Origin of the sequence: Mumia quercus, assembly GCF_025506335.1 — a bacterium.
Lineage (GTDB): Bacteria > Actinomycetota > Actinomycetes > Propionibacteriales > Nocardioidaceae > Mumia > Mumia quercus.
The window spans coordinates 512607-570070 of record NZ_JANZYO010000003.1 but is presented as its reverse complement, the minus strand read 5'-3'; the positions used below and the strand labels follow the sequence as shown (position 1 = coordinate 570070).

The window sequence follows — 57464 nt, the reverse complement described above, 5'->3', positions numbered from 1 at the left end:
TCACCGTCACGATGGCCGCCTGTGGCGGTGACGACAGCGACGACGCGGGCAAGGAGGTCGACGGCATCAAGATCGTGGAGGACGGCACGCTCACGATCTGCACGCACCTCCCGTACAAGCCGTTCCAGTACCGCGACGACAGCGACGAGGTCGTCGGCTTCGACACCGACCTGCTGGCGCTGCTCGCCGACGACATGGGCCTCGAGCACAAGGTCGTCGACATCGACTGGAACCAGATCACGTCGGGTGCCGCGTTCAAGGCCGGCAAGTGCGACGTCGGCATGGGCGCGATGACGATCACCGACGAGCGCGCCGGCGCCCTCACGATCTCCGACCCGTACTTCGACGCCACGCAGGCCCTGCTCGTCAAGGCCGACTCCGGCATCGAGGACCTCTCGGCGCTCAAGGGCAAGAAGCTCGGCGTCCAGACCGACACCACCGGCGCGATGTACGCCGAGGAGAACGCCGACAAGAACGGCTACAGCATCGTCGTCTTCGAGGACATGGCGCTGCAGGCGAACGCGGTCAAGGCCGGCTCGGTCGACGCCGCGATCAACGACAACGGCGTGCTCTTCGACTTCGCCAAGGAGAACCCGGACACCGCGGTGACGACGGAGTTCGACACGGGCGAGCAGTACGGCTTCCCGGCCGCCAAGGACGCCAACGGCGAGAAGCTCATCGAGCGCCTCAACGAGGTCCTGGCCACCGCCAAGGAAGACGGCACGTACGACGAGATCTACGAGAAGTACTTCGGCACCAAGCCGACGACCCGTTGATCTCACTGACCCGTCTGGCACAGTAAGGGAGCCATGAGCACCCCCACCGACTCGGCTCCGACCCGTCGTCCGCTGAGCCCGCGCAAGCGGGCTCAGCGGATCCGGGCCGTCCAGTACACCGTCCTCGTCCTGCTCGTCGCCGCCGCTGTCTTCTTCGCGGACTGGCCGCAGATCCAGGACGTCTTCTTCCGGCCCGACCTCGTCGAGAAGACGATCACGAGCGGGCTCGGGCACGCGCTCTTCAACACCATCGTCTACACGCTCGGTGCCTTCGTCTTCGGCATCGTCGTCGGCACGGTGCTCGCGATCATGCGGCTGTCCCAGATCGGGCCGTACCGCTGGATCGCCACCGTCTACATCGAGTTCTTCCGCGGTCTGCCCGCGCTGATCGTCTTCCTCGTCTTCACGCTGCTGCCGCTGGCCTTCCCGGGCATGCGCATCCCGTGGGACCCGTACGGCACCGTCTGGCTCGCCCTCGGCATCGTCGGCAGCGCCTACCTCGCCGAGACGATCCGCGGCGGCATCCAGGCCGTCCCGAAGGGCCAGGTCGAGGCCGCGCGCTCGCTCGGCATGACGTCGGGCCAGGCGATGCGCAAGGTCGTCCTGCCGCAGGCGTTTCGTACGATGCTGCCGCCGCTGACCAACGAGCTCATCCTCCTGGTCAAGGACTCGTCGCTCGTCTACATCATCGGCCTGTCCAAGGAGCACTACGAGCTCACGAAGTTCGGGCGCGAGCTGGCGAACCAGAACGTCAACGTGACGCCCCTCGTCGTCGCCGGCATCGCCTACCTGATCATCACCCTCCCGCTCTCGATGCTGGTCCGTCGGCTCGAGGCCAACGCAGGAAAGGCCCGCTGATGCCTGACGCGCTCGTCCAGATCCGCGACCTGCACAAGTCCTTCGGCGACAACCACGTCCTCCGCGGCATCGACTTCGAGGTCGAGCAGGGCGAGGTCGTCTGCGTGATCGGCCCGTCCGGCTCCGGCAAGTCGACGCTGCTGCGCTGCGTGAACCTCCTCGAGGAGCCCACCAGCGGCACCGTCCTCGTCGCCGGCGAGGACCTCACCGACCCCGACTGCGACATCGACGCCGCGCGCCGCCACATCGGCATGGTGTTCCAGAGCTTCAACTTGTTCCCCCACCACACCGCCCTGACCAACTGCATGCTCGCGCAGCAGACGGTCCTCAAGCGCGGCAAGAAGGAGGCGCGCGCGGTCGCTCAGGAGAACCTCGACCGCGTGGGCCTCACGGACAAGCACGACGCCTACCCGGCGAAGCTGTCCGGCGGCCAGCAGCAGCGCGTCGCGATCGCGCGCGCCCTGTCGATGGCCCCGAACCTCATGCTCTTCGACGAGCCCACGTCGGCCCTGGACCCCGAGCTGGTCGGCGAGGTCCTCACCGTCATGCGCAAGCTCGCCGAGGAGGGCATGACGATGCTCGTCGTGACCCACGAGATGGCGTTCGCCCGTGAGGTTGCCGACCGGGTGGTCTTCATGGACGGTGGAGTGATCGTGGAGCAGGGCGCGCCGGCCGACGTCATCGGGAGCCCGAAGGAGCCCCGTACGAAGGAGTTCCTGCGTCGTGTCCTCGACCCCACCCACGTCACCCCGAGCTGATTGCGAGATAGTCGACCCTCGACAGACTTCAGGGAGGACTTTCATGGCGGGGATGCCCCATGGCTGAGAAGCAGTCCGTCCTCGGCCGCGTGACGGCACTGGCGCAGGCCGACGTCTCGACGCTGATCGACGACTCCGCCGACCCGGAGTCCCTGTTCCTGGCGCTGACGCGGGCGTACACGACGACGATCGCCGAGGCCGAGGACGCCCTCGCCGCCGCAGTGGCGGCCAAGCGTCTGACCGAGCACGACCGCGCTGAGGACCAGCAGACCGCGGACGACTGGGGAGTCCAGGCAGCCACCGCCGCGTACCACGCCTCCGAGCTGCGCGTCGAGGGCAACATCAGCGGTGCGGCCGTCTTCGACGACCTCGCCCGCATCGCCCTCGCACGACAGATGGCCACCGAGCGGGAGATCGCCGACGCCGCGTCGGTCGTCGCCTCCATGGCCTCGTACATCGAGCGTCTCCGGGAAGGTCTCGAGCTCGCAAAGGACCAGCTCGCGATCGTCGAAGAGCGCCGGGCCGCCCAGCTCGGGTTCGTCGAGCCCGCCGACGGCCGGATCCTCGACGACGAGGTCGCCGATGTGCTCGACCCGTACACCGAGCTCGCGACCTTCGAGCTGAAGCTCCACCGCGAGGACGAGCGGCTGTCCGACGAGATCGATCGCCCCTCCTACCTCGACGACCGCTTCACCGGCCGTGTCGAGCCGAGCGTGCGCGCCGAGGTCGAGCGGCGCCTGGAGCTCCTGCGCCCTGACGAGGACGAGCTCGTCGCCGCGCTGGCGGCCCGCGCGGCGGCGACCGCCGAACGGCTCGCGGACGAGGCCGACCGGCTCGTGTCCGAGGCTCAGGCGCACGACTCCCTGGACCTCGAGCTGGCGGAGGCAGAGCCAGAGGCGGAGCCGGAGCCGGAGCCGGAGCCTGAGCCGGAGGCGGAGGTCGCGCCGGAACCGGAGCCGGAGCCTGAGGTCGCGCCGGAACCGGAGCCAGAGGCGGAGCCTGAGCCTGAACCTGCGCCCGAACCGGTGGCGGAGGCTGTCCCGGAGCCCAAACCCGAGCCCGAGCCCGAGCCTGAACCCGAACCTGAACCGGATCCGGAGCCTGAACCAGAGCCCGAACCGGAACCGGAACCCGAACCGGAACCCGAGCCCGTACGGCCGGCTGGGCGGCGCCGCGCCGACGTCCCCGTCAAGGGCCCAGACGACGAACCGACCGTGCCGGTCGTTCCGCCGGCACCGGCTGCGGCGCCGGCACCCGTGCCCGCGCCGCAGCCTGAGCCCGCCCCCCAGCCCCAGCCCCAGCCCGAGCCCCAGCCGAAGCCAGAGCCCGAGCCCGAGCCCTCCCCCGAGGACGACGAGCCGGAGCCCCCGGCGCCCCCGGCACCGCCGGGTCCGATCCGCATGTCCGGGGTGGACCCGACCCCGCGGGGCAATCCCCTGGCCGGGATCGCCGACAGCGAGGCGGCGTACCGGCTCGCGCGTGCGCAGGAGGAGACCCGCTTCGACCTGCCGGCCTTCGACGACCCGCGCCCGGACTCGACCGGATCCCAGGCGGCGCTCGCCCCGTTGCCCCCGCTCCCGCCGGTCGACGAGGACGAGCTGCCGACCGCGGAGTACCCGGCGATCAGGTTCGACTCGGTCCCTGACGCGCCGGCGCCGGACCCCCGTACGGAGGAGGACAGGCTCCGCGAGGAGGGCGACGCCCTCGCGCGCCGTCGCGCCCGGCGTGCCCGCGAGGCGCGCCAGCCGGGCGTGCCGACGGCGTACGACATCGCGTACGACCCGACGCAGGGTCCGGCGCACCCGAGCTTCTTGGAGCCTCCGGGTGCCCGCGAGCAGGGCGAGGACGCACAGGTGTTCCCGCTGCGTCCCCGGACCGAGGGCAGCCGTCAGAGCCGCCCTGCTCCGGACGAGCCCGACGAGCGCACCTAGCCCTCGCCGGGCACCCCGTCAGGTCGTGTCCCAGCGGAACAACCGCGTGGCGAGCGCTCCGAGCACGGCGGCGAACGCCAGCAGGGCCAAGGTCGGGACGACGATCGCGGACGGTCCCTCGCCACGCACCATGACGTCGAGCATGCCCTCGTTCACCCACTTGAGCGGCAGGACGTTCGACAGGGCGACGATCCAGGCGGGCGCCTCGTCGAGCGGGAAGAACGACCCCGACAGGAACGCCATCGGCAAGATGACGAAGTTGGCGGCGCCGGTCGCCCCCTCCTCCGTCTTGCTGAAGGAGCCCACGAGCAGTCCCAGCGCGAGGAACGCGAGCGTCGCCGCGGCCAGCAGCGGCACCGACAGCCACCACCAGCCCGTCAGCTCCAGTCCCATGAACAGCACGGCCGGGACGAGGAACATCGCCATCTGGATGCCAGCGAGCATCAGGGCTGTCACGACCCTCGCCCCGACCACCGCCGCGGTCGGGACGGGCGAGAGCCGCAGCCGGCGCAGGACACCGTTGCGTCGCCAGAGCACGAGGTTCGCGGCCGCCCCGAAGGTGGCGCCCATCGCGATCGCCCAGCCGAGCAGGGACGGCGTGAAGTACTGGATCGCGCTCAGCGACTCGTCCTCGACCTGCTGCGTCGACAGGGTGTAGGTCGGCGGCTGACCGGACGCCGCCTGGTTCGCCGCCTGCACGAGGCCGTTGAAGGTGCCCTGGACGATGCTGGCGGTGACCTGGTCGGCCGCGGAGTACCACAGCTCGAGCGCGTCGCCGTCCATCGTGACGACCGCGTCGGCGTCGCCCTTGCGGACCTCCGCGATCGCGGCGTCCCGGTCGTCGCTCTTCTCGATGTGCAGGGAGTCGTCGATGACCTTCTGTGCCTCGGGCCCCGCCTGGTCGAGGAGCGGGACCGCGCCGACCTGGATCACGTCGCTGCGCGGGGTCCCGCTGTCGGCGAGCAGGCCGCCGAAGAGGAAGAGGAACATGAGCGGGAAGATGACGGCCCAGAAGAGCGCCATCTTGTCACGGAGGAACCCCTTCGCCATCGCCACCGCGAGGCTCCGGAACGCCCGCCTGGGCGCCGGCGACGCCACGGCGGTGGTCCCTCGCTCGGTCGTCGGGACGCTCATGCGCGGTACTCCCGGCCCGTCAGGCGGAGGAAGACGTCCTCCAGGGACCCGCTCCGTACGGAGAGCCCGTCGAGGGCGTCGCGCGCGGCCAGCGCCGTCAGGACCTCTGAGGGATGCCGCGTGAGGACCTTGATGCCGGTCTGCTCGAGCGCGGCGGACTCGACACCCGGGAGGGAAGCAGCGTCGTCCAGGGTCAGGGCACCGGCAGCCAGACCGATCGTCACCGGCAGGTCGAGCGCCTGGGCGAGCGACGCCGGCGTGTCGATCGCCAAGATCTTGCCCCGGTCCATGATCGCGACCCGGTCGCAGAGGAGCTCGGCCTCCTCCATGTAGTGCGTCGTGAGGACGACCGTGCGCCCTGAGTCGTTGAGGCGGTCGAGGACGTCCCACAGGTTGCGTCGTGCCTGGGGGTCGAGTGCAGCGGTCGGCTCGTCCAGGAAGACCAGGTCAGGGTCGTTGACGAGTGCGCACGCGATCGACAGCCGCTGCTTCTGGCCACCGGAGAGGTTCTCGGCGAGGACGGCCGCGTGGTCCGTCAGTCCGACGAGCTCCAGCAGCTCGTCCGTACGGGCGGAGGGGGCACCGTACAACGCCCCGAAGGTGTCGAGCTGCTCTCGGGCGGTGAGCTTCTCGAAGAACGCCGACGACTGCAGCTGCACCCCCATCCGCATGAGAATCCGCGGGTCGCGCTCCGCCGGGTCGACGCCGTCGACGAGCGCGCGACCCGCGTCCGGCCGGCGCAGACCCTCCAGGATCTCCAGTGCCGTCGTCTTCCCTGCACCGTTGGGCCCGAGGAGTCCGAAGAACTCCCCGGGCTCCACGGTGAAGGTGATCCCGTCGACCGCTCGGATGTCCCCGTACGTCTTTTCGAGGCCGTGCGCCTCGACTCTCAGACCCATGGGCACATCATCTCCGAGTCCCAGCTCACGCACCGGCAGATCGCGGCCGCCGCAGACCTCAGGTCAGCAGGGTGCGCACCACCCGCAGACCGACCGAGAGCCTCGCGAGGTCGGGGGTGTCCTCGCCCCAGATCTCCTCGAGGGTCTCCTCCGCGCGCTCGAGCACCGACGCCTCCGACGCTCCCCATGCCTCCACGCGCTCGTGCGCGGACAGGTCGGGGTCGGTGGAGCTGAGCACCTTGCGCGCGAGCTGGCCCTGGACCCCGAGCAGGTCGTCGCGCAGCGCCGCGCGGGCCATCGAACGCCACCGGTCGTCGCGCGGGAGCGCCTGGATCCGGTGCGCCAGACGGTCCAGCCCGAGCTGCTCGCCGAGCTCGAAGAACACCTGCGCCACGGTGGCGGCCTCGGTGCCGGTCGACAGGGCGATGTCCGCCATCTCGATCGCCCCGTACGCCGGGCCGAGCGCCGCGAACGTCTCCGCGTCCTCGGTGGAGACCGCCGCCTCGCAGAGCGCGTCGGCGCGGCCACGCCACAGAGCGTGCTCACGGCCGACCATCAGGCTCGGGAGGTCGCGCAGCAGGCTCTGCACCGTCGTACCGAAGTAGTCGACGCTCCCCTCGACGTCGGCGTACCGGCGGTGGTTGATCAGCCAGCGCGACATCCGCTCGACGAGCGCCTGCACTGCGCTGCGCATGACCTCCTGGACATCGGCAGGCACCACGTTGTCGAGCAGGCTCGCCCGCTCCAGCAGGGCGCCTTCGCCGCAGATCTCGCCGGCGATGGAGCGCGCCCGGGCGAGGTCGGCTGCCGAGGCGCCCGTCTCCCCCGACAGCCGGTGGAAGTACGAGATGCCAGCGCGGTTCACCATCTCGTTCACGATCGACGTCACGACGATCTCGCGGCGCAGCGGGTGCTCCAGCATGTCGGCCCGGTACTGCTGGCGCAGGGCGCTCGGGAAGTACCCGAAAAGGTGCGCCTTGTAGTACGGGTCGTCGGCGATGTCGGAGCCCAGGAGCTCCTGCTCGAGCACGATCTTGGTGTAGGCGAGCAGCACCGCCAGCTCTGGTGCCGTCATCCCGACCCCTTGGGCGCGACGGTCCGCGATCTGGTTCGCCGCCGGCAGGAACTCCAGCGCACGGTCCAGGTAGCCGCCACGCTCCAGCCGGGAGACCCAGCTGGCGTGCGCGTGGAGGAGGCTGACGGCCGCGTCGACCGAGCCTGCGAGCGACACGTTCTGGTCGTAGTTGTCGTCCAGGACCAGCTGGGCCACCTCGTCGGTCATCGACGCGAGGAGCTTGTCCCGCTCCTCGACCGTGAGGTCGCCGCGGGCTGTCACCAGGTTGAGCAGGATCTTGATGTTGACCTCGTGGTCACTGGTGTCGACACCTGCGGAGTTGTCGATGAAGTCGGTGTTGATCCGACCTCCCGCCAGGGCGTACTCGATGCGCCCGAGCTGCGTCAGGCCGAGGTTGCCTCCCTCGCCCACGCACTTGCACCGCAGCTGGTCACCGTTGACGCGGATGGCGTTGTTGGCCTTGTCGCCGACGTCGGCGTGCGACTCCGACGACGCCTTCACGTAGGTGCCGATCCCGCCGTTCCAGAGCAGGTCGACGGGCGCCAGCAGGATCGCGCGCAGCAGCTCCGGCGGGCTCATCGACGACACGTCCTCGTCGATGCCGAGCGCCTCGCGCATCTGCGGGCTGATCGGCACCGACTTCGCCGTACGGGGGAAGACCCCACCGCCCTCCGAGATGAGGCTCGCGTCGTAGTCCGCCCAGCTCGAGCGCGGCAGCGCGAAGAGCCGCTGACGCTCCTCGTACGACCGAGCGGCGTCGGGGTCGGGGTCGACGAAGATGTGCCGGTGGTCGAACGCCGCGACCAGACGCGTGTGCTTCGAAAGGAGCATCCCGTTGCCGAAGACGTCACCGGACATGTCGCCGATGCCGACGCAGGTGAAGTCCTCGTTCTGGCAGTCGATCCCCATCTCGCGGAAGTGCCGCTGGACCGAGACCCACGCGCCGCGCGCCGTGATGCCCATCGCCTTGTGGTCGTACCCGGCCGAGCCGCCGGACGCGAACGCGTCGCCCAGCCAGTAGCCGTAGTCGGCCGCGATCTGGTTGGCGATGTCGGAGAAGGTCGCCGTCCCCTTGTCGGCGGCGACGACGAGGTACGTGTCGTCACCGTCGTGCCGGACGACGTCCGGCGGCGGCACGGCCTGTCCCCCGACACGGTTGTCGGTCAGGTCGAGCATCGACGAGATGAACGTCTTGTAGCAGGCGACCCCCTCGGCGAGCCACGCCTCGCGGTCGCTCGCGTCGGGCAGCTGCTTGCAGTAGAAGCCGCCCTTCGCACCGACGGGCACGATGACGGCGTTCTTCACCATCTGCGCCTTGACCAGGCCGAGGATCTCCGTACGGAAGTCGTCGCGCCGGTCCGACCAGCGCAGGCCGCCGCGCGCGACCGAGCCGAAGCGCAGGTGCACGCCCTCGACCCTCGGCGAGTAGCAGAAGATCTCGTACGCGGGCCTGGGCTCGGGGAGGTCGGCGATGTCGCGCGGCGAGAGCTTGAACGACACGTACGACCGCGGTCGGCCGTCGGCTCCCCGCTGGTAGAAGCTGGTCCGCACCGTGGCACGCACCAGCGTCCGGTACGACCGCAGGACGCGGTCGGCGTCGAGACCTTCGACCGCCTCGAGCAGCTCGCGCAGGTGGGCCTCGACCTCCTCGGTCAGCGCCTCGCGACGCGTGTCGTCGACCGCCGGGTCGAACCGCGTCTGGAAGAGGTCGAGGAGACGCCGGACGACACCTGCCTCGGCCAGCAGCACCGCCTGGATCGACTCCAGACTGAAAGGCGTCCCCGCCTGCTGCAGGTACCGGGCGTACGCCCGCAGCACGACGGCCTGACGCCAGTCGAGGTCGGCGCCCAGCACGAGGCGGTTGAACCCGTCGACCTCGGCACGACCGTCCCAGCACGCGGCGAAGGCCTCGGTCAGGCGTGCACGACCGGCCTCGTCGGTGAGGACGTGCGAGCGCGCCCGGAACCAGTACACCCAGACCGGCTCGTCGGTCGCCAGCTCGTACGGGCGCTCGTCGATGATGTCGACGCCGTGCGAGGCGAACGCAGGGAGCAGGTCCGTGAGCGCGGCAGGCTCGCGGGAGTACAGCCGGACGCGGAGGCCGTGCGGGTCGTTCTCGCGCGGGTCCGGCTCGACGTTGACGACGATCTTGTCCTCGCCGGCCAGCAGGGTACGCGCGGCGAGCACGTCGTCGACGGCGTCGTCGGCGGCGACGCCCTCCTTGTACGCGGCGGGGAACGCGTCGCGGAACCCGTCCAGCACGGACGTGGTGCTCGCGTCCCCGAACCGGCGGTCCACCGCCTCGGCCAGCGCGTCCTCCCACGAACGGATGGCGGCGGCAACCTCGGTCTGCAGCTCGGCCGGCTCGAGCGTGCCGAGCTCCTCACCGGGGCGGGGCCGGACGACGAGGTGGACGCGTGCCAGCTGCGACTCGCTCACCCACACGCCGTAGTCGATCGTCGGCTCACCGCCGACCCGCTCGGCCACCAGCTGCTCGATGGTGAGCCGGACGTCGGTCGTGTAGCGGTCGCGCGGCAGGTAGACCAGGCAGGACAGGAACCGGTCGTACGGGTCTCGCCGCACGAAGAGCTGGACGTGCCGGCGCTCCTGGAGGTGGATCAGCGCCTCGGCGATCTCCGCGAGCCCTTCGACCGGGATCTGGAAGAGCTCGTCGCGCGGATACGTCTCGAGAAGGTCGAGGATCTCCTTGGCCGCGTGGCTGTCGCCGTCGTACCCGAGCCCGGAGATGACCGCGTCGACCTTGCGGTCGAGGATCGGGATGCGGGTGATGCTGCCGGTGTAGGCCGACGACGCGAGCAGACCGAGGAACCGGCGCTCGCCCACGACCTCGCCCTCGGCGTTGAACGACTTGATGCCGATGTAGTCGAGATAGCTCGTGCGGTGGACGGTCGAGCGCGAGTTCGCCTTGGTGATGACCAGCACCGTCTTCTCCCGCGCACGCGCGCGCGAGCGCGGAGGGAGCCGGTTGAACGACGCGCTCTCCCCCCGCGCCTTGCGGAGGATGCCGAGGCCGCTGGCGGGCACGGGGCGCAGCTGCTCCTCGCCGGGTCCGCCCTCGAGGTCGTACTCGCGGTAGCCGAGGAACGTGAAGTTGTCGTCCGCGAGCCACGACAGCAGCAGCGCGGCCTCGGCCGCCTCGTCGGGCGAGATGCCGACCGGCGGCATCGAGCGCAGCTCGGCGACGATCTCGCGGGCACGCGAGCGCATCGGCTCCCAGTCGTCGTTGGCGAGCTCGACGTCGTGCAGGACCCGTCGCAGCCCGGTCGCGATCTCGTCCTCCACGTCGGGACGGTCGCTGCGGTCGATCTCGAGGTACATCCACGACTCGCGTATGGAGTCGGGCGCCGAGGCGCCTCCGGCGATCCCGACAGACTCCAGGCGGCCCGCGCCGTTGCGGACCACGTCGAGCTGCGGGTGGACCAGCCAGTCGACCCCGAAGCCTTCCCTCGTCAGGAAACCGATCGTCGAGTCGACGAGGAACGCGCGGTCGTCGGTGACGACCTGGATGACCAGGTGCCCCCGCGCATCCCACCCGTCGGTGCGGGCCTCCGGCTGCCACACCTTCAGCAGGGTCTCCCCCGGCGCTCTCACGGCGGCGAGCCGGGCGTGGCTCATGGCCGCACCCCTCAGCGCCTCCGGCGGTCGTTCCTTGCGCTCCTCGGCAGGGACGTGCTGGTAGTAGGCCTCCACCAGCGCGTCGGTGACGTCGGGGGGCAGGTCGCCTTCCTCCACGGACAAGATCGGACTCCTTCGGTGCACATCGTTGTGACTCTCTGCACACTACTTGGCCGCCTTCGGAAGGCCTCCTGCGATGATGTCCCGATGAGGTTGCACGAGACTGCCGACTACCCCGGCGCCACCCCTGACCAGGTCTTCGGGATCATCAGCGACGACGACTTCCGAGCCGAGGTGTGCGAGAAGATGTACGCGACCGCATACGAGGTCACGGTCGAGGAGGACGGCACCGGCGTCCGCATCCAGATCGACCGGACGATGCCGGCCGAGATGCCCGACTTCGTCAAGAAGCTGACCGGGGACACCGTCGACGTCCGCCAGGTCGAGCTCTGGGGCCCGTCGGCAGCCGACGGCTCGCGTACTGGCACGGTGAAGCTCACCATCAAGGGGCAGCCCGCGTCGATGGACGGCACGCTGGCGATCATCCCCACCGCCTCGGGGTCTCAGCTCGTGGTCGACGGCGACCTGAAGGTCAAGATCCCGCTGATCGGCCGCAAGATCGAGCCCGAGGTCGCCAAGGCGGTCGTCGCGGCGATCCGGGTGGAGTCCGAGGCCGGCAGGGCGCGGTTCGCGGCAGGCTGAGCCGGTCAGGAGCCGTTCCCGACCTCGCTCCGCCAGGAGTAGACCACCGACGTCCCGGTCAGGAGGTCCTGCACGGAGCGTGACCGGGCGTCGACAGCCGACCAGAACAACCCGATCGGGAACACCACGACCACGAGCGCCCTCGCGAGGGCCCGCGCGACGTGCACCCGCTTCCCGTCGTGGAGGACGCGCGTCCCCATGACCTGGCCACCGAGCGTCTTGCCGCTGGTCGCCCACGTCGAGGTCAGGTAGGCCACCATCGACAGGGCCCCCAGCACGAGCAGCGCGCCGAAGGTCCAGCGCGGCCACTGCCACTGGACCGGGTTCGCGAGGAAGCTCAGGGCGGCGACACCGACGTACGCGCTCGCCGCCCACAGGCCCACGACCGCGTAGTCCAGCGCGCCCGCGATGGTCCGGGTCACGACCCCGGCGGGGCGTCCTTGCAGATGCCCGCCGGGGCCGACGGGGTGCGCGCGCGAGGCCCCGGTCACTGCGACCTCCCGCCACGGCGGCGCCACACGAGCACGCGGTCGACGGCACGGGCGACGACCTCGTCGGCCGACGCGGCACCCGTACGCGCCTCGACGACCAGGTCCGCGGCGACGCCGCTGGAGGAGTCGCGGATGATCTCCGGGAGGTCGACGTCGTCGATGACCTCGTTGGCCAGCGCGTCGAGGTCGACCCGCTCCCGCACCAGCTCCGTCAGGTCGAGCCCGTCGAGCACGTGGGTGACGACGCGGTGGAGGTCGACGCGGTCGAGCACGACCTGGGTCAGGTCGAGCTGGTCGAGCGCGGTGCTGACGACGTGGCCGAGGTCGACCCGCTCGGTGACGACGGCGGTGAGGTTGAGCTCGTCGAGCACCGTGACGACCACACGGGCGAGGTCGACACGGTTGAGGACGAGCTGGGTCACGTCGACCTGGTCGAGCACCTCGTCGACGACGACGGGGACGGCGGCCTTGGCTCGGCGGACCAGCTCGACCTGGGCGAGGATCCGGACGGCCCGGCCACGGAACGCCAGCTCGCGCGCGAGCGTGCCAGGCGCGATCTCGCGCGGCACGAGCGGCGGGTACGCGAGGTGACGGCCGGCACGGATCGCACCGGGTGTCACCGCACGGGCCGCGACGACGAGAGGAGCCGCCACGGCGACGGTCGCGCCGACGGCCAGGTCGACGAGCCGTACGACGTGGTCCTGCACGAGTCGAATCTAGAGGAAGCGCGCGCCCACGGCGCGTCCCGTGCTCTCCAGCAGCGCCGACACGTCGGCCATACACCGGGCGACGTCGGGCTCGACGTCGGTCAGGGCGTACACCTCCGCGAAGCCGGCCGCCCGCGCCTGCCGCCTCGTCAGGGTGCTCCGCCCGCACACCACGACGGCCGGCACCCCGTGCCGGCGGGCGCGCGCGGCAAGAACCGCGGGTCCCTTGCCCCGCAACGTCTGCGCGTCGAGCGAGCCTTCGCCGGTGACGACGAGGTCGACCTCCTCCAGGAGCGTGTCGAGGCCCACGAGGTCGAGGACGAGATCAGCGCCGGACCGCAGCCGAGCCCCGAGGAGCGCGACCATCGCGAAACCCACGCCACCGGCAGCGCCGGCTCCCGGGACGTCCCGCAGGTCGCGTCCGGTCGTCGCCGCGACGACGTCCGCCCACCGGGCCAAGGCCGTGTCCAGCATCGGGACCTGGTCGGCGTCGGCGCCCTTCTGCGGGCCGTAGACCGCCGCGGCGCCGTCGGGACCGGTCAGCGGGTTGTCCACGTCGCAGGCGACCTCGATCGCCACCCCCTCCAGCGACAGGCCGGTGAGGTCCAGTGCCGCGACGTGTGCGAGCCCTTCGCCGCCGTCAGGGACCGGCACGCCGTGTCCGTCGAGCGCACGGGCGCCGAGCGCGCTGAGCATCCCGGCACCACCGTCGGTCGACGCGCTCCCGCCGATGCCGACGACGATGCGGGTGGCACCGTCGGCGACAGCAGCCGCGACGACCTCACCGAGCCCACGCGAGGTCGCCGTCATCGGCGCGAGCGCCCCAGGAAGGCGGCGCATCCCGCAGGCGTCCGCCATCTCGACGACGGCCTCCGCCCCGCGTCGGGCGTACGTCGTCTCGACCGGCTCACCGGTCGGCCCGCTGACGGTCACGGCCACCGGCTCCCACCCCGCGGCGAGCGCGGCGGCCACCGTCCCGTCGCCACCGTCGGCCACCGGCAGCTCGACGACCTCGGCACCGGCCGTACGGAGTCCGCGGGCCAGGGCGGAGGCGACCTCGGCCGCGTCGGCAGAGCCCTTGAACTTGTCCGGCGCCACGAGCACCCGGGTCACGTTGGTGCGTGGGTGGTCACGGGACGGGTCGCGGTGACCACTCACGGACCGACGCGACGCGGTCACGTCGCGAGCGCGGTGATCACGTCGTCGAGCTCCTGCGTCGCGTACCAGGCGAGCTCCTCGCCGACGTGGATCGCCTCCACGTCACGCAGCGCCAGCGGACCGCTCACCTCGCCGCCGGGCCCTCCCAGAGCCTCGGTGGCGAGCACGACGACCGTGCCCCAGCGCTCCTCGGCGATCTCGCCCGCCACGGCCATCGCGTCGTACTCGTCCTGCTCGTCGTCGCTGGCCGCCACCACGCCCTCGTACGCGTCGGCGGGCAGGCTGCCCTCGTCCGCCAGCCGCCGCAACGCTGCGGGCTCGACCGCCAGGTAGGCGCGGCTCATGCCGGACCTCCGTCACGGTCGACCGACGGCCGTCGCGCCGCGCGGCCCGCGGACAGTCCACCGCGTGGCGCGCGGTGTCGCGACGGGCTGGCGGACTCGACGAGCTCGGCGAGCGCCTCCTCGAGACACTGCCCGAGGAGGTCGGCCTCCGGCACGGCCTGGCGGTCCGCCACCAAGCCGTAGTAGACCCCGCCTGCGTACGAGGTGACGCCGATCGAGAGCGTACGACCGTGCGTGAGCGGGATCGCGGGATAGGTCTCGACGATCGGAGCGCCCGCCATGAACATCGGTTCCTGCGGGCCGGGGACGTTGGTCACGACCAGATCGTACGGATGGTGCGCCTTCGTCTCCGCCACCCGCGCGCCGACGGCGTGGAAGGTCGTCGGCGCGAAGCCGGGCAGCGACGCGAGCGTGTTGGCAGCGACGGCGACGCCGGTCTCGCGGTGCGCCTTGAGGGCGTACGACACCTGGTGGAGTCGGACGACAGGGTTCGTCTCTCCCACCGGGAGCGAGACCAGGTGCCCCCGCACGGTCGACCCGTACGAGGTGGGGACGCCGTCGGGCGCGGCGACCGACATGGGCACCATCGCGCGCAGCCGCGTGTTGTCGCTGACCGGCTGCGCCTGGGTGAGCATCCAGCCGCGGATCCCGCCCGCGATCGTCGCGAGGATGACGTCGTTGACGGTGCCGCCGTGGACGTCGCGCACGCCGCGGTACTCGTCGAGGCGCGTGGCCACGGTGACGTAGCGGCGGTGCTGGCTGAGCCGCCTGCTGAACGGCCCCGGCGGGTCGGTCGTGGCGGGCCCGACCACGGGCAGCGTCTGCACCACCTTGCCGACGGTCGACTGGACCTTGTCGATCCCTGAGCGCAGGCGCTCGGCGGCACGGCGCGGGTCGAGCGCGGCGTCGACGAGCGAGCCCGCCATCAGCGAGGCGCTCCCCGGCAGCGAGCGCGGGCTCCAGCCGTCGGAGGGGACGTCGCGGTCGTGCGCGCTCTCGTCGAGAAGCACCTGGGCGAGGTCGACCGTGACCGAGCCGTCGACGAGCGCCTGGTGCGACTTGATGAGGACGGCGCAGCGGCCGCCCTCGAGGCCCTCGATGAAGTACGCCTCCCAGAGCGCCCGCGTCGGGTCGAGGCGCCGCGCGATGAGACGGCTGACGAGCTCGCGCAGCGCGGCGTTCGTGCCCGGTTTCGGGAGCGCGGAGCGACGCACGTGGTACGAGAGGTCGAATGCCGCGTCGTCGACCCAGACCGGCGCCCCGAGACCGCCGGGAACCGTCGCGACGCGCTGGCGGTAACGGGGCACGAGCCCGATCCGCTCGTTGACGACGCGGACGAGGGTGTCGTAGTCGAACAGGCGCTCGCCGGGCTCGAGGACGGCCAGGGTCATCACCTGGCGCGGGCTGGCCGACGTCTCCTCGTCGAGGAACGTCACGTCGAGAGCATCGAGACGTCGGGGCACGGGCACAGGTTACGCCAGTTCGGAAGCGCGGGCGTCGAGATCGCTCGCCAGCCCTGCCACCGCCCGTTGGAAGGGTGAGCCGCCTGCCCCCTCGGCGGGCGTCAGGCCGTGGACGAGGCAGTGGTCGAGCGCCGCCCGGTCGTAGGGCAGGAAGGCAGCCGGGACCGCACCCGTGAAGCGTTCGACCGCCTCCGCGATCTCTCGCGTGGTCCACCCGAGCGTCGTACGCACCTGGTTGAGGACGACGACCGGGTCGACGTCGCACCGAGTCCGCAGGTCCAGCACCGCCCTGGCGAGGCGCGACAGGCCGACGGGGTCCGGCAGCCCGACGACGAGGACCACGTCGGCGGTCTCGAGGGTGTGGCGCGCGACCGCGGTGCGTCGTGGCGCGCTGCCGTCCCCTCCCCCGTCGCCGGTGTCGTCGAGGCAGAAGCCGAGGTCGACGACCACCTCGTCCGCGAGGTCGCGCGCGGTCGCCAGCACGCTTTCGTACGCCGTCGCGCGCAGGCCCGGCCATCGTTCCGCGCGGGGCAGCCCGGTGAGGACGCCGAGCTCGGGGCCGATCCAGCGCAGGTGGCCGGCGAGCGCGTCGGTGGTCAGCGATCCGCCGTTGGCGTCACGGGCCGCGGCGAGCAGCCCGCTCACCTCGTCCAGGAGTGCCAGCGCGGGGGCCTGGGTCCCGCCGTCGACGTCGGCGTCGACGAGGACCGTCCGCCGCCCCCTGGCCGCGAGCTCGGCGGCCACGCCGCGGGCGAGGGTGCTGCGTCCCGGTGCGCCAGCAGGGCCCCAGACCGCGGTGACGCGGCCCGCCCGGGGAGGTGCGTCCGCCACCACCGGAGCACCGGCACCCGCTCCCCCACGCGTGACGCGGACCGGATGGTCCGAGATCGCGTCGTCTCTACGGACGTACGTCGCGACCCGTGCGAGCTGCCCGAGCGGGACGACCGCCCCGATGCCGAGGGCGGTCGCCGCCTCCTCGGCCTCGCGCGCCGCGTCGTCGGGGGCGACCGCGACGACGACGACACCGCGCCGCGTGATCCGGCTGACCGCGTCGGGGTCGAGACCAGGCAGCTCTACGGACACCAGGGCGAGCGCGACCGCGCCGCTCACGGCGGTCGCGACCGCGTCGGCGACGTCGACGCACCGGCGGACGACGGTGATGCCGCGCGTCTCCACCGCAGCCGAGACCAGCGCGGCCTCCCACGCGGCGTCACCGGCGGCGATGAGCACCGGCACGCTCACGAAGCGGCTCCTCCGCGGCGTACGAGCGTGACGCTCCCCGAGCCGAGCGCGGCCAGCGCACGTGGGAGGAGCGACTCGTCCACGACGCGTACGACGACGCCGCGGGTGGTCGCGTCACCCCACGCCGTGCCGGAGCCGTGGACGGCGACGACCACGACGTCCTCGAGGACGCGCCGGGCCGCGTCGGCGCGCTCGGAGGCCGCGTCGTCCGGGGCGACCCAGACGTCGACACGGTGGCCTTCACGGAGGTCGGGGGGCTGCGAGGCGTGAGCCACCTGCAGCGGCAGCTCGACGCCCTCGGCGGCGGCTGCGTCGACCAAGGCGGCCGCCGGGACGAGCTCACCGGCGACCAGGTCACGGCCCCACACCGCCGACGTAACCCGGCTCGCGAGCGCGTCCGCCCCTCCCGCCGCCAGGTAGCGCGACCGCGCCTCGCCGACCAGCCGGACGTCCACGGGTACGAGGTCGCCGACCTCGACGGGCTCCCCGGCGCGAACGTCGGCACGCAGGGCCCAGACCTCTGTCGTCTCCGAGACACGGGCGACGAGCAGCCCGCCGAGGACCACGCAGACGGCCACCAGCGCGACCCCTCCGAGAGCGCGGGGGTGCGTCCACGAGGGCCGCTGCAGTCGGCGGGTGTCCGCGCGCGCCGAGACCGTGCGCTGCGTGCGTGTCGGCATGCCCCCTATTGATGCCGCACCGGGCGTCGCCCCGTCCAGCAGTTGTCCACAGTCCGAGGCGACGCGGGCTGATCGTCCCGTTCGCGGCTGGCACAATCAGCACATGCCCGTCGGATCCGAGTCACCCCGATTCCTGCGTCTCTCGGACGTGGCCGACATCCTCAACGTCTCCGAGCGCCAGGTGTACGCACTGGTCCGCCGCGGCGACCTGCCCGCGATCCGGGTCGGGGGGCGCGGCGTGTGGCGGGTCGAGAGCGAGGCGCTCGAGCGCTACATCGCCGACCAGTACGCCGCCACCCGCGACCACATCGCCGCGCACCCGTTCGTCGACGAGGACAGCGACGCCCTCAACGCGGACACCTGATCGCCACGACCGCCTCGTACGGCACGAGCTCGCCCGCGATCTCGACGTGGTCGAGGCCGGTCGCGACGGGGACTCCTCGCAGGCTCGACCCGTCCCGGCGGTGCACGTGCACCTCGTCACGGTCGCGGACCAGCGCTCCCCACGCCTGACGCCAGGTCATCCGGCGCTGCACCTCGCTCCGTGACGCACAGGGGGTGTCGCCCTCCGGCACGACCGCGACGACCTCTCTGAGCGCGACGACCCAGTCGGTGACGGCGTCGTGGTGGATCAACGCCCAGTCCGCGGTCGCCATGGCCAGCTCGCCTCGGAGCGGACCGAGCGAGCCGACGCGCACCGTCACGACGAGACCGAGGCAGCGGTCTGCCCACGACAGCTGCGCGACGCGCTCGGCGACGAGGTCGCTGATCTCGAGGTCGCGGGCGGCGTGACGCTCGCTCTCCGCCTGCTGGACCAGGCCGCGCTCCAACGCCACGAACCGGTCGTCCCATCGCATGGCGAGGACTCTAGCCCTTCGCGGCGGGTGTGGACGAACGATTGACTGCGGCGGCGAGCGTACGCAAACGTAGGCAAACGTAAGGAAGGGGCGTCACATGATCACGCGAGGACTCCGTGCCGGTGCGGCCGTCGCGCCACCGTGGATCGCGGTGCTCGTGCTCGTGGAGCACGCACCGTCCGCAGGTGCGCGGCTGATCGCCGCGACGGGGCCGACGTCCGCGCGCCTCGAGGTCCTTCTCGGCGACCTCGCGCTGCTCGTGGCCACGGCCGCGACGGCGTGGCTGTGCGCACTGACCGTGGTCGCTCTCGTCTGCCGCCTCTGCCGGCGCCCGGTGCCCACCGGACTCCTGCGGCTCTCGCCTGGGCCGTGGCGTCGCGCGGTCCTCGCCGTCGCCGGCTCGTCCTTGGTCCTCGCCGTGCCCGCGGCAGCGGTCGCCGGGGCGCCGGGTGCCCCCGGCGAGCCCGCAGGCCCCCGCACGGCAGGCGCGCCGAGCTCGGTCTCCCTGCGCGGGCTGGCCCTTCCCGACCGGCCGGCCGAGCTCCGCCGCAGCACCGTCCGGACGAGCCGCCCGCCGTCCGCGCCACGGACGCGCTACCGCGTCCGCGCGGGCGACTCTCTGTGGCGGATCGCCGCCGCCTCCTGGCGTGGCGAGGAGCCGACGGCCGCACAGCTCGACGGCGAGTGGCGCCGTTGGTACGCGGCGAACCGTGCGCGCATCGGCGACGACCCGCACGCGCTGCGGATCGGCATGGTCCTCCGCGCCCCGACCACCTCTCCCCCGTCCGAGACCTCTCCCTCGTCCGACCCTCCGCACTGACCTGACCCTCGCGCAAGGAGACTCCGATGACCGCAGCAGGTACGCCCCTCCACGACCTCTCGCTCTCCCGTCCACGTTCCGGCGGCGCCCGGCCCGCGGCGACCGCCCAGTGGTCGCTGCCCCTCGTCGACGGCTCGCTCGCCCTGTCGTCACCGCAGGTGCTGCCCTCGCCTCCCCGCCCTCACCTGAGCCTCGTGCCGCCGCACGAGCCCGGCCTGGACCAGCGCGCGGCGACGTTCGTCCGCGCCCTGCTCGAGGTCTCCTCAGGCAGCCGACCCCTCACCCAGCTCGCCCGCGTGCTCGCGCCGGAGGTGTACGACGAGATGCAGAAGCGTGTCGCGATCCTGGCGCGTGCCCGTACGCGGGAGCCACGACAGGCTCCCGCGAGCCGGCTCGCGAGCATCCGCGTCACGCGCCCCCGCACCGGGGCTGCGGAGATCGCCGCGCGGATCGCCCAAGGCGACCGTTCGCGTGCGCTGGCCGCACGTCTGGTCCACGACGCCGACCGGCGTGATCCGACCTGGGTCTGCACCGCCCTCTGCTGGGTGTGACGAGAGACCCCCAGCCCCCCCGGCGAGAGACCTGCAGCCCGCCGGCGAGAGACCGCCCGTCGGCCCCGCACGACGAAGGACCCGACCTCACGGCCCGAGAGGGCCGGACGTCGGGTCCTTCGTCGTGGACGCGAGCCGAGGCTCAGCGGTTCTTCTTGCGCGACTTCCGCTGGGCCTTCGCCTTCTGGCGTGCCCGGTTCTTGGCGTTGTTCTGACGGACGCGCTCGTTCTCGCTGAGCGCCAGCGGGTCCTCGTCGTCCTCTTCACGGGTCTCGACCTCGACGCCGCCACCGCCGGCCACGTCGTCTGGACCGCTGTACGTGAGCTGCTGCGGGACGTTCTGGGCGATGCCCTTGGCCGACAGCTCGACCTCGCCGTCGGCGGGCTCGCTCTCGACCTGGACGTCGACGTTGAAGAGGAAGCCGACCGACTCCTCCTTGATCGCGTCCATCATCGCCGTGAAGAACTCGTGGCCCTCGCGCTGGTACTCGACGAGCGGATCGCGCTGGCTGTACGCGCGCAGACCGATGCCCTCGCGCAGGTAGTCCATCTCGTAGAGGTGCTCGCGCCACTTGCGGTCGACGACCGACAGGACGACCTTGCGCTCGAGCTCGCGGGTCACCTCCGAGCCCAGGTCGGCCTCGCGCCGCTCGTACGCCTCGCGGGCATCGGTCGTGATGGCCTCGACGAGGATCTCGCGGGTCAGACCGGAGCGGCCGCCGTGCTTGTCCTCGAGGTCGGCGACCGTCACCGAGACCGGGTACAGCGTCTTCAGCGCCGTCCAGAGCGCGTCGAGGTCCCATTCGTCCGGGAAGCCCTGCGCAGCGCCGTTGACGTAGCCCGTCACTGTGTCGTTGATCATCTCGCGGACCCACTCGGAAAGGTCGGCTCCCTCGAGCACGCGGCGGCGCTCGGCGTAGATGACCTCACGCTGACGGTTCATGACGTCGTCGTACTTGAGGATGTTCTTGCGGGTGTCGAAGTTCTGCGCCTCGACCTGGCTCTGCGCCGACGCGATGGCCTTGGTGACGTTCTTGTTCTCGATCGGAACGTCGTCGGGCACCTTGAGCCGCGTCAGGATGAAGTCGACCCAGTCGGCCTTGAACAGGCGCATGAGGTCGTCCTCGAGCGACAGGTAGAAGCGGGTCGAGCCCGGGTCGCCCTGACGGCCGGAACGACCACGCAGCTGGTTGTCGATGCGGCGCGACTCGTGCCGCTCGGTGCCGATCACCGCGAGCCCGCCGAGCTCGACGACCTCGTCGTGGTCGGCGGCGACCTGCTTCTCGACCTCCGCGACCGTCTCCGGCCACGCGGCCTCGTACTCGTCAGGCGTCTCGACGGGGTCGAGGCCCTTGGCGCGCAGCGCCTGGTCGGCGAGGAACTCCACCGAACCACCGAGCATGATGTCGGTGCCTCGACCGGCCATGTTGGTCGCGACCGTGACCGCGCCCTTGTGTCCGGCGACGGCGACGACCGCAGCCTCACGCTCGTGCTGCTTGGCGTTGAGGACCTGGTGGGCAACGCCGCGCTTCTTCAGCATCTTGGAGAGGCGCTCGGACTTCTCGACGCTCGTCGTGCCGACGAGGACCGGCTGACCGGCCTCGTGGCGCTCGGCGATGTCCTCGACGACCGCCTCGAACTTCGCCTCCTCGGTCCGGTAGACGAGGTCACGCTCGTCCACGCGGGCGACCGGCTTGTTCGTGGGGATCGGGACGACACCGAGCTTGTAGATCTTGTCGAACTCCGCCGCCTCGGTCATCGCCGTACCGGTCATGCCGGAGAGCTTCTTGTAGAGGCGGAAGTAGTTCTGGAGGGTGATCGTGGCGAGGGTCTGGTACTCCTCGCGGATCCGCACGCCCTCCTTGGCCTCGATCGCCTGGTGGAGGCCCTCGTTGTAACGCCGCCCCTCGAGGATGCGGCCCGTGTGCTCGTCGACGATGAGGACCTCGTCGTTGATGACGACGTAGTCCTTGTCGTTCTTGAAGAGCTCCTTGGCCTTGATCGCGTTGTTGAGGAACGAGATCAGCGGCGTGTTGACCGCGTCGTAGAGGTTCTCGATGCCGAGGTAGTCCTCGACCTTCGTGATCGCCGGCTCCAGGACCGAGACGGTGCGCTTCTTCTCGTCGACCTCGTAGTCGTGGTCGCGCTGCATCGGCCGCACGATCCGGGAGAACTCGCCGTACCACTTCACCTCGTCCTGCGTGGGACCGGAGATGATCAGCGGCGTCCGCGCCTCGTCGATGAGGATCGAGTCGACCTCGTCCACGATCGCGAAGTTGTGGCCGCGCTGGACGCACTCGGCCAGGTCGTCGGCCATGTTGTCGCGCAGGTAGTCGAACCCGAGCTCGTTGTTGGTCGCGTACGTGATGTCGGCCAGGTAGGCCTCGCGACGCTGCGCAGGGGTCATCGACGGAAGGATCACGTCGGTCGTGAGGCCGAGGAAGCCGTAGACGCGGCCCATCCACTCGGCGTGGTACTTGGCGAGGTAGTCGTTGACCGTCACGACGTGGACGCCGTCGCCCGACAACGCGTTGAGATAGCTCGGGAGGGTCGCGACGAGGGTCTTGCCCTCACCGGTCTTCATCTCGGCGATGTTGCCGAGGTGCAGCGCGGCACCGCCCATGATCTGGACGTCGAAGTGGCGCTGGCCGAGGACGCGCTTGGCGGCCTCGCGCACGGTCGCGAACGCCTCCGGCATGAGGTCGTCGAGCGTCTCCCCTGCCTCGAGGCGCTCCTTGAACTCGGCCGTCATGCCGCGGAGCTCGTCGTCGCTCATGGCGACGAAGTCGTCTTCGAGAGCGTTGACCTGGTTGACGATGGCCTGCAGCTGGCGGAGGATCTTGCCCTCGCCCATGCGCAGGATCTTGTCGATCACCTTCGACACGGAATCGCACTCCTGAGACTTGCTCCGAAGCCGCCCAGGGGCCGGGCACGCACCGGCTCACCCCCGCAACGGCAGAATCGCGACCATCCTAGGCGACCGACGGGGGCAACCGTAACTGCGGAGGGATCCCGGTCACACCGGTGAGGAGTCGCCGACGGCGGTGTGCGCCGGTACGGCAGCGGCCAGCGGCCCCGCGAGGTCGCCCTGCGGCTCCACCTCCACGGCGACCAGCCCCAGCCACCCTGCGGCCACCCACAGCTGCTCGGCCAGCGCCTCCGCGACCTGCTCGCGGTCGACGGCCGGCTCCGCCCAGGCCGAGCGCACCAGGAGGCGGCCGGTCGCACGGTCGGCCTTGAGGTCGACGCGCGCCACGATGGCCTCGTCGAGCAGGAACGGCAGCACGTAGTAGCCGTGGACCCGCTTGTGGGCGGGCACGTAGATCTCGATGCGGTAGCGGAACCCGAAGAGGTCCTCGGTGCGCGCACGCTCCCAGACGAGCGGGTCGAACGGGCTGAGCAGCGCCGCGGTCCGGATCCGCCGAGGGACGGCGGCCCCCGCGTACCGGTACGCGACGCGCCGCCACCCCTCGACGCGCACGGGCTCGAGCGTGCCCTCCTCCACGAGGTCGCGCACCGCCTCGCGCGTCTCGTTCACGCCCATCCGGTAGTAGTCACGCAGGCTCGCCTCCGTGGCGAGACCGCTCGAGGCCGCCGCGCGACGCACCAGCGTCCGGGCCGCCTCGTCCGGAGCGGGCTCCGGGGCGTCGAGGACGTGCGCCGGGAGGACCCGCTCGGGGAGGTCGTACACCCGCTCGAACGCGCCGTTGCGGCGGGCGACCGCGAGCTCGCCGGAGAGGAAGAGGTACTCGAGCACCTTCTTGGTCTCGGACCAGTTCCATCCCCACTGGTCGCGCGGACGATCGGTCGCAGGGTCGAGATCCCGTGCCGTCACGGCGCCGCGGCGCTCGACCTCGAGGAGCAGCGGGTCCGCGAGCGCCGGCCGCCCGGGCTCGCCGGTCCAGGCGTGCCCACGCTCGCGGTAGCCGCGCATGCGATGCTGCATCGCCGGCCACAGCTCGACGGGCATGTACGCCGCGACGTGCGCCCAGTACTCGACGAGCCGGCGCGGACGCCGCTCGGCGGCGCGGTGCAGGAGCGCGGTGTCGTACGGGCCCAGGCGGCTGAAGAGCGGGAGGTAGTGCGCCCGCTGCAAGACGTTCACCGAGTCGATCTGGAGAACGCCCGTCCGGGTCAGCGCGCGGTCGAGCGAGCGCATCGTCACCCGGGCGTGAGGACGGTCGTTGAACCCTTGCGCGGCCAGCACCGTCCTCCTGGCGGTCGCCGCCGCCATCTCCTGCACCCGCGTCACGGCAGGTCGAGGAGACGCTCGCGGACCGCGTACGTCGCGGCCTCCACCCGTGACCGCAGCTGGAGCTTCTCCAGGATGTTGCGGACGTGGTTCTTGACGGTGTTCTCGCTGATGAACAGCTTCTGACCGATCTCCCTGTTGTTGTGGCCCACCGCGACCAGCCGGAGGACCTCCAGCTCACGGTCGCTGAGCTTGGTGCCGCGCGGCGGCTCACCGCGGGTCGCGAGCTGACGGAACTCCTCGAGGAGCCGGGTCGCCATCGGCGGGCTGATGAGCGACTGACCGGCCGCCACCCGGCGTACGGCGTCGCTGACCTGGTCGACCGAGGAGTCCTTGAGGAGGTAGCCGGAGGCGCCGTTGCGGATCGACTCCAGAAGGTCGCTCTCCTCGTCGCTGGCCGTGAGCATGATGATCCGTGCCGACGGCGCGACCTCCTTGATCGCCGCTGCCGCCCGGGGTCCGCTCATCCCCGGCATCCGGACGTCGAGGAGGACCACGTCCGGCGCGCTGGCGGTCGCCTGAGCGACGCCCGACGGGCCGTCGTGGGCCTCCTCGATCTCGAGTCCGGGATCGGCTTCGAGGACCATGCGCAGGCCGCGACGGAAGAGCTCCTGGTCGTCGACGAGGAGGACCCGGACCGTCTCAGTCGGCACGTCTGCAGCGTCCATCGCAGCCGATCATGCCACGGAAGGGTCAGCCGACGCTGTCGTCGAGTCCCTCGAAGCTCCCGGACGTGGGTTCGATGTGGATGACTCCGTAGTCGTAGCCACGCCTGCGGTAGACGACGCTCGGCTGCCCGGAGTCCTTCTCGACGAAGAGGTAGAAGTCGTGCCCCACCATCTCCATCTCGTACAGCGCCTGGTCGAGCGTCATGGGTGCCGCGCGGTGCGTCTTCTCGCGGACGACCAGCGGCCCCTCCCCACGAACCTCGACCGGTCCGGCGTAGCGGACGGCGTCGATCGGCTCCTCTTCCGGCTCGCTCGAGGCTGCGCCGTCAGCGGTGGCGGCGAACTGCGAGACCGACATCGGCGTACGGCTGCCGTGGTGGACGCGACGCCGGTCCTGAGCCTTGCGCACCTGCGCCTCGAGCTTGTCGACCGCCTTGTCGAGCGCGGCGAGAGGGTCGTCCGAGCAGGCTTCGGCACGCATCGCGGGCCCGCGACCGCGGAGGGTGATCTCCACGCGCTCACAGCGTCCGCTCTGACGAGGGTTGTACTCCTTCGTGAGCTCGACCTCGACGCGCTGGATCTTCTTGCGCTGGTCGTACTTCTCGATTCGAGGGGCCTTCTCGTCTACGTAGTCCCGGAAACGCTGGCTGATCTCGCAGTTCCTGCCCTTGACGACGATGTCCACGAAGCCTCCTCGGATGAGCGACTGCCGCCGTTGTCGGCGACTGTCGCGGCGGATGACGTTCACCTATCTCGACCGTAGACCGGGAGCGAACTTTTCTCTAGAGATGGCCGACACACGCCGGACGGCTGCGCCGCCGCAGGACGTCGGCGTACGGTCGCGGCCACCGTCGCGACAGCGATCGGGCGTGCACCGGCCGCCCCGAGCGCGCGTACGGCCTCCCCCGCGCTGGCACCTGTCGTGAGGACGTCGTCGGTGATGACGACGTGACCGGACGCTCCGGAGAGCGGGCCCCGCACGCGGTAGGCGCCGGCGAGGTTGGCCGCGCGCTCGGCCGCGCTCAGACCGGCCTGGTCGCGCACGACGGCCGCCACCTCGAGGACGCGCAGGGTCCGCGCGGCCACGCCCCGGTGCCGCAGCTCGCGAGCCGCGCGGAGCGCGAGCTCACCGCCGGCGTCGAAGCCGCGGGCGCGGACGGCCGAGCGCCGCGAGGGCACCGGGACCAGCCGAACCGGGACGTCCGCGTCCGCGCCGCGGGCCGCCAGCGCCCGAAGGACCGCGTCGGCCAAGGCCCTCGCGAGCGGTGCGGCGAGCGCGGTGCGCGGCTCCTCTTTGTAGGCGTGCAGGACCGAGGTGACGACGCCCTCGTACGGACCCGCTGAGGCGGTGACCACCCGCGGGGTCTGCGTGAAGGCGCGCGGCACCGGGTCGGGGGTGCGCAGAGCCGGCGCCCCGCGCACGCGCGCCTCGCACCGCACGCACAGGACGAGCCCGGGAGCCTCGCAGCCCGCACAGCGCACCCCGAGGACCAGGTCGGCCGCAGCTCGCAGAAAGTCTCGCACGCGGTCAGCCTCGCGCGGACCGGACGGGTCGCGGGACCCACGTGCGCCGGCCTGTGGACGAGGTCGACCTGTGGCTCAGCGGCTCAGCGGCTCAGCCCGCGAACGACGCGAGGTTCACGGGATCGTCGCTGGCCTCGGCCCACCGTCCGTCGCCGTTCTGCGTCCACAGCACGCCCTCGGCGTCGAGGACGAAGATCGGCGCCGAGACGACGCCGGAGCCCAGCACCTGGCGTGCACCACCCTGCGGCAGCAGCCCGACGCGTACGGCGCCCGTGACGCTGCTCGACCCGTCGACGGCCACGATCACCACCTGCGGCACCCGCTCCTGCGCGCGTGCGAGCAGCGCGATCGTCGTGCTCGACCGCCAGGCCGCCGACATCGGGACGCCGGTCTCCGTCGGGAGCGGGATCTCCGCGACATCGACCAGCCCGACCACGGCGCCGGTCTCGGCGTCGTAGCGGATCGCCCCGACGTAGAGCGCGTCCCGGGTGCCGACGCGTGCGACCGCAGTGAAGCGGGCCCCGTCCGGCGACAACTCGAACCCTGTCACGCGCCCGCCGGCGAGCGGCCCGAGGTCGATCGCGCGTGGCTCCTCGTCGGTCGGGCCGACCGTGAGCCGCGAGCCCCCACGCGTACGGTCGATGGTCCACAGGCGACCCGCGGCGTCCCAGCTCGGGCGGAGCAGATCGGTGCCCCGGCGCACGGGGACCAGGGCGCGCTCGCCTGCGAGGGGCGAGACCTCGACGGTGCGCCGCCCGCCCGTGACGAGCGCGATGCGTTCGGAGTCCACCGTCACCCGGAAGTCGTCGGCGGCGACGGGCTCGGTTCCCCACTCCCCCGCGAAGGGCCCGGTGGTGGAGCGCCCCACCACGAGCAGCTTGCCCTCGCGCATCGCGAACAGCTGCGTCGGACGGTCGGCGGCCGGGTCGAACTGGTCCCACGCGTCGACACGCTGGACCTCCGGGGTGTTCGGCAACGCGATCGGCCGGTCGCCGACCTGGATCGCGACGCCGGTGACCGAGGAGATCTGGCGCAGGCTCCACACGAGCTGCGCCGACAGCCGCTCACGGTCGTCGAGAGGCATCCCCGAGTCGGACCCCGTGAGGTTGACCCGGGCCACCCCCTGGTCGTCGATGCGCACCGGCTCGGCCAGCCGCCAGCTCGCCGGGAGGTACGTGCGCGCCTGGCCGCCGAGCACGCCGTCCGGCCCGCCCAGCAGGGACGCCACGAGGTCCGTCGGCCTCGTCGAGTCGTCGGGCAGGTGGACCGGGGAGGCGACGAGCTGCTCCCCCGACGCGTCGAAGTAGTACGCGTTGAGCGCGTCGTAGTAGTCCTCGAAGAACGCGTCGGTGATGAGGGCGCCCGGCGGCGGGTCCGCGATGCGCCACTGCTCGTCCTCCTGGACCAGCGTGAAGTCGAAGTGCTGCTCGCGCGCTGCCGGCACCGTGAAGCGGCCCTGCTCGGTGAGGACGGCCTCGCGGGCGATGTCGACGGAGACGCTCTCGGCGCCGGTGCGTTCCTCCGGCTCCGCGACCGACGACAGGGAGTACACCGTCACCGACTTCTCGGGACGCCAGTCCTCGCCGGCGCCTTCGGTGAGGAAGCGACGAGCGATGTCGTAGCGCACCGGTGAGGCCATCATCGCCTGGAGGAACCCGTTGACGATCTCGCGCGGCGAGGCGCCCTCGGCGGGGCCGGCGGGCCGGATGCGGGCCGGAGAGACCTGCTGAGGACGGCCGTCCTCGACGACGCGGACCGGGCCGCCGTCGGGGATCGAGACGCACCCGCCGAGGAGCGCGGCGAGCGCGAGCAGCAGCCCCGCCGACGCGAGCGTACGCGGGGCGGGCGGGCTCGTCCGGGTCGTCATCGGACTCCCTCCGGGCGGTCGAGGCCGGCACCGGCGTCGGGCACCAGCGGCAGCGGCGAGCGTTGCGGGTCGTCACCGGCGTGCCGCGGCAGCGTCAGGCGGAACTGGGCGCCACGCCCCGGCTCGCCCCAGGCCTGGAGCCAGCCGCCGTGCAGGACGGCGTCCTCGAGCGCGATCGCGAGCCCGAGGCCGGTCCCGCCACGACTGCGCTCGCGGGCCGGGTCGGCGCGCCAGAAGCGGTTGAAGACGAGCTGGGACTGGCCCGGCTCGAGGCCCACGCCGAAATCGCGCACCGCGATCGCCGCGCTCGTGCCTCCGTGCGCGACGAGGAGGTGCACCTCGGACGAGCCGGAGTAGTGGATCGCGTTCGCGACCAGGTTGCGGACGATGCGCTCGATCCGGCGGACGTCCGCCTCGACGATGGCGGGACCGTCGCGGTTCACCACGCGCAGCTCGACGTCGTGGCGGGCCGCCAGCGGGGCGTACTGGGCGCACACCCGCTCGGCCAGGTCCACGAGGTCGACCGCCTCGACGTCCAGGCGGGCGGCGCCCGCGTCGAACCGGCTGATCTCCAGCAGGTCGCTCAGGAGCGCCTCGAACCGGTCGAGCTCGGTCTGGAGGAGCTCGGCCGACCTCTCCGAGCTGGGGTCGAAGTGCTCACGGTTGTCGTACAGCACGTCGGCGGCCATCCGTACGGTGGCGATCGGCGTCCGCAGCTCGTGGGAGACGTCGGACACGAAGCGGTGCTGCAGGCGCGACAGCTCTTCGAGCTGACGGATCTGGCGCTGAAGGCTCTCGGCCATCTTGTTGAACGACAGGCTCAGACGTGCGATGTCGTCCTCGCCGCGGACGACCATGCGCTCCTCGAGCCGGCCGTCGGCCAGCCGCTCGGCGATGCGCCGTGCAAGGCGCACGGGGGTCACGACCTGGCGCGTCACCAGCCAGGCGACGCCGGACGACAGGAGCACCAGCGCCAGCCCCGCGTACAGCAGCGAGTTGCGGACGAGCGACAGCGTGCGCTCCTGGTCGGTCATCGGGAACGCGTAGTAGAGGGCGAACTCCTCGTCGCCGTCGGGCATCCGGAGCAGGTCGCCGACGATGATCGCGGCGGCACGCTCGTCGCTGCCCTCCACCTCGATGCGGGTGAAGGTGTACGCCGCGTTCTCGCCCGCGGCGACCGCGCGCGCCAGGTCGTCGGGGATCGCCGGCGACGCGATCCCTGCCGAGGCGAAGGCGGCCTCACCGTCGCCGGACGGTCCGAGGGGGCCTTCGAGCATGACCTGGTAGGACGGCGGCGAGCCGGAGCGTGAGGCCAGGTCGTTCACCAGTGCGCGCAGCGCATCGATCTCCGAGGACGCCTCGGAGACCGACGTGACGTCGAGAGCCTGCTGCGCCTGGCTGAAGCCGGCTCTCGCCTCGGACAGCGCCACCGCGCGCCGTGCCTCGACCATGCCGTCGGCGACGCCCTGGAGCATCAGCCAGCCGACCCCGCCGATCACGAAGGTGCTCAGGGCCATGGTCGTGATGACCACGCGCGCCTGGATGGAGCGGCGCCAGAGGGAGACGACCGGAGAGAGCACGTTGCGCAGCCGCAGCAGCCCTCGTCGCAACCAGCTGGGCGCCCTGAGCGCCATGGCCGTCAGGAGCTCCCGGCCTTGTAGCCGACACCTCGGACGGTGACGATCACGGTCGGGTTGTCCGGGTCGGGCTCGACCTTGGAGCGCAGCCGCTGCACGTGGACGTTCACCAGGCGGGTGTCGGCCGCGTGCCGGTAGCCCCACACGCGCTCGAGCAGCACCTCGCGGGTGAACACCTGGCGCGGAGACCGGGCGAGGCAGACGAGCAGGTCGAACTCCAACGGGGTGAGAGACAGCTCGTGGTCGCCCCGGACCACGGTGTGGCCCCGGACGTCGATCTCGAGGTCGCCGATGGTGAGCAGCTCGGGCTCGGCCTGCTGGTGCACACGGGTGCGCGCGCGCACCCGTGCGATCAGCTCCTTGGGCTTGAACGGCTTCACCACGTAGTCGTCGGCCCCGGACTCCAGGCCGAGCACGACGTCGACCGTGTCGCTCTTGGCGGTGAGCATCACGATCGGGACGCCGGACTCGGCCCGGATCTGCTTGGCGACGTCGATGCCGTTCATCCCGGGGAGCATGACGTCGAGCAGCACCAGGTCGGGCGTGTACGCCCGGAACGCGTCGAGCGCCGCGGTGCCCGTGGACACGACGGACGTGTCGAAGCCCTCAGCGCGCAGCACGATCGTGAGCATCTCCGCGAGAGCCCTGTCGTCGTCGACGACGAGGATGCGACCGCTGAACCGGCCGCTGTCCTTGGCAGGCTCGTTGCTGTCCACGCCCGATCTCCTCGCCACGCCTCAGTAGCGGTAGTGGTCGGACTTGAAGGGCCCCTCGACCGCCACGCCGAGGTAGGTGGCCTGGTCGTCGGTGAGGGTCGTCAGCTCCACGCCGAGCGCCTCGAGGTGCAGGCGCGCGACCTCCTCGTCGAGGTGCTTGGGCAGCGTGTAGACGCCGACCGGGTACTCGGAGTTCTTCGTGAAGAGCTCGATCTGCGCGAGAACCTGGTTGGTGAACGAGTTGGACATGACGAAGGACGGGTGCCCGGTCGCGTTGCCGAGGTTGAGCAGACGACCCTCGCTCAGCACGATCACCGTGTTGCCGTTCGGCAGCGTCCACAGGTCGACCTGCGGCTTGACGTTCTTGCGCGAGACGCCCGGCGTCGCGGCAAGCCCGGCCATGTCGATCTCGTTGTCGAAGTGGCCGATGTTGCCCAGGATCGCCTGGTGCTTCATCCGGCCGATCTGCTCGGCCGTGACGACGTCCTTGTTGCCGGTGGCGGTGATGACGATGTCGGCCTGCTCGATGACCGAGTCCAGGCGGGCGACCTGGTAGCCGTCCATGGCCGCCTGCAGCGCACAGATCGGGTCGATCTCGGTGATGATGACGCGGGCCCCCTGGCCGCGCAGCGACTCCGCGCAGCCCTTGCCGACGTCGCCGTAGCCGCACACGACCGCGACCTTCCCGCCGATCAGGACGTCGGTGGCGCGGTTGATCCCGTCGATGAGCGAATGACGGCAGCCGTACTTGTTGTCGAACTTCGACTTGGTGACCGAGTCGTTGACGTTGATCGCCGGGAAGAGGAGGGTGCCCTCCTTGAACCGCTCGTAGAGACGCAGCACGCCGGTCGTCGTCTCCTCGGTCACACCCTGGACGCTGTTGCCGATGCGGGTCCAGCGCTGCGGGTCGGTCTCGAGGCTGCGCGCGAGGACCCGCAGGACCTCCTTGAGCTCGAGGTTGTCGGTCGTGTCGGGCGACGGCACCTCGCCGGCCTTCTCGTACTCCACACCGAGGTGGAGGAGCATCGTGGCGTCGCCGCCGTCGTCGAGGATCATGTTGGGCGTCTCGCCGTTGGGCCAGACGAGGATCTGCTCGGCGAGGTCCCAGTACTCGGCGAGGGTCTCGCCCTTCCACGCGAACACCGGCACGCCCTTGGGGTCGTCGACGGTGCCCTCACGGCCGACGACGACCGCGGCGGCGGCCTCGTCCTGGGTCGAGAAGATGTTGCAGCTCGCCCAGCGCACCTCGGCGCCGAGGTCGACCAGTGTCTCGATGAGGACGGCGGTCTGGACCGTCATGTGGAGCGAGCCCGCGATCCGTGCGCCGGAGAGCGGCTTGCTCGTCCCGTAGCGCTCGCGCATGGCCATCAGTCCGGGCATCTCGTGCTCGGCGAGGGTGATCTCCGTACGGCCGCGCTCGGCCAGGGTCAGATCGGCAACCTGGAAGTCCATTGCCCCATCGTAGCCACGAGGTGGACACGAACCGGGCGACACCGCCCATGCCGTGGGCGGTCAGGACGAGCGGCGCGCCTCGGCGCGGGCCCGCACGTCGCGCAGCTGTCGCGTCAGCGCCGTGCCCACGAGGAATCCGAGCGCGATCGCGAACAGCGACATGAACGTGTCGACGAGCACCTGGGGACCGGTCACCGATCCGCTGGCCGCCTCCCCCAGACCGACGAACCCCAGCGCGCCGGGCACCAGGAACCAGAACGCGGCGAGAAGCATCACCATCGCGGTCGGTGCTGTCCGGAACGCGGCGGCGACGCGGGTCGACAGGACGACCGCGAGCGCGCCGACGAAGCCGGAGAGCGTCGCGCCGAGAAGCTCGCCGCCCGCCTGCTGCCCGACGTACGCGACGAGGAGGGTGAGGACGAGCCACGGCAGCGACCGGGGCGGGGCGGACTGGAAGAGGAGGTACCCGACAGCCACGCACACGATGCCGGCGAACGGCGCCCACCACCCGAGCATCGTGCCGGCGGTGGTGTCCGGCCAGTCCCCCGCGACCCGCACGCCGGCGACCACTCCGAACGCGAGCAGGAGGAGCTGGGCGGTGCCGTAGACGATGCGCGACGCACCCGCGACGACCTGGTTGCTCGTCAGCTCGACCGCGGCGACCGTCATCGTCAGGCCGGGCAGGAACGTCACGAGCGAAGGCGCGATCAGCCTCAGCGGGTCGTCTCCGACGGCTCCGGCGACGAAGGTGCACGTCAGCACGGTGACGAGGAAGGCCGCGAAGGCGGGGAGCGCGGCCTGGAGCGTGGGGACGGCCCGGGCCAGCAGCCGCAGCAGCGCCACCGCGAGGCCGAGGAAGACGTACGCCCCGAGAGCGGCCGCGCGCGGGTTCAGCGTCAGACCGAAGCCGACGCACAGCACCACGTACCCGACGAGGCTCGTCAGTCGCCCGAAGCGCGGTGGTGCGGCGCGGACCGCTTCGATGCGTGCCACGCCGTCGGCAGGATCCAGCCGGCCGGCCATCGCCTCGGTGACGAGGCGTTCGATCGCCTGCGCCTGGTCGAGCCGCGGCTCGGTCGACGGCACGGGCTCGAGCTCCGTGCGATGGTCCGGACCGTCGGGGTCGGTGCCGTCGATCTCGACGAACACCACGGTCGGGAGGACCACGCACCGCACGGACTCGATGCCGTAGGCCCGTGCGATGACGTGCAGGCTCTCCTCGACGAGGTTGGCCGCCTGCCCGGCCTCGAGCTGCGCCACGGCGAACGCGCGCAGCATCGCGAGGATCTCGGCGTCGGTCGGCGAGGGGTCGGCCTCGGGGATGTCGGGCTGCTCCTTCAGGACACGTCGGGCGAGCGTCTGGACGCCGGAGCGCCACCACTGCCCGACCCGGCTCATCGGTCCAGGCCGATCCCGAGATAGGCCGCGACGTACTGGCCGGTGAGGGTCAGCCGCGCGTAGCGGGCGAGCGCGCCGCCCTCCTGCGCCTCGACCCGGTCGTGGCGGACGCCCGAGCGCTCGGCCGCCGCGAGCAGCTCGCCCTGCTCGACCCGGGTGCCGGGGGCGTCGACACCGTCGTCGAGCACCACGAGGTACGGCTGCGCGCCCGCAGGCGGGTCCTCGTACGGGTCGGCGAAGATGTCGCGGGGCGCGCTCGACTCGAGCAGCGCCACGAGGTCGGCCGCCTCGGCGGCGAGCGCGGTGCGCCCGGTGCCGCGACGCAGGGCCTCGGCCCACCGGCGCGCGGCGCGTGCGGTCAGCACCGAGCCGCCCCACAGCAACGGCGTCGCGTCCGCGAGCGCGGTGGCGACCTGCTTGGCCCGGTTGCTGCCGAGGTCGAGGAAGGGTGAGCAGGCGACGGCGACCGCGTCGAGCGCGTCGGCGATCTCGTCGGCGTCGAACCGCGGCGCCAGACCTCGCGCCTCGAGGGCCGCGAGCGCGACGACCGTCGTCGCGAGCGGGTCACCGCTCGTGGTGGGGAGCACGGTCGACCAGCGAGACGCCGCGTGCTCGGCCAGCGGCGACGCCGCCGGGGCGACCAGCAGGAGCGGGCACCCTCGGCGTACGGCATCGGTGACCGCCACCTGGGCGGCGGCGGCGGCCGGCGAGCCGGTCACCACGACGAGGTCGAGGCTGCCCGTCCAGCCGGGCAGGCCGGCGCCCGGCCACGCCACGAACGGGACCGGGCAGACGGGTTCGAGGACGGCGCGCAGGAGCCGGGCACCCGGACCGGCGGCGACCACAGCGCGCGGTCGCTCGTCGCGCTCGACCTGACGCAGGGACGCGACGGCCTCCTCGGCCGCGTGCGCGTCGACGCGTACGCGCGCACCGGAGCCGGCGAGCTCGCGCATCTGGGCGTCGGCACGCGACAGCGCCTGCTCGTCGTCGAGCCGCCCCTCGTCGAACACCACGCCCCCCAGCGCCTCCGGAGCTCAGTCCGCCAGGCTGCGGGCCTCGTCGACGAGCATAACGGGGATGTCGTCGCGGACCGGGTAGGCGAGCCGGCACAGGTTGCAGACCAGCTCGTCGTGGTCGACGTCCACCGCGAGGGTGGCGCGGCACTGGGGACACACGAGGATGTCGAGCAGCGTCGGGTCGAGGTTCATGGGGCATCCTCCTGAAGGACGAGAGCGAGCACGGCGTCACGCACCGACTCCATGGTGGGCTTGTCGTCGGCTTCGACGTTGAGACGCAGCAGCGGCTCGGTCTGCGAGCTGCGGAGGTTGAACCACCAGGTGTCGGCGGTGACGGTGAGCCCGTCGAGCCGGTCCTGGTCGTACGCCGCGTACGCGTCCGCGACACGTTCGGTGACCGCGGCGGCGTCGGCGACACGGCTGTTGATCTCGCCGGACGCGGCGTACCGCTCGTACTCGGCGGCCAGCGCCGAGAGGGTGCTCCCGGACTCGTTCATCGCTGCGAGCACGTGCAGCGCCGCGAGCATCCCGGAGTCGGCGAGGGAGAAGTCGCGGAAGTAGTAGTGGCCCGAGTGCTCTCCCCCGAAGACCGCGCCCGTACGGGCCATCTCGGCCTTGATGAGCGAGTGGCCCACGGGCGTACGGACGGGGGTGCCGCCGTTCTCGAGGATCACCTCGCGCACCGCGCGTGACGTGATGACGTTGTGCAGGACGGTCGAGCCCGGGTGCACGGCGAGCTCGCGAGCGGCGATCATCGCGGTGACCGCCGACGGCGAGACCGGGTCACCGTGCTCGTCGACCATGAAGCAGCGGTCGGCGTCGCCGTCGAACGCGAGACCCAGGTCGGCACCCTGCTCGCGGACGGCACGCTGCAGGTCCACGAGGTTGGCGGAGTTCAGCGGGTCGGCCGGGTGGTTCGGGAAGGTGCCGTCGAGCTCCATGTACATCCCCTGAAGCTCGACGTCGAGGTGGGCGAAGACGGCGGGGACGATGAGCCCGCCCATCCCGTTCGCGGCGTCGACGACGACCTTGAGAGGCCGGGCACCGGCGGGTACGGCGACGAGCTCGGTCACCCGCAGGGCGTACGGCGTGAGCGCGTCGCGCGCGATCACCGACCCGGTGGCGAGCACAGGCTCGACCCCTGCGACGGCGCGCTCGGCGATCGCGGACAGCCCGGTGTCGCGCCCGATCGGCCGCGCGCCGGCCCGGCACAGCTTGAGGCCGTTGTCGCTGCTCGGGTTGTGGCTGGCGGTGACCATGATGCCGGGGAGGTCCCACGCGCCCGAGGCGAAGTAGAGCATGTCGGTGGAGGCCAGACCGATCGCGACGACGTCGGCACCCGTGCTCGTCACCCCCTCGGCCAGCGCGTCGGCAAGCTCCGGCGACGTCACGCGCATGTCGTGACCGATCACGACCGAGCCCGCCGTCCCCTCAGGGCCCGGCGCCGCGCCCGTCTCGACGGCGAACGCCGCGCCGAGCGCACGCGCCACCTCGGCGTCGAGGAGGTCGGGGGACGCGCCGCGCACGTCGTAGGACTTGACGAGCTTCGAGAGGCGCTCTGCCAGCATCATTTTCCTTCAGTCCTGCGGGCCGAGGACACGCAGGTGACCTCCGCGCCGGGTCGAGGTCTGCTCTTCGGGAGGGGAGACGTGGGCCGCCTCGCGCACGGCGTCGGCGAGAGCCTCCAGGTCGTCGGCCGACGGGGCCTGCGCAGCGGCGGCGTCGAACTGCAGACGCAGCACCTCCCAGCCCTTGGGAGCCGACAGCCGCTCGGCGTGCTCGGCGCACAGGTCGTAGCTGTGCGGCTCGGCGTAGACCGCGAGAGGTCCGAGGACAGCGGTCTTGTCGGCGTAGACGTACGTCAGCGTCGCGACGGCGGAGCGCAGGCACGCGGGGCGGGTGCATCGACGCAGGGGGCTCACCCCGCCGAGATTAGCGTGCCCGGCCGCCGGACCTGGACGCGGCGCACCGCCTCCGCCACGGCGCGGTCGCTTGCGTCACGGTCGGTGCGCGAGGTACGACGTTCGCATGGCGCACCGGAGCAGGCCGCGGGTCGCTCCGCTCGACGAGCCGCGGGGCGGACGACGGCGGGACAGGCGAGGCCGAGGGTTTCGCGGGCCGGTCGCGCTCCCCGGTCCGCTCACGCCGGCGGGTGTCCCGGCCGGCTGGGACCGCCGCGCGCAGTTCGACACCGCGGTGCTCGGTGCCGTCGCCCGTCTGCGTCCCCGACACACCGCCGCGCTGGAGAAGCTCGACGTCGCGGTGGAGGACGTCCCGGTGCTCCCCCGTCGGTGGCGTGACGAGGTGCCGCTGGGCACGGTCGTCCCGGACCGCGAGCGCCCGCGGGTCGTCCTCTTCCGACAGCCCGTCCAGCACCGGGCGGCCTCGCGCACCGACCTCGACGACCTCGTGCTCTCGGTGCTCGTCGACCAGCTCGCGACCTTGTGGCACTGCGACCCCGACGACCTCGACCCCCGGATGTGAGGTCGCGACGTCAGGGGGCGCCCGGGCGGACGACCGGAGCCGCCTCGCGCACCGGGGCCGCGTGCAAGGGCATCGCCGCAAGACCGCGCCCCGTGTAGACCGCGGCGGCCCGTACGGGTGCCTGTGACCCGACGGTCAGGTACGACACCTGCGCGGCCGAGACGCCGACCCCACCGGAGCCGAACGGGTTCACGGAGGTCGTCGCACCGGCCTTCGCCTCGACTTCTGCGCTGCCGATCTCCGCACCGGACTCGTCGTGGGCCGTCACCGTCACCTGTGCCGCCGCGTCCCCGTCGGGTGCGACGAGGAGGGTGGCGCCGCCGGGGCGCAACGACGTCCCCATGGCGACCGGGACCACGGCCTGACCCTCCCAGGGCGCGGTCGCGACGGCGTACGCGTGGTCGCTGTCGATCCTCGTCCGCACCGAGGCGGTCACGGGGACGTCGGAGGTCAGCCGCACCGAGTACGCACGGGCGCTGACGTTGGCAGGGAGCGTCACCGCGCTCACCGACTGCGGGGGCACGTCGACGGTCTCGAGACCGGTCGGCGTGAAGATGCCGTCGTGGGTCGCGACCGAGAGCCCGACCGTGGCAGTGCGGTCCGACGGGTTGGCGACGAGGAGCGTGCGCGCCCCGCGGTGCGCCGGGACGCCGGCGACCGTCGTCTCCGTCGAGGGCAGCGCGGCGGCGGGCACCAGCTCGCTCCCGGCGGCAGCGGTCCCCAGCGACGACGCGTCGGTCGCCGCGGCGGCCACGGCACCGCGTCGTACGACCACACGGACCGCCATCTCCGACTCTCCTGCCGCGACCTGCTCGAGGCGTACGACGCGCGAGCTCTGCGGGTCGACGACGATGCCGGTGGCACCGACGCCCTCGATCTCGCCGGCGGTGCCGTAGATCGAGAGGTCGACGACGCCCGGACTGCTCGACGTGTTGGTGAGGACGAGCGCCGTCCGGCGCTGGGCCGTGCTGCCGGCACCCAGGAACCACCGCTCGGGAGCGGGCCGGGGGCACGCACCGACGACCGAGCCACCACCGTCTGCCGCGTCCGCCACGGCAGCAGTGAACGCGACCGTCCCGGGCGCCTGACCACCGGACGCGTCCACGAGGACCGCCCGCGTACGACGCCCGACCGCTGCCGTCGCCCAGGTGCCGCGCGGGGCGTCGGCCAGCGAGGCGACCGGGTTGGCACCGTTGAGGCGGACGACCTCGCGTGCGCCTCCGTCACCGAAGTCGCCGGGAACGCTGGAGACCGCGACCGTCGTCGCGGACGCGGCACCACGCTGCACGAAGGCGGGGCACCCGTACGCGACGGTGCTGACCTCCTGCGCCGACGGCGCCGAGCCCGAGGGCCGACTGGCGGCCGTGCGGAGCTCGCCGACGCCGAGCAGGAGCGCGGCTACCAGCACGGCGCCGATCACGAGCCGACCGGAGTGGGCACCGAGGGCGAGCGCGGCCGACGTGGTCTCGACGACCTGGTCCTTGACGCGCCGGCCACCGGCCTGGCGCCGTGAACGCTTCCTGGGGCTGGGCTTGCCCTGACTCATCGCACCTCCCTCGCTCGTCCCGGAGCGGCCATCACGACCACCACGAGCAGCAGCACCAGCTGACCGCGCGCCACCCAGGGACGCACCGAGGACGATGGGGGCTCGTGGGGGTCGCCGGCGACCGTGAACGTCCACACCCGTGAGCCGTCGGGGCTGCCCGACGGGGTGAGACCGGGGGCGGCCTCGAGGACGTCGACGAGGTCGGGGTCGGCCGGTGCCGGCAGGTAGACGGCCTGGATCCCGTACGAGCCGAGGCGTTCGAGGACACCGGTCGACGGGTTGGAAAGGAGGAGCCGGACGTCGGTGTCCAGCGGGCGCAGCTGCTCGGGCGAGGGCATGACGGCCTCGTCACCCAGGCGCGTGCCGTCGCCTGCCGCCACACGCTGCGTGACGCCCTGCTCGCGCGACCCCGTGAGGACGAGCGTCGAGCGGCCGTCCTTGGCACGCTCGGCCAGGTAGGCCGGGATCTCGTCCAGGCGGCCTCGTTCGAGCGGGTCGTCGTCGCCACGGACCGCCCACCAGGCGAGGGCGACCGCGGGGCCGACGATCGCGACGACCACGGCGACGGCGTACGCACGCCGGCGCAGCGGGTGCGCCGCGAGTCGCTCGTAGAACCCGTCGGCGGCACCGCCCGCGGCCGCGGCGAGCGCGGCGATCCACAAGGTGGCCGGGACCCCGACCCAGACGGGTCCGCCGGAGATCCCCTCGGTGAAGGTCGCACCGGCACCGAGGCTGGCCCACCCGAGCATCCACAGCCCGATCGCCCACGCGACGAGGACGGCCGACCGCGCCTGCCTGCGGAGCAGGGCGAGCACACCGAGGAGCAGGAGCCCTGCCGTGGCGTACGTGGCGATGCCGGGTCCGCCGGCGTGGCCGAGCGCGAGCTGCCAGGTCGGCGGGTCGAGGTCACCGACACCGGCGTCGGCACGTCCGGCCTCCCACCACCAGGCGCCCGGGTCGAGGGCGCGGCGCCACATCCACGACCCGAGCAGCAGCCACGGGAGGACGAGCGCGGTCGTGATGCTGGGCCAGCCGCGCCTGCGCAGGAGGATGCCTCCGGCGACCAGCAGCGGGACCGCGACGAGGAGGTACGCGAGCGGCGCGAAGGCTGTCGCGAGCGTGAGCCACAGGCCCAGCCGCAGCCCGTCGGTGATCCGCGGGCGGGTCATGAGCAGGTAAGCCGAGTTCACGATCGCCGGCGCGGCCGCGAGCGCCACGACCGTCCCGATCCGGCCCTGCGCGACGGCTCCCGACGTCGCGACCAGGAGGCCGTACGTCGCTCCCCACCACAGCTGGACGCCCGGCGAGGTGAAGAGCCGCCGGCCGAGACGGTGGGCGGTCAGCGCCGCCAGGAGCGCACCGGCGAGCACGACCAGGCTCACCGCGAGGTCGGCGTTGCCGCCGAGCAGAGTCGCGAGGAGGGCGAGAGGCACGACGTAGCCGGGTGCGGGTACGTCGCTGCCGATGCTCACGTCGTGCGAGCCGGCCGTGAAGAAGGACCACCAGTCCCCCGCCCCGTCCGGCGCGGGCAGCAGCGCGCCGCCCATCAGGAAGCCCGAGCCGATCACGCTCCGCGCCGCCACCAGGGCGACCAGCGACAGGATCAGCATGGTCGTCAGCCACGGGTGCCGGGAGAGAAGCGAGCCGGTCGTCGGGAGCTCGTCGTCCTCCGACTCCGGGCGTGCCTCGACCGCCGCGCGCCGACCGGTCATCTCCGGCGCGGGACCGACCAGCGTGTTGACCAGCTCGCCGACGGCGTCGAGCCCGTGCCGGTACGGGATGAGCGGTGAGGGCAGGAGGTTCTCGCGCACCGTCCGTGCGTCCACCCGTGCCGACGCGGCCCGGCGGCGGCGCGCGGCGAGCATCGCGTCAGGACGGCGGTACACCGCGAGCACGCCGCGCAGCTCGTCGGCAGCCTCCCGCGGAGCCTTGGCCAGCAGCAGGGCGAGCGCTCGAAGGACGGTGCCGACGAGCAGGCGTACGGACTGCCAGAAGAACCCGGGACGGCTGGCGTTGGCCAGCAGCGTGTACGTCGCGGCGCGGCGCATCTCCCGGCGAGGGCGCGGCGCCAGGGAGCCGGGACGCAGCCCGGTCGCGGCGGCCTCCACGTGGAAGAAGACCGCGGCAGGGACGACGCGCACGCGGTAGCCCCGACGCGCGGCCCGCCATCCGAGGTCGATGTCGTCGTAGAAGAGCGGAAGGCGTGGGTCGAAGCCGCCGAGGTCCTCCAGCACGCGCCGGCGTACGAGCATCCCGGCCGTGCTCACGGCGAGCACGTCGCGCGGGCGGTCGTGCTGGCCCTGGTCGGGCTCACCACGCTCCAGCCCGGTCTCGCGCGCACCGGTGCCGCTGATGGTGACGCCGACCTCGAGGAGCCGCTTGAGCGACGGCCACTCGCGGAGCTTGGGTCCGGCGATGCCGATGTCGTCGGACTGCGTCGCCTGGTCGAGCAGGTGCGCGAGCGCGTCGGGACCCGGCGCCGAGTCGTCGTGGAGGAGCCAGACCCACTCGGTCTGAGCCGCACCGTCCAGCGCCACACGGACGGCGTCGCCGAACCCGGTCCCCGGCGGAGCCGTACGGATGGAGGCCGGGTGCAGGTAGTGCGCAAGGATCTCGCGCGTCTCGTCGGTCGACGACACGTCGACCGCGACGACAGCCTGCGGCAGGTGCGCCAGCGACGCGAGCGCGTCGAGCACCTGGGGGAGCCACCGCGCACCGTTGCGGCACACGATGACGGCGGTGACGCTAGGTGGGGCGGCGAGCCAGTTCCGGGAGGGGACGAGGCCCTCGTCGACGCCTTCGATCATAGGTGCTGGAGTCTAGCCATCCGCCCGGAGCGCGGAGCTCCCGGCACCGCCGCGCCTGACCGCATCCCTGCCCTGCGAGGGCCGAGCGACGCGGCGCGGCGGTGCCGGGTCAGATCGCGCGCTTCTTGAGCTTGCGGCGCTCGCGCTCGGACAGACCGCCCCAGATACCGAAGCGCTCGTCGTTCGCGAGTGCGTACTCGAGGCACTCACCCCGCACGTCGCACGTCAGGCACACCCGCTTTGCCTCGCGGGTGGAGCCGCCCTTCTCAGGGAAGAACGCCTCCGGGTCCGTCTGCGCGCACAGTGCGCGGTCCTGCCAGCCCATCTCCTCGGCGTCTGCGTGGAAGAGGTCTTCCATCAGTCTCGCCTCCTACCCCTCGTGATCCCCGTGGAAAGCGTCGCCCCGAACCAAGTGCGAGTCCTCGACCCCTCGTGGACCCCTGTATCGATAGCGCGTGCGCCCCCGATGTGCACCTGGCCGTCCAAGAAGGACGACACTAGTGAAATTACAAGCCTGTCAATACCCATCCGTCAAGCCGAAGGGTGGTAGCGCGAAGGCCCGCACCCTCCGGGCACGGGCCTTCGTCAGCCGATCATCGGTGGTCAGGAGCCGTTCCCGGGCGACCACCACGAGCTCGGGCCGGGCTGGCCTTCGTCACGATTCTCGCCCTGGTCGGCGTCACCGGACGACTCCGCGGCGACGTCGGAGCTCCCGCCGTCCGCGCTGTCGAAGGTCGCGTCGCCAAGACGCGACGACCCCCACGAGGGCTCGCTCGAGCCCCATCCCTGCGGCTCGGCGGGCTGCTCCGGCTGGGAGTACGTGGACTGCTGCTCGGTCTGCGGTGCCCACGCGGAGCCGTACTCCGACGGCGGCTGCCACGACGGCTGCTCGGTGGCCTCCTGCGCCCATCCCTGCGGCTGGGCGGAGTCGGCAGCGCCCCACTGGCCCTCGCGCGCCCAGCTCGACTCCTGCCCGCCCCAGCTCGACTGGGGTGCCTGGGCCGACTGCTCGGCGGCAGGCGCGGACCATGCCGACGGCTGCTCCTGCGACTGCCACGTCGGCGCGGGCGTCTCGGCCGGCGGCGTCCACACGGCCGTGGACTGCTCGGCGGACTCGACCTCGGCCGGCGTCTCCGACGCCGGGGCAGGGGTGTCTGCGGCAGACGACGCGTTCGCGCTCGACGTGCCCCAGGCCGAGCCTGCGGCCTCGGCACCAGCGACGCCCGCCGCTCCGGCGGCAGCGGCACCGGCACCGGCCGCGTAGCCACCGTACGGCTGCCACCCCTGCTGGGGAGCGGCGTGCTGCGGCGCCTGCGGCGCCTGCTGCGCGGGCTGCTGCCAGCCCTGCTGCGGCTGACCCCACTGCTGGGCGGGCTGCTGCGCGGGCGCGGCAGGCCATCCGCCCTGCTGCTGCGGCTGCTGCTGGCCACCCCACGGCGTGCCCTGGGCCTGCGCCCACGGCTGCTGCTGGGGCTGGCGGACCGGCGCCGGCAGGTCACGGAGGACGACGACCGTGTAGAAGAGCGCGACGGCGATGAGCCCGAGCGCCGCGAGCGCGTCGAGGATGTAGGACGCCTTGGCGGGGACGAGGTCCTGGCCGATGATGTCGATCAACGTCCACAGCGTCAGCGCGGCCGCCACCCCGAGGACGCCGATGCCGGCGAGCGTGATGGTGCGGGCCTGAGGGCTCAAGTCGTCCTTGCGCGTCGCGAGCGCGACAGCGACGACGACGACCACGGCACCGACGCCGAGGCCCGTCCTCCACGGCCCGTCGTCGATGAGCGCGATGAACGTCGCGAGGAGCGACACGGCGGCGACGCCGAGCAGCGAGTACGACAGGACGTCGCGGTACTTACGAAGTGAGTCGGTCACGAATCCCCATCTCCTGGTGCGGGCGCAGAGCCGTGCCCTGTCCCAGTGGACGGGCCTACCCTACGCAGGTCACGGCTCAACGGTCTCCCCCGGGCGTGCGGGTTATGCGTCGCTCGTGGGGAGAATGGCGGCATGAGGATCACCGTTCTGTCCGGAGGCATCGGCGGCGCCACGTTCGTACGAGGGCTGCTCGACGAGGTTGGGGACGACGCCGACGTCACCGTGGTCGGCAACACCGCCGACGACATCTGGCTGTTCGGCCTCAAGGTGTGCCCTGACCTGGACACGCTGATGTACACCCTCGGCGGCGGGATCGATGCCGAGCGCCGGTGGGGCCGCGCCGACGAGACGTGGAGCGTCAAGGAGGAGCTCGCCGCGTACGGGGCACAGCCGACGTGGTTCGGGCTGGGCGACCGCGACGTCGCCACGCACCTGGTGCGGACCCAGATGCTCCAGGCCGGGTACTCCCTCACCGATGTCACCCGCGCGCTGTGCGTCCGCTGGGACCCGGGCGTCACCCTGCTGCCGATGACCGACCACAGGGTGGAGACGCACGTCGTGGTCGAGGACGGCGGGCGGCGCAGCGCGGTCCACTTCCAGGAGTACTGGGTCCGCATGCGCGCCTCGGTCCCGGCCCACGACGTCGTCATGATCGGCATCGACGACGCCGAGCCTGCGCCCGGGGTCCTCGAGGCGATCGCCGAGGCCGACGTCGTCGTCCTCCCGCCCTCCAACCCTGTGGTCTCGATCGGCCCCGTCCTCGCGGTGCGCGGGATCGCGGATGCGCTGCGCGCCACCGCTGCCCCGGTCGTCGGGGTCTCGCCGATCATCGGTGGGGGCGCGGTGCGAGGGATGGCCGACCAGCTCCTCACCGGCCTAGGCCTCGAGGTGAGCGCCTCGGCGGTTGCCACCCGGTACGGGGCCCGCGCGCGAGGCGGCGTCCTCGACGGCTGGCTGGTCGACACCTCCGACGCCTCGCAGCTGCCGGTCGTCGCCGAGGCCGGCCTGGAGGGGCGGGCGGTCCCGCTCTACATGTCCGACCCGGCGACCACGCGTACGCTCGCCGCCGACACGCTCGCGCTCGCGCGGGAGATCGGGACGCGCTCGTGAGCCTGACGCTGTGGCCCGTCACGGGCGTCGGGGAGGTGCGCAAGGGCGCCGATCTCGTCAGCCTCCTCCTGGGCCGTCTCGACGAGCCGCTGCGTGACGGCGACGTCGTGGTCGTCACGAGCAAGGTCGTCAGCAAGGCCCTCGGGCTCTCCACCACCGCCGACCGCGACGCCGTCGTCGACGCCGAGACCGTCCGGGTCGTCGCGCGCCGCGGACCGACGCGCATCGTGCGCAACCGCGCCGGGCTCACGATGGCGGCGGCCGGGGTCGACGCGAGCAACACCGCGCCCGGCACCGCCCTGTGGCTCCCCCACGACCCCGACGCCGTCGCCCGCGACCTCTGGAAGCAGCTGCGCCGTCGCGCAGGCGTCGAGGTCGCGGTCGTGCTGTCCGACACCGCCGGCCGCGCGTGGCGACGCGGGCAGACCGACATCGCGATCGGCAGCGCCGGCCTCAAGGTGGTCAACTCGCTGTCGGGGACCCAGGACACCTTCGGCAACCCGCTCCACGTCACCGAGCCCGCCGTCGCCGACGAGATCGCCGGAGCCGCCGAGCTGGTGGCCGGAAAGACGAGCCAGGCCCCGTTCGTGGTCGTACGCGGGCTCCCGCGTCACTGGGTCGGCGACCACTGGGCGCACCCCCACTCGGGCGCGGCGACGCTGCTGCGACGCGAGGACGAGGACCTGTTCGGACTGGGCGCGCGCGACGCGGTCGAGGTCGCCCTCAGCGCCGCCGAAGCCGTCGGGTTCCCGGCTGCCGAACCCGACGCGATCGACCGGGTCCTGGCCCTCGCCGCGCCGGCCGAGTCCCTCGTGGAGGTGACGGCCACGGACGCGACGACCGTGGTGGTGGCCGTCAAGGACGACTCCACCGACGCCCTCGTCGAGGCGGGGCGGGTCTGCGAACGGCTGCGGGTCGCCGCCCGCGCGCACGGGGTGGCCCTCACGGTCGACGTCCGGACCTCCCGCGGCGACGGCCGTTAGGGTGGCACCGTGACGATCGCCGACCTGCTCGCACGTGCCACGTCCGTGGACCCGTCGCGGCCCGCGGTCACGTTCTACGACCTGACGACCGGAGAGCGCGTCGAGCTCAGCCTCACGACCTGCACCAACTGGGTGGCGAAGACCGCCAACATGCTCCAGGACACGCTCGGCTCCGACGAGGAGACCGTCGTCGACGTGCTGCTGCCCGTCCACTGGGAGACCGTGGTGTGGTTCCTCGCGACCTGGAGCGCCGGCGCGGCCCTCAGCCTCCGCCCGGGGCACGGCATCGCGGTGGTCGATCCCGCGACGCTCGACGCCGCCGAGGGCGCCGAGGACGTCATCGCCTTGTCGCTGCGCCCGCTCGGCGGACGGTTCACGACGCCGCTCCCCGGAGGGGTCCTCGACTACAACGCCGAGGTGCCGTCCCACGGAGACCACTTCACCGCGTACTACCCGCCCGCCGAGTCCTCACCGGCACTTGTGCGCGACGAGGGCGAGCCCACCACCCACGCCGACCTGACGTCGCGGACGAGCGGCTCCTACCCGCGGGGCGCACGCGTGATGCTGGTGGGCGACCGCGACCTCACGCCCCTCGTCGACGCCGTCCTCGGCGTGCTCGAGGCCCACGGGTCGCTCGTCCTGGTCCGGACACCGCAGCCCGAGGAGCACCGCGACCAGATCGCGGCCATCGCCGAGACCGAGCGCGTCACGGTCAGCTGAGCGCTGCGGCGTCAGCAGACCTCGCCGAGGTCCTCGGCATCGTTGATCCGCGCGGAGCGCTCCTTGTCGGGGTCGCCGCCTGACGTGCTGTCCTTCGCCGGCGCACTCTTCGACGGTCCCTTGTCCGACGTCGAGCTGCCGCCGCCCTTCGCAGCCGGCTTCTCCGAACGTTCGATGCCCTTGGCGACCATGCGGCGGATCTTGTCGTAGTCGGGATCACCGGTGTCGATCTGAGGCGGGACGAGCGACACGGTCGAGACCTTCGCGTCGCGCGCCTTCAGCGCCAGCTCGACGAACGTGTCGAGGTCGGAGGCGGGGATGTCGGTGCTCAGCATCTTCTTGCTGGACTCGGCGATGCCGGTCGCCTTGAGCAGCACGGTGTTCGGGTCGAGCTGCTTGAGCATCGCGCTCATCACGCACTTCTGACGCGCCATCCGCGAGTAGTCGGAGTTCTGGACGCGGCTGCGGGCGTACCAGAGCGCCTCACGGCCGTCGAGCTTTTGCCGCCCCTTCGGGATCCATCCGGTGATCGGGGAGCCGATGCCGCCGATCGCCGTCCGCTCGCGCACCTTGACCGTGACGCCCCCTACCGCGTCGACGAGGGAGGCGAAGCCCTTCATGTTGACGAGCACGTGGTAGCTGAGCTTGAGCCCGGTGATCTCCTCGACCGCCGCACGGGTGGCGTCGATGCCCTCGTGGCCGTGGTCGTCGAAGAGCTCGGGGTGGTCGTCTGCCCAGGTGTTGACGCTGTTCAGGTAGCAGCCGTCGCAGTCGAAGCCGCGCGGGAACTCGTCGTCCATCGGGTGACCGTCGGGGAACGGGACGTCAGCGAGGTTGCGTGGCAGGCCGACGAGGACCGTGTCCCCGGTCTCCGCGTCGATGCTCGCGACGGTCAGCGAGTCCGGACGCAGCCCCTCGCGGCCCTTGCCGGAGTCGCCGCCGAGAAGAAGCACGTTGTAACGGCCGTGGTCGGCGTCCCGAACGACCGACGAGCCGAACACGGTGGTGATGAAGTCCTGCTGCACGGCCATCAGGTTGGAGGCGACGAGCAGCGCCCCGGCCGTCACGAAGCACAGCAGGCCGCTCACGCCGCTCATGGCGAGGCGGTGCTTGCGCTCGAGCCGGAGCGGCGCCCCGAGCCGCCACGCGTCCGCGAACAATCCCACCCAGCCGAGCGCGAGGGCGATCAGCGCGAACCGCATGAGCCACAGCAGGCCGGTGGAGGTGAGGAGCGTGACGACGATGCCGCGGTCGATCCACGCCAGCAGGAGGAGCAGGAGCACGAGCCCCCACAGTCCTGCCCAGATGCGCAGCGCCACCCTGCCGACCTGCTTGTTGCCGGCGAGCAGCTGAGCCGAGCCCGGTGCCACGAGCGTCATAAGCAGGAGCGACAGTGCGCGACGGAACCGCACGCGGGCCGAAGCAACCTCCGCCTGCGTCCGCACGTACGGGTCTTCGCGCTCGGACATGTACCCCCATGACGTCGCCGTCGTCGCCGCACCCACCCGTGGGCGCCTCGCCAGTATCACCACCGCAGGGGCCCCTGCTGCGACGACGCGCCGAGGACCGCGCGGACGCGACGCGCGCGTCCGGTACCTTCGAACGCATGCCCCAACGCGATCCGAACCCCCGGGACGGGGCCGACTACGGCTGGCTGTACGGCCCCGACGACGACGCCACGCAGGTCGTCGGCGGCGCTTCGCCGTACCCGCCGTCCGGCCCCGGCGCGTACTCCGCTCCCCCGCCGCAGGGGCCCCCGGGCGCGTACCAGCCGCCGTCGGACCTGCCGCCGATGCAGTACCCCGACGACGCTCCCCCCGCTCGTGGTGGGGGACGCAGCGCGGGGACGCGCGGTGGCGGTGGAGGGCGGCGCTGGCTGCGACCGGGCCGGATCATCACCCTGCTGCTCGTCGCGTGGCTGATCTTCCTGATCGCGGTGCCGTTCTGGGCCTGGGGCAAGATCGAGAAGGTCGACGCCTCCCCCGGCGGCGAGCGCCCGGCAGACCAGCCCGGCACGACGTACCTGCTCGTCGGCTCCGACAGCCGCGAGGGCCTCACCAAGGAGCAGCGCAAGGAGCTGCGGACCGGCGACGCCGAGGGCCGCCGCACCGACACCATCATGATGATGCACGTCGGCAGCGGTCCGACCACGCTCGTCTCGATCCCCCGCGACTCCATCGTCCCGATCCCCGGTCACGGCCGGACCAAGATCAACGCCGCCTACGCGTACGGGGGTCCGAAGCTGCTCGTGCAGACGCTCGAGAACACCACCGGCGTCCGCATCGACGACTACATCGAGATCGGGTTCGGCGGTTTCGTCAACATGGTCGACGCCGTCGGCGGCGTGGAGATCTGCCCCAAGACGCGGATCAAGGACAAGGACGCCGGCCTCAACCTGAAGAAGGGCTGCCAGGAGGTCGACGGGGCAGCCGCGCTGGGATACGCGCGCTCGCGCCACACGTACGCGACGCAGGACCTGCAGCGCGTCCAGTCGCAGCGTGAGGTGCTCGGCGCGATCGCCGGCGAGGTGAAGACGCCGTCGACGTTCCTCAACCCGTTCCGCTACGCCGGCGTGGTGAACGCCGCGACCGGGTCGCTGCGCATCGGCGACAACGTCGGCCCGCTCTCGCTGGGCCGCTTCGCATGGAACCTGTCCGGCGCGATGGGCGGCTCGGGCCACAACTGCACGGTCCCGATCGCCGACGCGTCCGTGCGCTGGGACAAGGAGCGTGCGCTCGAGCTCTTCGAGTACATCAAGACCGACGAGACCGACAAGATCACCAAGGCGGTCTGCACCAAGGACGGCCTCCCCGCACGCTGACAGGGCCGTCGAGCAACGGGTCTTGTCGCCTCGCACGGGCAGGACGAGACTGAGGAGTTGCGACCACCCGGTTCCTGCTCTCCAGCAGCCGGGCGCGCCGCGCAGAACGATCCATCTACCCGAGGAGCGTCATGCGCAGAATCAAGGTCGCCGCGACGGTCGCCGTGGCATTCTCAGCCCTCGTCCTCCCCGCGCTCGCCCAGGCAGCGCCCATCACTCCAGGCGGCTCGACGGAAGTCACCGTCGGCAGCAACGACCTGCTCTTCTCGCAGAACAAGCAGAACGAGCCGGGCCTGGCCGTGAACCCCGTGAACACCTCGGTCCTGGCGGCCGGGGCCAACGACAACATCGACCTCGAGGCCTGCAACGCCGGGGACGACCGGACCTGTCCCTTCACGCCGGGGGTGGGGGTGTCCGGCATCCAGTTCTCCACCGACTCCGGTCGCACGTGGACCCAGCCCACCTACACCGGGTACTCGGCACGGGAGACGCCGTCCTGCCTCGGGCAGCCGGACGTCGCGCCCGGTGCGCCCCCGCCCGGGGACACAGGGTGCGTCCCGGACCCCGACGGCCCGATCGGGACCCTGCCGAACTACGACACCAACGGCTTGGTCTCCAACGGTGACCCGGAGCTCGTCTTCGGTCCCGTCCCGGACGCCTCGGGCGACTTCTCCTGGGCGAACGGACAACGGCTGTACTACGCGAACATCGCCACGCCGTTCCCGGGCAGCCCAGGCTTCAGGGGGGCCGCAGCCATCGCGGTGTCCCGGACCGACGACCTGGCCGGTGCCATCGCCGGAGACAACGACGCCTGGATGGACCCGGTCGTCGTGACCAGGCAGAACTCGGCCCTCTTCAGCGACAAGGAGCAGATCTGGGCCGACAACGCCGAGAGCAGCCCGTACTTCGGCAACGCCTACGTCTGCAACGTCGGCTTCCGCGGGAACGCCGGAGCCGAGCCGGTCCTCTTCGCCCGCTCCAGCGACGGTGGCGACACGTGGACCACGCGGCAGCTGTCCGCGGCGACCAACAACAACCAGACCGGCGGTCGGCAAGGCTGCGCGATCCGTACGGACAGCGACGGCGTCGTGTACGTGGTGTGGGTCGGCACCGACATCCGTACGCGGCAGGGAGTCTTCTTCCAGGCCCGCTCCTTCAACGGCGGCCGGACCTTCGAGCGGCCGCGTGCCGTCGTGACAGGGCTGGGCGGCATCGGGCAGTTCGACCCGGCGCAGGGCCGGTTCACGATCGACGGCGTCGCCGGCGCGCGGACCGACACGTTCCCGTCGTTCGACATCGCCAACGGTGCGCCGAGCGGCGCGGACGCGACCGACCAGATCCTGCTGACCTGGTCGGACGCGAGCCTCGGGACCAACCGGGAGCGTGCCTTCGTGGTGAGCTCGACCAACGGTGGCACCAACTACTCGGCGAAGGTCGTGGTCAGCGAGGGCAGTGACAGGGCGAACTTCCCGGCCATCGCGGTCTCGCCCGACGGTACCGACGCGTGGCTGGTCTACAACGCCTGGCTCGACCCGTGGCGCAACGACACCACGTCCCCGAGACGGATGCTCGGAGTCGTCCGCCATGCCGACATCGGCGGCACCGGCACCATCGGGGCTTTCGCCACGGTGCTGCGCGGCGCGGAGGGCGACGGGCGCGCCTCCAGCGCCAACGGCCTGACCTCGGAGTTCCTGGGCGACTACAACTACGCGGTCGCGACGAGGGACTACGGCGCCGCTGTCTGGAACGACATGCGCAACGGAGCGGTCTGCCCGGCCGTCAACGCCTACCGGCAGGCGTTCGTGGAAGACGTCCTGGCGGGTACGACTGAGCCGCTGGTCGGCGACGAGAAGGAGGATCAGGAGGCGGCAGCCGAGCTGCCCGCGACGCACTCCACAGCACTGCGCCCCGGGCCGAACGACGACTGCCCGGCGACGTTCGGCAACTCCGACATCTTCGGAGGAACCTTCAGCGACGACTGACGACCAACCACCGACCCAACCCGACCCAGCCCTGACGTCATACGTATTGCGGGTGGGAGCCCTCGATACGTATGACGTCCCTACGGCTCTCTGCCAGGTTCGGCCCGATTCTTCGGCGTGGGCAGCGATGCCTCGGACTGATCGGAAGTCGCTGTGGTGCGTCGGGTTGTCGTAGGTCTGGTGGCTGCTGCCATCGTGGCGTCGGGTGCGGGGCAGGTTCCCGCGGGAGCTGCGGAGGACTGGGCGCCGCCCGTCCTGACCTCGCCGGCCCCTGACACGCTGCTCGTCGGGACGGCCGAGCTCACTGCGACCTCGGAGTCGCCGTACGTGGTCTTCGAGCTGACCAATTCGGGGGTCACGCTCGTTCGCCGCACGCCTGTCGCCGCAGGCGAGGACGGCGTCTTCCGCGACACGCTGCCGACGGTGGGGATCGGCTACCGGTTCAGAGCCCAGGCCCGGGCGTGCTCGGACGCGACCCTCGAGTCGTGCACGACCGCCAGCGAACCCGTGATGGTCCGCGGCTGACGCCGAGCCTGACGGCGACCGACCCGCTGCCACCCGTTATCGACCCGACGATCGTGAAGCGGGTCTCGCTGCGCGCCACCGACCTCGGTGGCCTCACGGCGACTGTCGACGGCGCGGTCTCGCCCAGAGAGGTTCGCGAGGGCGACGTGGTCGAGGTCGACCTGTCAGGGAGCTCCCGCGCTGACCTCGTCGTCTCCCTGAAGCAGTGCAACCCGCTGAGTGCGATGGTGTGCGCGACGAGGACGGGCGCGCTGACGGTACGTACCTCTCCGAATCTCACCCTGCGAGGCTGGACGTTGTTCGTGAGTCCGAACGGTGACGGTTTCGACGACACCGCGACAAGCAGGGTCGAGCTGGACCCACGGCTCCCGGTCACGGCACGCTGGCGGATCCGCTCGACCGCTGGTGCCACGGTCGCGGGGCCATACGAGTTCTCTGCCGCCGAGATCGCCGCAGGCACGACGGATGAGGCCGACATCGTGATCGACCTGCGGAAGCGGCTGGGCCGCTCGCTTCGGACCGGTGAGTACCGCTTCGAGGTCGAGACCACCGGGGCATCCCCCGGCTTTACCAAGTCAACCCGAAAGAGCGTCCCCCTGTTCGTGAGCAGCGCGCCGCCGATCACCACGCTCTCGCCGGCCACCTCCTTCTTCTACCCCTTCGCCGCCGTAGGCTCCGGCTCCGGGGTGCCGACGGTGATGACATTCCGCCCTGCCCTCGATGCGTACGAGGCAAGGTACGGCACCCTCGGCTACCGGATCCTCGCGAGCAACGGCCTGCCCCTGGGCGGCACGACTCAGCACCTCGACGTGAGGAACTCGTTGGCGTGGGACGGCTACTACCGGCGTGATGGCCGGTACACCGCTGCGCCGGCGGGGACCTACCGGATCGAGCTCTACCGGACACGGTCCTGCACCCCGGAGTGCGAGAGGGTCTACGGGCCCGTGTCGGCTCCGTTCACGTTGCGCGACCGGACTCCCCGCCTGGTCCACCGCTCGGTGACCGCCACCGCGCGCTCGACATGGAAGCGGACGGCGGCGAAGCGGAACGCCCGCGTCAAGCGCGGCAAGCAAGGAGCGCTGCGGTTCGAGCGGAAAGCCCCTCACGGCGCGGGCATGGTCAAGACCGTGCATTCCGTGAGACTCCCCGACAGCCGCGACAGGGATTCCTGGGTCCCCTTCAGAGTCAGACTTCGAGGGTCGTGGGGCAACGCCGACGACGTCAGGGTCGCCGTGATCAGTCCGCAGGGGAAGACCGTCGCCCACCCCATCCTCCCCGCAGCCGCCGCTCTCTCACCATCGACGTCTCTGAGCGATGGGTCCGGGCCGACGGACACCTGAGGCTCAAGGTCACCTGGAAGGGCAAGAAGCCCGCGCGGCTGGACCGGTTCGTGATCAGGTACCGCACGTACGACCTCACGTCCTGACGTAGCGGTGGGCACGGACCGAGGCCCGTGCCCACCGCCTTGTCGTCACGGATGTCTGCCACGCCGTCAGTCTTCGACGTCGGAGAGCAGGAACTCGACTCCACCGGTGGCGAGCTCGAAGGCGTCGCGACCGACGGCCATCCCCTTCTCGCCGTCGAAGGCGGCAACGGCCGTGTCGTAGTCGGCGAAGTACAGGTCGGCGGTGCGCCACCGCGGCCGCGGGGTGCCGTCCTCCTTGGGGAAGACCTTGCCGTACTCCGCGCGCAGGAGGTCCGGGACCTGCGCCACGAGCTCCTTGTGCGCCTTGTAGCGACGCTCGAACTCCTCTTCGTCGACCGGGTTGGCGTAGATCATGGTGAGCTTGGCGGTCATGGTGTCCTTCTTTCGTCGAGGGGATGGATCGGGCTCACCGCGCGGCTCGCTCGATGACGTCGGTCACGACGCCGGGGCGGCTGAGCATGACCGCGTGGGAGGCGTCGACCTGGGTGACGTGGGCGCCGGCGCGGCCGACCATCATGCGCTGGAGCGCGGGATCGATGGCGTGGTCACGGCGGGTGAGGAGGGCCCAGGACGGGAGGGTCCGGTAGCCCTCCACCGCGCTGGCGTCGGTGACGGTCGCCGAGTTGGCGGGCCGCTGGGTGATCGCGAGGTTCGCGGCCGTCGTCTTGTCGAGATCGCCGGCGAAGACCTCAGGGAACCTCGCCACGTCGATGGCGACGTCCACGCCGCCAGGGACCGGCGTGTAGGTCAGCGGGAGGTCCGACCCTTCGGTGAGCTCGGCGAGGGTCTCGCCCTTGGCGGGGATGAAGGCGGCGATGTACACCAGGGACTTGACGTCGGGCACCGACGTGGCCGCGTTGGTGATGACGGCGCCTCCGTAGGAGTGGCCGACGAGCACCTTGGGTCCCTCGATCGCGGTCAGGTAGCTGCTGAGGTAGGCCGTGTCACTCGTCAGACCCTGCAGCGGGTTGGCGATGGCCCGGACGGGATAGCCGTCCTTTCGCAGGCGCTTGATGACCGGGTCCCAGCTGGAGGAGTCCGCCCACGCGCCGTGCACGAGCACGATGGTCGGCTTGGGCGACGGGGAGTGCTTCCCGCCGGCGGGGGCGGCGCCGGTCGCCGTCGCCGGCAGGGTCGCGGCGAGCAGAGCGGCCGCGGCGGTGCCGACGAGGGCTCCCTTGAGGGTATGGATTCGCATGACAGATGTCCTTTCCAGAGGTCGTGCTCTCCTTCTCCCGTCGCGGTCGCGACGGGACGTTCTATGGGCGGGGCGGTCAGCGGCCGTACGCTTCGAGCAGGCGGAGCCACACCTCGCTGACCGTGGGAAATGCCGGTACCGCGTGCCAGAGGCGGTCCAGCGGGACTTCGCCGACGACGGCGATCGTCGCCGCGTGCAGAAGCTCTGCGACGTCGGCCCCGGCGAGCGTGAAACCGACGACGACCTGGCGCTCCTCGTCGACGACCATGCGCGCCTGGCCGCGGTATCCGTCGGCGTGCAGGGCGGCGCCGGTCACCGCGCCCATGTCGATGTCGAGGACGCGGACCCGCAACCCGGCCGCCGCGGCAGCCGCTGCGGTCAACCCCACGGACGCGATCTGCGGATCGGTGAAGATCACCTGCGGCACCGCGCGCTCGTCGGCCGTCGCGACGTGCCGACCCCACCGGCCGTCCTGGACCGGCTCCCCCGTGGCACGCGCGACGATGGCGTCTCCGACGGCTCGGGCCTGGTACTTGCCCTGATGGGTCAGCAGCGCACGCCGGTTGACGTCCCCGGCGGCGTACAACCACCCGTCTCCGACCGGTGCGCCGTCGGCGGCGAGGACGCGCAGCGTGTCGTCGACCTCGAGCCAGGAGCCCGGGGTCAGGCCGATGGCGTCCAGCCCGATGTCCTCGGTCCTCGGCGTACGGCCGGTCGCGACGAGGAGCTCGTCGGCCTCGATCTGCTCACCGCCGGTGAGATCGATCTGCACGGTCCCGTCGGTCCTCCGTGTCACGGACGTGGCCTCGGTGCCCAGGCGGACCGACACGCCTGCGTCTCGCAGCGACTCGACGACCACATCGGCTGCGAACGGCTCCGCCCGCGGCAGCACCCCGCCGCGGACCACCATCGTCACCGACGCCCCGAGCCCAGCGAAGGCGGTCGCCATCTCCGCTGCCACCGCACCCCCGCCGAGGATGGCGAGCCGACCGGGCACTGCCGGAGCGGCAGCCGCCTCACGGTTGGTCCACGGCCGTGCCTCGCGCAGGCCGGTGATCTCAGGCACCAGTGCCCCGGTCCCGGTGGCGATGACGACCGCGTGCCGTGCGGTCAAGGAGGTGGTGGCGCCGTCCACGCCGGTCACCTCGACGACCCGAGCGGAGGTGATCCGTCCTTGCCCGCGGTACAGGGCGGTCCCCGTCTGATCGAGCCAGGACACCTGGCCCTCGTCCTTCCAGCTCGACACGAAGGCGTCGCGCCGGCCCAGCACCGCCGCCACGTCCAGGCCGCCCGTGAGCGCCTCCCGCGCTCCGGGGACCTGGCGAGCCGCGCGGAGCGCGTCCCCGCTGCGCAGCAGCGCCTTGGTCGGGACGCAGGCCCAGTACGAGCACTCGCCACCGACCAGCTCGCGCTCGACGATCGCGGCGCTGAGACCGCCCTGTGTCACGCGGTCAGCCACGTTCTCGCCGACCGGGCCAGCACCGATGACGACGACGTCGTACGTGTGCGCGGACGCTGTGCCTGACGTGGATGAGGCGACGGTGGTCATGACGACCCCTCTCGGAGAACTCGCGAGGTGAGTGCGAGTCAGCCGGTGCCTCGGGCGCAACCGGCGCCCTACGAGCCGACCCTGAGGACCGTTCGCGGCGGCGCCCCGAGCGGCGCGTCGTGAGAGACCCCCGTCTCCACCCCTCTCACTGAATACGTTTCGTGTAAAAGTAGCATGGAGTGCATTGATTGGCTAGATGCTACTTTTGCCTCTATGGAAGGCAGACGGGACAGGAAGAAGAGACAGACTCGCGAGCGGATCCGGGCCTCCGCACTCGAGCTGTTCACCGCGCAGGGCTACCGGAACACGACCATCGCGGCGATCGCCGAGCATGCGGACGTCGCCACACGCACCGTGACGCTGCACTTTCCGGCCAAGGCGGATCTGCTGTTCGCAGACGACCCGTTCGCTCCGGAGTCGCTCGCGGCTCGCCTCGCCGACCGCACCGGTGACACCCTCGACGTGGTCGGAGAATGGATGCACGACACGATGCGCGCTCTCGGCGAAGACGACACCGACCAGGGCCGCGAGCCCGGCGAGATGTTCGCGCTGCACGCCAAGCGCGCCGCCCTGATCGCCGAGGACGCCGACCTGGGCAGCCGCGCCGGGGCGTTCTACACCGCGCTCGAACGCGTGGTCGCCGACGCCCTCGGCGACGAGCTCGGCATGTCGCCGGATGCGCTCGTGCCACGGCTGACCGCGTACACGCTGGTGGGCGGCCTGCGCGAGCTCTACCGGGCCGACGAAGCGACCCGCGAGGACCTGCCAGCCCTAGTGGACCGCGTTCTCGAGTTCACCCGCGCCGGCATGGCCGCGCTGACGACATAGCCGCGGGCTCGCCGCAACGTCATACGTATCGCGGGTAGGAACCCACGATACGTATGACGTTGCAGATCGTTAGAGCTCGGACTGGATCCCGGCGAGGAGCTGACGCGCCATGACGATGCGCTGCACCTGGTTGGTGCCCTCGTAGATCTGCGTGATCTTGGCGTCGCGCATCATCCGCTCGACCGGGTAGTCGCGCGTGAAGCCGTAGCCGCCGAGCAGCTGGACGGCGTCGGTGGTGACCTGCATCGCCGTGTCGGAGGCGAAGGCCTTGGCGGCGGCACCGAAGAACGTGAGGTCCTTGTCGCCGCGCTCGCTGCGGCCCGCGGCCGCATACGTGATCTGGCGGGCGGCCTCGACCTTCATGCCCATGTCGGCGAGCATGAACTGCAGGCCCTGGAACTCCGCGATCGCCTTGCCGAACTGCTGGCGCTCCTTGACGTAGCCGAGCGCGTAGTCGAGCGCACCCTGCGCGACGCCGACCGCCTGCGCGGCGATCGTGACGCGGGTGTGGTCGAGGGTGCGCATCGCCGTCGCGAAGCCGGTGCCCTCGGCGCCGATCATGCGGTCCGCGGGGATGCGGACGTTGTCGAGGTAGACCTCGCGCGTCGGCGAGCCCTTGATGCCGAGCTTCTTCTCCGGGGCACCGAAGGACACACCCTCGTCGGACTTCTCGACGACGAACGCGCTGATGCCCTTCGAGCGCTTCTCGGGATCGGTGACCGCCATGACCGTGTAGAAGTCGGACTCACCGGCGTTGGTGATCCAGCGCTTCACGCCGTTGAGGACCCAGCCGTCACCGTCACGGACGGCGCGGGTCTTCATGCCGGCGGCGTCGCTGCCCGCGTCGGGCTCGGACAGCGCGTACGAGAACATCGACGTGCCGGCGGCGACGGGCGTCAGGTACTTCTTCTTGAGGTCCTCGCTGCCCGACAGGATCACCGGGAGGCTGCCGAGCTTGTTGACCGCCGGGATGAGCGAGGACGACACGCAGGCGCGGGCGA

51 protein-coding genes (2 of these 51 cut by a window edge) are annotated in these 57464 nt (G+C 71.8%); 17 read left to right on the top strand and 34 right to left on the bottom strand.

From position 1 onward, the window contains the following. The 4 genes in view from NYZ95_RS09215 to NYZ95_RS09200 are tightly spaced (at most 59 nt apart) and all read left to right on the top strand, a layout consistent with a single transcriptional unit that may run on beyond the window. Window positions 1–776, top strand: partial view of a transporter substrate-binding domain-containing protein gene (locus NYZ95_RS09215; protein ID WP_262850878.1) — the 3' portion only. The gene continues 61 nt to the left of window position 1, outside the view; the window shows 776 of its 837 coding nt (coding positions 62–837); the start codon falls outside the window, past its left edge; its stop codon occupies window positions 774–776. 33 nt (window positions 777–809) lie between these two features. Then, window positions 810–1634 (top strand): amino acid ABC transporter permease, encoded by an 825-nt coding sequence (locus NYZ95_RS09210; RefSeq protein ID WP_262850876.1) that lies wholly within the window; start codon window positions 810–812, stop codon window positions 1632–1634. Then, window positions 1634–2392 carry an amino acid ABC transporter ATP-binding protein gene (locus NYZ95_RS09205; RefSeq protein WP_262850874.1) on the top strand — a complete coding sequence of 253 codons (759 nt, stop codon included), beginning with the start codon at window positions 1634–1636 and terminating at the stop codon, window positions 2390–2392. The genes NYZ95_RS09210 and NYZ95_RS09205 overlap by 1 nt, the downstream gene beginning before the upstream one ends. A 59-nt stretch (window positions 2393–2451) precedes the next feature. Continuing rightward, window positions 2452–4323 (top strand): PspA/IM30 family protein, encoded by a 1872-nt coding sequence (locus tag NYZ95_RS09200; protein WP_262850872.1) that lies wholly within the window; start codon window positions 2452–2454, stop codon window positions 4321–4323. An 18-nt stretch (window positions 4324–4341) separates the two neighbouring features. Here the strand turns inward: NYZ95_RS09200 and NYZ95_RS09195 are convergent, their stop codons facing one another. From NYZ95_RS09195 to NYZ95_RS09185, 3 genes are read right to left on the bottom strand one after another with little or no spacing between them, the layout of a single operon-like run. After that, window positions 4342–5457, bottom strand: a complete 1116-nt coding sequence (locus NYZ95_RS09195; protein WP_262850870.1) for an ABC transporter permease — start codon at window positions 5455–5457, stop codon at window positions 4342–4344. Next, window positions 5454–6356: an ABC transporter ATP-binding protein gene (locus NYZ95_RS09190; RefSeq protein WP_262850869.1), complete on the bottom strand. Its 903-nt coding sequence runs from the start codon at window positions 6354–6356 to the stop codon at window positions 5454–5456. The genes NYZ95_RS09195 and NYZ95_RS09190 overlap by 4 nt, the downstream gene beginning before the upstream one ends. 58 nt (window positions 6357–6414) lie before the next feature. Continuing rightward, window positions 6415–11184, bottom strand: coding sequence for an NAD-glutamate dehydrogenase (locus NYZ95_RS09185; RefSeq protein WP_262850960.1), 4770 nt, complete (start codon window positions 11182–11184; stop codon window positions 6415–6417). 90 nt (window positions 11185–11274) lie between these two features. On the opposite strand from NYZ95_RS09185, the gene NYZ95_RS09180 reads away from it, so the two are divergent. Continuing rightward, window positions 11275–11769, top strand: a complete 495-nt coding sequence (locus tag NYZ95_RS09180) for a DUF2505 domain-containing protein (protein ID WP_262850868.1) — start codon at window positions 11275–11277, stop codon at window positions 11767–11769. Between the two features lie 5 nt (window positions 11770–11774). Here the strand turns inward: NYZ95_RS09180 and NYZ95_RS09175 are convergent, their stop codons facing one another. The 7 genes from NYZ95_RS09175 to NYZ95_RS09145 all read right to left on the bottom strand — a co-directional run bounded on the left by NYZ95_RS09175 (window position 11775) and on the right by NYZ95_RS09145 (window position 17854). Then, window positions 11775–12191: an RDD family protein gene (locus NYZ95_RS09175; RefSeq protein ID WP_262850866.1), complete on the bottom strand. Its 417-nt coding sequence runs from the start codon at window positions 12189–12191 to the stop codon at window positions 11775–11777. 65 nt (window positions 12192–12256) lie between these two features. Next, a complete protein-coding gene (locus tag NYZ95_RS09170) occupies window positions 12257–12967 on the bottom strand; it encodes a hypothetical protein (RefSeq protein WP_262850864.1) in 711 nt (236 codons plus the stop codon). 9 nt (window positions 12968–12976) lie between these two features. Continuing rightward, window positions 12977–14125 carry a glycerate kinase gene (locus tag NYZ95_RS09165; RefSeq protein ID WP_262850862.1) on the bottom strand — a complete coding sequence of 383 codons (1149 nt, stop codon included), beginning with the start codon at window positions 14123–14125 and terminating at the stop codon, window positions 12977–12979. 17 nt (window positions 14126–14142) lie between these two features. Then, window positions 14143–14469, bottom strand: coding sequence for a hypothetical protein (locus NYZ95_RS09160; protein WP_262850860.1), 327 nt, complete (start codon window positions 14467–14469; stop codon window positions 14143–14145). Continuing rightward, entirely contained in the window at window positions 14466–15932 is a 1467-nt protein-coding gene (locus tag NYZ95_RS09155; RefSeq protein ID WP_262850858.1) for a WS/DGAT/MGAT family O-acyltransferase, read from the bottom strand. Before NYZ95_RS09155 ends, NYZ95_RS09160 begins: the two co-directional genes overlap by 4 nt. 9 nt (window positions 15933–15941) lie before the next feature. Beyond that, the gene (locus tag NYZ95_RS09150) at window positions 15942–17174 is read right to left on the bottom strand and encodes a CpaE/TadZ family protein (protein ID WP_262850856.1); all 1233 of its coding nucleotides are present in this window, start codon (window positions 17172–17174) and stop codon (window positions 15942–15944) included. Next, complete coding sequence (locus tag NYZ95_RS09145) at window positions 17171–17854, bottom strand: hypothetical protein (RefSeq protein ID WP_262850854.1); 684 nt, start codon at window positions 17852–17854, stop codon at window positions 17171–17173. Before NYZ95_RS09145 ends, NYZ95_RS09150 begins: the two co-directional genes overlap by 4 nt. A 103-nt stretch (window positions 17855–17957) precedes the next feature. Between NYZ95_RS09145 and NYZ95_RS09140 the strand changes: the two genes are divergently transcribed. Then, complete coding sequence (locus NYZ95_RS09140; RefSeq protein WP_262850852.1) at window positions 17958–18218, top strand: helix-turn-helix domain-containing protein; 261 nt, start codon at window positions 17958–17960, stop codon at window positions 18216–18218. Here NYZ95_RS09140 and NYZ95_RS09135 read toward each other — a convergent pair. Next, window positions 18202–18711, bottom strand: coding sequence for a hypothetical protein (locus NYZ95_RS09135; RefSeq protein ID WP_262850850.1), 510 nt, complete (start codon window positions 18709–18711; stop codon window positions 18202–18204). The two genes, NYZ95_RS09140 and NYZ95_RS09135, sit on opposite strands and share 17 nt — an antisense overlap. A gap of 97 nt (window positions 18712–18808) precedes the next feature. Here NYZ95_RS09135 and NYZ95_RS09130 point away from each other — a divergent pair, with 97 nt between their 5' ends. Further along, window positions 18809–19531, top strand: a complete 723-nt coding sequence (locus NYZ95_RS09130; RefSeq protein ID WP_262850848.1) for a LysM peptidoglycan-binding domain-containing protein — start codon at window positions 18809–18811, stop codon at window positions 19529–19531. Between the two features lie 26 nt (window positions 19532–19557). Continuing rightward, window positions 19558–20082 (top strand): Rv3235 family protein, encoded by a 525-nt coding sequence (locus NYZ95_RS09125; RefSeq protein ID WP_262850846.1) that lies wholly within the window; start codon window positions 19558–19560, stop codon window positions 20080–20082. 142 nt (window positions 20083–20224) lie between these two features. Here the strand turns inward: NYZ95_RS09125 and secA are convergent, their stop codons facing one another. From secA to NYZ95_RS09055, 14 genes are all read right to left on the bottom strand, one after another. After that, entirely contained in the window at window positions 20225–22936 is a 2712-nt protein-coding gene (gene secA, locus NYZ95_RS09120; protein WP_443677473.1) for a preprotein translocase subunit SecA, read from the bottom strand. A gap of 162 nt (window positions 22937–23098) precedes the next feature. Next, window positions 23099–24334 carry a winged helix-turn-helix domain-containing protein gene (locus tag NYZ95_RS09115; RefSeq protein ID WP_308212230.1) on the bottom strand — a complete coding sequence of 412 codons (1236 nt, stop codon included), beginning with the start codon at window positions 24332–24334 and terminating at the stop codon, window positions 23099–23101. Next, window positions 24331–24987: a response regulator gene (locus tag NYZ95_RS09110; protein ID WP_262850844.1), complete on the bottom strand. Its 657-nt coding sequence runs from the start codon at window positions 24985–24987 to the stop codon at window positions 24331–24333. The genes NYZ95_RS09115 and NYZ95_RS09110 overlap by 4 nt, the downstream gene beginning before the upstream one ends. A 40-nt stretch (window positions 24988–25027) precedes the next feature. Then, window positions 25028–25687: a ribosome hibernation-promoting factor, HPF/YfiA family gene (gene hpf / locus NYZ95_RS09105; RefSeq protein WP_262850842.1), complete on the bottom strand. Its 660-nt coding sequence runs from the start codon at window positions 25685–25687 to the stop codon at window positions 25028–25030. A 59-nt stretch (window positions 25688–25746) separates the two neighbouring features. Next, window positions 25747–26526: a ComF family protein gene (locus NYZ95_RS09100; RefSeq protein ID WP_262850840.1), complete on the bottom strand. Its 780-nt coding sequence runs from the start codon at window positions 26524–26526 to the stop codon at window positions 25747–25749. Window positions 26527–26617: 91 nt separating this feature from the next. Beyond that, on the bottom strand, window positions 26618–28393 hold the full coding sequence (locus NYZ95_RS09095; protein ID WP_262850838.1) for an LpqB family beta-propeller domain-containing protein: 1776 nt from the start codon (window positions 28391–28393) through the stop codon (window positions 26618–26620). Beyond that, window positions 28390–30027 (bottom strand): MtrAB system histidine kinase MtrB, encoded by a 1638-nt coding sequence (mtrB, locus tag NYZ95_RS09090; protein WP_262850836.1) that lies wholly within the window; start codon window positions 30025–30027, stop codon window positions 28390–28392. Before mtrB ends, NYZ95_RS09095 begins: the two co-directional genes overlap by 4 nt. 5 nt (window positions 30028–30032) lie before the next feature. After that, the gene (gene mtrA, locus NYZ95_RS09085; RefSeq protein ID WP_262850834.1) at window positions 30033–30746 is read right to left on the bottom strand and encodes an MtrAB system response regulator MtrA; all 714 of its coding nucleotides are present in this window, start codon (window positions 30744–30746) and stop codon (window positions 30033–30035) included. Between the two features lie 21 nt (window positions 30747–30767). Then, on the bottom strand, window positions 30768–32198 hold the full coding sequence (ahcY, locus tag NYZ95_RS09080; protein ID WP_262850832.1) for an adenosylhomocysteinase: 1431 nt from the start codon (window positions 32196–32198) through the stop codon (window positions 30768–30770). Window positions 32199–32258: 60 nt separating this feature from the next. Next, window positions 32259–33596, bottom strand: a complete 1338-nt coding sequence (locus NYZ95_RS09075; RefSeq protein WP_262850830.1) for a threonine/serine exporter family protein — start codon at window positions 33594–33596, stop codon at window positions 32259–32261. Further along, the gene (locus tag NYZ95_RS09070) at window positions 33593–34609 is read right to left on the bottom strand and encodes an SIS domain-containing protein (protein WP_262850828.1); all 1017 of its coding nucleotides are present in this window, start codon (window positions 34607–34609) and stop codon (window positions 33593–33595) included. The genes NYZ95_RS09075 and NYZ95_RS09070 overlap by 4 nt, the downstream gene beginning before the upstream one ends. Before the next feature lie 21 nt (window positions 34610–34630). After that, complete coding sequence (locus tag NYZ95_RS09065; protein WP_262850826.1) at window positions 34631–34804, bottom strand: Trm112 family protein; 174 nt, start codon at window positions 34802–34804, stop codon at window positions 34631–34633. Further along, a complete protein-coding gene (locus NYZ95_RS09060; protein WP_262850824.1) occupies window positions 34801–36180 on the bottom strand; it encodes a phosphomannomutase/phosphoglucomutase in 1380 nt (459 codons plus the stop codon). Before NYZ95_RS09060 ends, NYZ95_RS09065 begins: the two co-directional genes overlap by 4 nt. Window positions 36181–36189: 9 nt before the next feature. Continuing rightward, a complete protein-coding gene (locus tag NYZ95_RS09055; protein WP_262850822.1) occupies window positions 36190–36534 on the bottom strand; it encodes a DUF3499 domain-containing protein in 345 nt (114 codons plus the stop codon). A gap of 106 nt (window positions 36535–36640) precedes the next feature. On the opposite strand from NYZ95_RS09055, the gene NYZ95_RS09050 reads away from it, so the two are divergent. Continuing rightward, complete coding sequence (locus NYZ95_RS09050; protein ID WP_262850820.1) at window positions 36641–37096, top strand: metallopeptidase family protein; 456 nt, start codon at window positions 36641–36643, stop codon at window positions 37094–37096. A gap of 10 nt (window positions 37097–37106) precedes the next feature. On the opposite strand, the gene NYZ95_RS09045 is transcribed toward NYZ95_RS09050, so the two are convergent. The 4 genes from NYZ95_RS09045 to NYZ95_RS09030 form a co-directional block, all read right to left on the bottom strand. After that, window positions 37107–38642: a DUF5719 family protein gene (locus tag NYZ95_RS09045; RefSeq protein WP_262850818.1), complete on the bottom strand. Its 1536-nt coding sequence runs from the start codon at window positions 38640–38642 to the stop codon at window positions 37107–37109. After that, entirely contained in the window at window positions 38639–41449 is a 2811-nt protein-coding gene (locus tag NYZ95_RS09040; protein WP_262850816.1) for a glycosyltransferase family 2 protein, read from the bottom strand. Before NYZ95_RS09040 ends, NYZ95_RS09045 begins: the two co-directional genes overlap by 4 nt. Window positions 41450–41558: 109 nt before the next feature. Continuing rightward, window positions 41559–41807: a WhiB family transcriptional regulator gene (locus NYZ95_RS09035; protein WP_262850814.1), complete on the bottom strand. Its 249-nt coding sequence runs from the start codon at window positions 41805–41807 to the stop codon at window positions 41559–41561. 245 nt (window positions 41808–42052) lie between these two features. After that, on the bottom strand, window positions 42053–43321 hold the full coding sequence (locus NYZ95_RS09030) for a hypothetical protein (protein WP_262850813.1): 1269 nt from the start codon (window positions 43319–43321) through the stop codon (window positions 42053–42055). A 132-nt stretch (window positions 43322–43453) separates the two neighbouring features. Between NYZ95_RS09030 and cofD the strand changes: the two genes are divergently transcribed. Genes cofD through NYZ95_RS09015 form a run of 3 tightly spaced genes read left to right on the top strand, consistent with a single transcriptional unit; the run spans window position 43454 to window position 46134 of the window. Next, window positions 43454–44431, top strand: a complete 978-nt coding sequence (cofD, locus tag NYZ95_RS09025) for a 2-phospho-L-lactate transferase (protein WP_262850811.1) — start codon at window positions 43454–43456, stop codon at window positions 44429–44431. Then, a complete protein-coding gene (cofE, locus tag NYZ95_RS09020) occupies window positions 44428–45414 on the top strand; it encodes a coenzyme F420-0:L-glutamate ligase (RefSeq protein ID WP_262850809.1) in 987 nt (328 codons plus the stop codon). Before cofD ends, cofE begins: the two co-directional genes overlap by 4 nt. A gap of 9 nt (window positions 45415–45423) precedes the next feature. Next, window positions 45424–46134: a TIGR03089 family protein gene (locus tag NYZ95_RS09015; RefSeq protein ID WP_262850807.1), complete on the top strand. Its 711-nt coding sequence runs from the start codon at window positions 45424–45426 to the stop codon at window positions 46132–46134. A gap of 11 nt (window positions 46135–46145) precedes the next feature. Here NYZ95_RS09015 and NYZ95_RS09010 read toward each other — a convergent pair whose 3' ends face one another. Then, window positions 46146–47603, bottom strand: a complete 1458-nt coding sequence (locus tag NYZ95_RS09010) for an LCP family protein (RefSeq protein ID WP_262850806.1) — start codon at window positions 47601–47603, stop codon at window positions 46146–46148. Window positions 47604–47740: 137 nt separating this feature from the next. Here NYZ95_RS09010 and NYZ95_RS09005 point away from each other — a divergent pair, with 137 nt between their 5' ends. From NYZ95_RS09005 to NYZ95_RS08990, 4 genes are all read left to right on the top strand, one after another. Further along, window positions 47741–48955 (top strand): LCP family protein, encoded by a 1215-nt coding sequence (locus NYZ95_RS09005; RefSeq protein WP_262850805.1) that lies wholly within the window; start codon window positions 47741–47743, stop codon window positions 48953–48955. Between the two features lie 131 nt (window positions 48956–49086). Further along, the gene (locus NYZ95_RS09000) at window positions 49087–50937 is read left to right on the top strand and encodes a sialidase family protein (protein WP_262850803.1); all 1851 of its coding nucleotides are present in this window, start codon (window positions 49087–49089) and stop codon (window positions 50935–50937) included. A gap of 180 nt (window positions 50938–51117) precedes the next feature. After that, on the top strand, window positions 51118–51462 hold the full coding sequence (locus NYZ95_RS08995; protein WP_262850802.1) for a hypothetical protein: 345 nt from the start codon (window positions 51118–51120) through the stop codon (window positions 51460–51462). Continuing rightward, entirely contained in the window at window positions 51423–52802 is a 1380-nt protein-coding gene (locus tag NYZ95_RS08990; protein WP_262850801.1) for a hypothetical protein, read from the top strand. The genes NYZ95_RS08995 and NYZ95_RS08990 overlap by 40 nt, the downstream gene beginning before the upstream one ends. A gap of 152 nt (window positions 52803–52954) precedes the next feature. Here the strand turns inward: NYZ95_RS08990 and NYZ95_RS08985 are convergent, their stop codons facing one another. From NYZ95_RS08985 to NYZ95_RS08975, 3 genes are all read right to left on the bottom strand, one after another. Further along, entirely contained in the window at window positions 52955–53260 is a 306-nt protein-coding gene (locus NYZ95_RS08985) for an EthD family reductase (protein WP_262850799.1), read from the bottom strand. A 34-nt stretch (window positions 53261–53294) separates the two neighbouring features. Further along, a complete protein-coding gene (locus NYZ95_RS08980; protein WP_262850798.1) occupies window positions 53295–54086 on the bottom strand; it encodes an alpha/beta fold hydrolase in 792 nt (263 codons plus the stop codon). Window positions 54087–54162: 76 nt separating this feature from the next. Further along, window positions 54163–55635: a dihydrolipoyl dehydrogenase family protein gene (locus NYZ95_RS08975; RefSeq protein ID WP_262850797.1), complete on the bottom strand. Its 1473-nt coding sequence runs from the start codon at window positions 55633–55635 to the stop codon at window positions 54163–54165. Between the two features lie 213 nt (window positions 55636–55848). Here NYZ95_RS08975 and NYZ95_RS08970 point away from each other — a divergent pair, with 213 nt between their 5' ends. Continuing rightward, entirely contained in the window at window positions 55849–56463 is a 615-nt protein-coding gene (locus NYZ95_RS08970) for a TetR/AcrR family transcriptional regulator (RefSeq protein ID WP_262850796.1), read from the top strand. Between the two features lie 69 nt (window positions 56464–56532). On the opposite strand, the gene NYZ95_RS08965 is transcribed toward NYZ95_RS08970, so the two are convergent. Next, a protein-coding gene (locus NYZ95_RS08965; protein ID WP_262850794.1) for an acyl-CoA dehydrogenase family protein crosses the window boundary here: on the bottom strand, window positions 56533–57464 show its 3' portion. Its footprint extends 247 nt past the window's final position; the window shows 932 of its 1179 coding nt (coding positions 248–1179); the start codon falls outside the window, past its right edge — the gene reads right to left on this strand; the stop codon is at window positions 56533–56535.

Coding starts and splice junctions, on each gene's coding strand:
- NYZ95_RS09125 (WP_262850846.1), top strand. CDS start 19,558: ATGACCGCAGCAGGTACGCCCCTCCACGACCTCTCGCTCTCCCGTCCA.
- NYZ95_RS09045 (WP_262850818.1), bottom strand. CDS start 38,642: ATGAGTCAGGGCAAGCCCAGCCCCAGGAAGCGTTCACGGCGCCAGGCC.
- NYZ95_RS09040 (WP_262850816.1), bottom strand. CDS start 41,449: ATGATCGAAGGCGTCGACGAGGGCCTCGTCCCCTCCCGGAACTGGCTC.
- NYZ95_RS09205 (WP_262850874.1), top strand. CDS start 1,634: ATGCCTGACGCGCTCGTCCAGATCCGCGACCTGCACAAGTCCTTCGGC.
- NYZ95_RS09195 (WP_262850870.1), bottom strand. CDS start 5,457: ATGAGCGTCCCGACGACCGAGCGAGGGACCACCGCCGTGGCGTCGCCG.
- NYZ95_RS09000 (WP_262850803.1), top strand. CDS start 49,087: ATGCGCAGAATCAAGGTCGCCGCGACGGTCGCCGTGGCATTCTCAGCC.
- NYZ95_RS09075 (WP_262850830.1), bottom strand. CDS start 33,596: ATGAGCCGGGTCGGGCAGTGGTGGCGCTCCGGCGTCCAGACGCTCGCC.
- NYZ95_RS09160 (WP_262850860.1), bottom strand. CDS start 14,469: ATGAGCCGCGCCTACCTGGCGGTCGAGCCCGCAGCGTTGCGGCGGCTG.
- NYZ95_RS09065 (WP_262850826.1), bottom strand. CDS start 34,804: ATGAACCTCGACCCGACGCTGCTCGACATCCTCGTGTGTCCCCAGTGC.
- NYZ95_RS09210 (WP_262850876.1), top strand. CDS start 810: ATGAGCACCCCCACCGACTCGGCTCCGACCCGTCGTCCGCTGAGCCCG.
- NYZ95_RS09135 (WP_262850850.1), bottom strand. CDS start 18,711: ATGCGATGGGACGACCGGTTCGTGGCGTTGGAGCGCGGCCTGGTCCAG.
- cofD (WP_262850811.1), top strand. CDS start 43,454: ATGAGGATCACCGTTCTGTCCGGAGGCATCGGCGGCGCCACGTTCGTA.
- NYZ95_RS09130 (WP_262850848.1), top strand. CDS start 18,809: ATGATCACGCGAGGACTCCGTGCCGGTGCGGCCGTCGCGCCACCGTGG.
- NYZ95_RS09200 (WP_262850872.1), top strand. CDS start 2,452: ATGGCTGAGAAGCAGTCCGTCCTCGGCCGCGTGACGGCACTGGCGCAG.
- NYZ95_RS09005 (WP_262850805.1), top strand. CDS start 47,741: ATGCCCCAACGCGATCCGAACCCCCGGGACGGGGCCGACTACGGCTGG.
- NYZ95_RS09140 (WP_262850852.1), top strand. CDS start 17,958: ATGCCCGTCGGATCCGAGTCACCCCGATTCCTGCGTCTCTCGGACGTG.
- NYZ95_RS09145 (WP_262850854.1), bottom strand. CDS start 17,854: ATGCCGACACGCACGCAGCGCACGGTCTCGGCGCGCGCGGACACCCGC.
- NYZ95_RS09010 (WP_262850806.1), bottom strand. CDS start 47,603: ATGTCCGAGCGCGAAGACCCGTACGTGCGGACGCAGGCGGAGGTTGCT.
- NYZ95_RS08980 (WP_262850798.1), bottom strand. CDS start 54,086: ATGCGAATCCATACCCTCAAGGGAGCCCTCGTCGGCACCGCCGCGGCC.
- NYZ95_RS08985 (WP_262850799.1), bottom strand. CDS start 53,260: ATGACCGCCAAGCTCACCATGATCTACGCCAACCCGGTCGACGAAGAG.
- NYZ95_RS08975 (WP_262850797.1), bottom strand. CDS start 55,635: ATGACCACCGTCGCCTCATCCACGTCAGGCACAGCGTCCGCGCACACG.
- NYZ95_RS08970 (WP_262850796.1), top strand. CDS start 55,849: ATGGAAGGCAGACGGGACAGGAAGAAGAGACAGACTCGCGAGCGGATC.
- mtrB (WP_262850836.1), bottom strand. CDS start 30,027: ATGGCGCTCAGGGCGCCCAGCTGGTTGCGACGAGGGCTGCTGCGGCTG.
- NYZ95_RS09190 (WP_262850869.1), bottom strand. CDS start 6,356: ATGGGTCTGAGAGTCGAGGCGCACGGCCTCGAAAAGACGTACGGGGAC.
- secA (WP_443677473.1), bottom strand. CDS start 22,936: ATGGGCGAGGGCAAGATCCTCCGCCAGCTGCAGGCCATCGTCAACCAG.
- NYZ95_RS09095 (WP_262850838.1), bottom strand. CDS start 28,393: ATGACGACCCGGACGAGCCCGCCCGCCCCGCGTACGCTCGCGTCGGCG.
- NYZ95_RS09180 (WP_262850868.1), top strand. CDS start 11,275: ATGAGGTTGCACGAGACTGCCGACTACCCCGGCGCCACCCCTGACCAG.
- ahcY (WP_262850832.1), bottom strand. CDS start 32,198: ATGGACTTCCAGGTTGCCGATCTGACCCTGGCCGAGCGCGGCCGTACG.
- NYZ95_RS09060 (WP_262850824.1), bottom strand. CDS start 36,180: ATGCTGGCAGAGCGCCTCTCGAAGCTCGTCAAGTCCTACGACGTGCGC.
- NYZ95_RS09035 (WP_262850814.1), bottom strand. CDS start 41,807: ATGGAAGACCTCTTCCACGCAGACGCCGAGGAGATGGGCTGGCAGGAC.
- NYZ95_RS09050 (WP_262850820.1), top strand. CDS start 36,641: ATGGCGCACCGGAGCAGGCCGCGGGTCGCTCCGCTCGACGAGCCGCGG.